Annotated in this window: 35 protein-coding genes and 18 pseudogenes (1 of these 53 running past the window's edge); 35 read left to right on the top strand and 18 right to left on the bottom strand. The window is 68.4% G+C overall.

What is annotated here, in order from left to right:
* The 7 genes from AB0M62_RS27940 to AB0M62_RS27910 form a co-directional block, all read left to right on the top strand.
* A protein-coding gene (locus AB0M62_RS27940) for an NAD(P)-dependent oxidoreductase (protein WP_366077057.1) crosses the window boundary here: on the top strand, positions 1-295 show its 3' portion. 611 nt of this gene lie to the left of the window's left edge; 295 of the gene's 906 nt are visible here — the last part of the coding sequence; its start codon lies off the left edge, out of view; its stop codon occupies positions 293-295.
* Positions 292-1,755, top strand: a complete 1,464-nt coding sequence (locus tag AB0M62_RS27935) for an NAD-dependent succinate-semialdehyde dehydrogenase (protein WP_366077056.1) — start codon at positions 292-294, stop codon at positions 1,753-1,755. Before AB0M62_RS27940 ends, AB0M62_RS27935 begins: the two co-directional genes overlap by 4 nt.
* Before the next feature lie 24 nt (positions 1,756-1,779).
* On the top strand, positions 1,780-2,640 hold the full coding sequence (locus AB0M62_RS27930; RefSeq protein ID WP_366077055.1) for an enoyl-CoA hydratase/isomerase family protein: 861 nt from the start codon (positions 1,780-1,782) through the stop codon (positions 2,638-2,640).
* Positions 2,641-2,906: 266 nt separating this feature from the next.
* Positions 2,907-3,509, top strand: a complete 603-nt coding sequence (gene wrbA, locus AB0M62_RS27925; protein ID WP_366077054.1) for an NAD(P)H:quinone oxidoreductase — start codon at positions 2,907-2,909, stop codon at positions 3,507-3,509.
* Between the two features lie 245 nt (positions 3,510-3,754).
* Positions 3,755-6,586, top strand: a complete 2,832-nt coding sequence (locus AB0M62_RS27920) for an AAA family ATPase (protein ID WP_366077053.1) — start codon at positions 3,755-3,757, stop codon at positions 6,584-6,586.
* 544 nt (positions 6,587-7,130) lie between these two features.
* Positions 7,131-7,364 carry an alpha/beta hydrolase gene (locus tag AB0M62_RS27915; protein ID WP_366077066.1) on the top strand — a complete coding sequence of 78 codons (234 nt, stop codon included), beginning with the start codon at positions 7,131-7,133 and terminating at the stop codon, positions 7,362-7,364.
* A 120-nt stretch (positions 7,365-7,484) separates the two neighbouring features.
* Positions 7,485-8,327, top strand: a complete 843-nt coding sequence (locus AB0M62_RS27910; RefSeq protein WP_366077052.1) for an alpha/beta hydrolase — start codon at positions 7,485-7,487, stop codon at positions 8,325-8,327.
* A gap of 398 nt (positions 8,328-8,725) precedes the next feature.
* Here the strand turns inward: AB0M62_RS27910 and AB0M62_RS27905 are convergent.
* Together AB0M62_RS27905 and AB0M62_RS27900 are read right to left on the bottom strand one after the other, a co-directional pair.
* Positions 8,726-9,081 (bottom strand): annotated as a pseudogene (locus AB0M62_RS27905) (transposase family protein); the annotation flags it as partial.
* Positions 9,082-9,564: 483 nt separating this feature from the next.
* Complete coding sequence (locus AB0M62_RS27900) at positions 9,565-10,470, bottom strand: LysR family transcriptional regulator (RefSeq protein WP_366077051.1); 906 nt, start codon at positions 10,468-10,470, stop codon at positions 9,565-9,567.
* A gap of 157 nt (positions 10,471-10,627) precedes the next feature.
* On the opposite strand from AB0M62_RS27900, the gene AB0M62_RS27895 reads away from it, so the two are divergent.
* From AB0M62_RS27895 to AB0M62_RS27860, 8 genes and pseudogenes are all read left to right on the top strand, one after another.
* Positions 10,628-11,905, top strand: a complete 1,278-nt coding sequence (locus tag AB0M62_RS27895; RefSeq protein WP_366077050.1) for an MFS transporter — start codon at positions 10,628-10,630, stop codon at positions 11,903-11,905.
* Positions 11,906-12,109: 204 nt separating this feature from the next.
* Positions 12,110-13,075 carry a hypothetical protein gene (locus AB0M62_RS27890; RefSeq protein ID WP_366077049.1) on the top strand — a complete coding sequence of 322 codons (966 nt, stop codon included), beginning with the start codon at positions 12,110-12,112 and terminating at the stop codon, positions 13,073-13,075.
* A gap of 377 nt (positions 13,076-13,452) precedes the next feature.
* Positions 13,453-13,665 (top strand): annotated as a pseudogene (locus AB0M62_RS27885) (IS200/IS605 family accessory protein TnpB-related protein); the annotation flags it as partial.
* A gap of 613 nt (positions 13,666-14,278) precedes the next feature.
* On the top strand, positions 14,279-15,361 hold the full coding sequence (locus AB0M62_RS27880; RefSeq protein WP_366077048.1) for an alpha/beta hydrolase: 1,083 nt from the start codon (positions 14,279-14,281) through the stop codon (positions 15,359-15,361).
* Positions 15,362-15,568: 207 nt separating this feature from the next.
* Positions 15,569-15,919 carry a hypothetical protein gene (locus AB0M62_RS27875; RefSeq protein ID WP_366077047.1) on the top strand — a complete coding sequence of 117 codons (351 nt, stop codon included), beginning with the start codon at positions 15,569-15,571 and terminating at the stop codon, positions 15,917-15,919.
* Between the two features lie 2 nt (positions 15,920-15,921).
* A complete protein-coding gene (locus tag AB0M62_RS27870) occupies positions 15,922-17,013 on the top strand; it encodes a zinc-binding dehydrogenase (protein ID WP_366077046.1) in 1,092 nt (363 codons plus the stop codon).
* Between the two features lie 322 nt (positions 17,014-17,335).
* Positions 17,336-17,554 carry a hypothetical protein gene (locus AB0M62_RS27865; RefSeq protein WP_366077045.1) on the top strand — a complete coding sequence of 73 codons (219 nt, stop codon included), beginning with the start codon at positions 17,336-17,338 and terminating at the stop codon, positions 17,552-17,554.
* 51 nt (positions 17,555-17,605) lie between these two features.
* Positions 17,606-19,081: an aldehyde dehydrogenase family protein gene (locus AB0M62_RS27860; protein WP_366077044.1), complete on the top strand. Its 1,476-nt coding sequence runs from the start codon at positions 17,606-17,608 to the stop codon at positions 19,079-19,081.
* Positions 19,082-19,684: 603 nt separating this feature from the next.
* On the opposite strand, the pseudogene AB0M62_RS27855 reads toward AB0M62_RS27860, so the two are convergent.
* Positions 19,685-19,786 (bottom strand): annotated as a pseudogene (locus tag AB0M62_RS27855) (helix-turn-helix domain-containing protein); the annotation flags it as partial.
* 119 nt (positions 19,787-19,905) lie between these two features.
* Between AB0M62_RS27855 and AB0M62_RS27850 the strand changes: the two are divergent.
* The 5 genes and pseudogenes from AB0M62_RS27850 to AB0M62_RS27830 all read left to right on the top strand — a co-directional run.
* Positions 19,906-20,223 (top strand): annotated as a pseudogene (locus tag AB0M62_RS27850) (NADPH:quinone reductase); the annotation flags it as partial.
* A complete protein-coding gene (locus AB0M62_RS27845) occupies positions 20,212-21,180 on the top strand; it encodes a phosphatase PAP2 family protein (RefSeq protein WP_366077065.1) in 969 nt (322 codons plus the stop codon). The pseudogene AB0M62_RS27850 and the gene AB0M62_RS27845, both read left to right, overlap by 12 nt.
* Before the next feature lie 3 nt (positions 21,181-21,183).
* Positions 21,184-21,825 (top strand): DedA family protein, encoded by a 642-nt coding sequence (locus tag AB0M62_RS27840; RefSeq protein ID WP_366077043.1) that lies wholly within the window; start codon positions 21,184-21,186, stop codon positions 21,823-21,825.
* 278 nt (positions 21,826-22,103) lie between these two features.
* Positions 22,104-22,534: pseudogene (locus AB0M62_RS27835) on the top strand (MarR family winged helix-turn-helix transcriptional regulator); the annotation flags it as partial.
* A 271-nt stretch (positions 22,535-22,805) separates the two neighbouring features.
* Positions 22,806-22,982, top strand: a complete 177-nt coding sequence (locus tag AB0M62_RS27830; protein WP_366077042.1) for a hypothetical protein — start codon at positions 22,806-22,808, stop codon at positions 22,980-22,982.
* Positions 22,983-23,166: 184 nt separating this feature from the next.
* Here the strand turns inward: AB0M62_RS27830 and AB0M62_RS27825 are convergent, their stop codons facing one another.
* A complete protein-coding gene (locus AB0M62_RS27825; protein WP_366077041.1) occupies positions 23,167-24,150 on the bottom strand; it encodes an LLM class flavin-dependent oxidoreductase in 984 nt (327 codons plus the stop codon).
* A gap of 28 nt (positions 24,151-24,178) precedes the next feature.
* Positions 24,179-25,084 carry an aldo/keto reductase gene (locus tag AB0M62_RS27820; RefSeq protein WP_366077040.1) on the bottom strand — a complete coding sequence of 302 codons (906 nt, stop codon included), beginning with the start codon at positions 25,082-25,084 and terminating at the stop codon, positions 24,179-24,181.
* Between the two features lie 164 nt (positions 25,085-25,248).
* On the opposite strand from AB0M62_RS27820, the pseudogene AB0M62_RS27815 reads away from it, so the two are divergent.
* Positions 25,249-25,492, top strand: a pseudogene (locus AB0M62_RS27815) (transposase); the annotation flags it as partial.
* Between the two features lie 93 nt (positions 25,493-25,585).
* Here the strand turns inward: AB0M62_RS27815 and AB0M62_RS27810 are convergent.
* The 7 genes and pseudogenes from AB0M62_RS27810 to AB0M62_RS27780 form a co-directional block, all read right to left on the bottom strand.
* Complete coding sequence (locus AB0M62_RS27810; RefSeq protein WP_366077039.1) at positions 25,586-26,626, bottom strand: zinc-dependent alcohol dehydrogenase family protein; 1,041 nt, start codon at positions 26,624-26,626, stop codon at positions 25,586-25,588.
* A gap of 128 nt (positions 26,627-26,754) precedes the next feature.
* Positions 26,755-26,865: pseudogene (locus tag AB0M62_RS27805) on the bottom strand (aldo/keto reductase); the annotation flags it as partial.
* Positions 26,866-27,072: 207 nt separating this feature from the next.
* Positions 27,073-27,954 (bottom strand): helix-turn-helix transcriptional regulator, encoded by an 882-nt coding sequence (locus AB0M62_RS27800; protein ID WP_366077038.1) that lies wholly within the window; start codon positions 27,952-27,954, stop codon positions 27,073-27,075.
* Positions 27,955-28,158: 204 nt separating this feature from the next.
* Positions 28,159-32,001 carry a S8 family serine peptidase gene (locus AB0M62_RS27795; RefSeq protein WP_366077037.1) on the bottom strand — a complete coding sequence of 1,281 codons (3,843 nt, stop codon included), beginning with the start codon at positions 31,999-32,001 and terminating at the stop codon, positions 28,159-28,161.
* Between the two features lie 659 nt (positions 32,002-32,660).
* Positions 32,661-33,116 (bottom strand): annotated as a pseudogene (locus tag AB0M62_RS27790) (3'-5' exonuclease); the annotation flags it as partial.
* 51 nt (positions 33,117-33,167) lie between these two features.
* Positions 33,168-33,613: pseudogene (locus AB0M62_RS27785) on the bottom strand (transposase); the annotation flags it as partial.
* Positions 33,614-33,771: 158 nt separating this feature from the next.
* Entirely contained in the window at positions 33,772-35,601 is a 1,830-nt protein-coding gene (locus AB0M62_RS27780; RefSeq protein ID WP_366077036.1) for a DUF2637 domain-containing protein, read from the bottom strand.
* An 820-nt stretch (positions 35,602-36,421) separates the two neighbouring features.
* Here AB0M62_RS27780 and AB0M62_RS27775 point away from each other — a divergent pair.
* From AB0M62_RS27775 to AB0M62_RS27765, 3 genes are all read left to right on the top strand, one after another.
* Positions 36,422-38,914 carry a type II toxin-antitoxin system prevent-host-death family antitoxin gene (locus AB0M62_RS27775; RefSeq protein ID WP_366077035.1) on the top strand — a complete coding sequence of 831 codons (2,493 nt, stop codon included), beginning with the start codon at positions 36,422-36,424 and terminating at the stop codon, positions 38,912-38,914.
* Positions 38,914-39,489: a hypothetical protein gene (locus tag AB0M62_RS27770; RefSeq protein ID WP_366077034.1), complete on the top strand. Its 576-nt coding sequence runs from the start codon at positions 38,914-38,916 to the stop codon at positions 39,487-39,489. The genes AB0M62_RS27775 and AB0M62_RS27770 overlap by 1 nt, the downstream gene beginning before the upstream one ends.
* 97 nt (positions 39,490-39,586) lie before the next feature.
* Positions 39,587-39,904: a hypothetical protein gene (locus AB0M62_RS27765; protein ID WP_366077033.1), complete on the top strand. Its 318-nt coding sequence runs from the start codon at positions 39,587-39,589 to the stop codon at positions 39,902-39,904.
* Between the two features lie 40 nt (positions 39,905-39,944).
* On the opposite strand, the pseudogene AB0M62_RS27760 reads toward AB0M62_RS27765, so the two are convergent.
* Both AB0M62_RS27760 and AB0M62_RS27755 read right to left on the bottom strand, forming a co-directional pair.
* Positions 39,945-41,094 (bottom strand): annotated as a pseudogene (locus AB0M62_RS27760) (hypothetical protein).
* A gap of 38 nt (positions 41,095-41,132) precedes the next feature.
* Entirely contained in the window at positions 41,133-41,354 is a 222-nt protein-coding gene (locus tag AB0M62_RS27755; protein ID WP_006139020.1) for a hypothetical protein, read from the bottom strand.
* Between the two features lie 195 nt (positions 41,355-41,549).
* Between AB0M62_RS27755 and AB0M62_RS27750 the strand changes: the two genes are divergently transcribed.
* Both AB0M62_RS27750 and AB0M62_RS27745 read left to right on the top strand, forming a co-directional pair.
* Complete coding sequence (locus AB0M62_RS27750) at positions 41,550-42,611, top strand: hypothetical protein (protein WP_366077032.1); 1,062 nt, start codon at positions 41,550-41,552, stop codon at positions 42,609-42,611.
* An 18-nt stretch (positions 42,612-42,629) separates the two neighbouring features.
* Positions 42,630-43,174: pseudogene (locus AB0M62_RS27745) on the top strand (IS200/IS605 family accessory protein TnpB-related protein); the annotation flags it as partial.
* A gap of 140 nt (positions 43,175-43,314) precedes the next feature.
* Here the strand turns inward: AB0M62_RS27745 and AB0M62_RS27740 are convergent.
* Positions 43,315-44,244: a hypothetical protein gene (locus AB0M62_RS27740; protein ID WP_366077031.1), complete on the bottom strand. Its 930-nt coding sequence runs from the start codon at positions 44,242-44,244 to the stop codon at positions 43,315-43,317.
* A 629-nt stretch (positions 44,245-44,873) separates the two neighbouring features.
* On the opposite strand from AB0M62_RS27740, the gene AB0M62_RS27735 reads away from it, so the two are divergent.
* From AB0M62_RS27735 to AB0M62_RS27710, 6 genes and pseudogenes are all read left to right on the top strand, one after another.
* Complete coding sequence (locus AB0M62_RS27735; protein ID WP_366077030.1) at positions 44,874-46,070, top strand: RNA-binding domain-containing protein; 1,197 nt, start codon at positions 44,874-44,876, stop codon at positions 46,068-46,070.
* Positions 46,006-46,698: a hypothetical protein gene (locus AB0M62_RS27730; RefSeq protein ID WP_366077029.1), complete on the top strand. Its 693-nt coding sequence runs from the start codon at positions 46,006-46,008 to the stop codon at positions 46,696-46,698. Before AB0M62_RS27735 ends, AB0M62_RS27730 begins: the two co-directional genes overlap by 65 nt.
* 333 nt (positions 46,699-47,031) lie before the next feature.
* Complete coding sequence (locus tag AB0M62_RS27725) at positions 47,032-51,459, top strand: AAA family ATPase (RefSeq protein ID WP_366077028.1); 4,428 nt, start codon at positions 47,032-47,034, stop codon at positions 51,457-51,459.
* On the top strand, positions 51,456-52,301 hold the full coding sequence (locus tag AB0M62_RS27720) for a serine peptidase (protein ID WP_366077027.1): 846 nt from the start codon (positions 51,456-51,458) through the stop codon (positions 52,299-52,301). The genes AB0M62_RS27725 and AB0M62_RS27720 overlap by 4 nt, the downstream gene beginning before the upstream one ends.
* Before the next feature lie 472 nt (positions 52,302-52,773).
* Positions 52,774-52,959 (top strand): annotated as a pseudogene (locus AB0M62_RS27715) (hypothetical protein); the annotation flags it as partial.
* A gap of 123 nt (positions 52,960-53,082) precedes the next feature.
* Positions 53,083-53,316, top strand: a pseudogene (locus tag AB0M62_RS27710) (transposase); the annotation flags it as partial.
* A 141-nt stretch (positions 53,317-53,457) separates the two neighbouring features.
* On the opposite strand, the pseudogene AB0M62_RS27705 reads toward AB0M62_RS27710, so the two are convergent.
* Positions 53,458-53,802: pseudogene (locus AB0M62_RS27705) on the bottom strand (ISAzo13 family transposase); the annotation flags it as partial.
* 459 nt (positions 53,803-54,261) lie between these two features.
* Here AB0M62_RS27705 and AB0M62_RS27700 point away from each other — a divergent pair.
* Positions 54,262-54,495 (top strand): annotated as a pseudogene (locus AB0M62_RS27700) (transposase); the annotation flags it as partial.
* 3 nt (positions 54,496-54,498) lie between these two features.
* Here the strand turns inward: AB0M62_RS27700 and AB0M62_RS27695 are convergent.
* Positions 54,499-54,699: pseudogene (locus AB0M62_RS27695) on the bottom strand (ISAzo13 family transposase); the annotation flags it as partial.
* A gap of 608 nt (positions 54,700-55,307) precedes the next feature.
* Here AB0M62_RS27695 and AB0M62_RS27690 point away from each other — a divergent pair.
* Complete coding sequence (locus AB0M62_RS27690) at positions 55,308-56,441, top strand: hypothetical protein (RefSeq protein ID WP_366077026.1); 1,134 nt, start codon at positions 55,308-55,310, stop codon at positions 56,439-56,441.
* 91 nt (positions 56,442-56,532) lie between these two features.
* Positions 56,533-56,742, top strand: a pseudogene (locus tag AB0M62_RS27685) (transposase); the annotation flags it as partial.
* A gap of 481 nt (positions 56,743-57,223) precedes the next feature.
* On the opposite strand, the pseudogene AB0M62_RS27680 reads toward AB0M62_RS27685, so the two are convergent.
* Positions 57,224-57,671: pseudogene (locus AB0M62_RS27680) on the bottom strand (transposase); the annotation flags it as partial.

Below are 57,671 nucleotides of genomic sequence, written 5' to 3'. Positions count from 1 at the left end.
GGCGGCGTTCCTGGAATTCCTCAACGGCACAGTCCTCGCCTCGGATTGGGTCCGCAAGCGCACTGACGACCTGATCGAGCGGGACTGGACGCCCACGTTCACCACCGAGCTGCTGCGCAAGGACTTCGACCTCGGTCTGGGAGCGGCGCGCTCGCTGGAGGTGCCGATGCCTGTCGGCGCCGCTGTGTACCAGCTGATCCAGTCCGCCATCGGCACCGGGCTGCGCGACGTGGACTTCCTCGCGCTCTACGAGCAGCAGGCTCGCGGCGCATCGCTCGCCCAGGACGGGTCATGACGGCCACCGCACCCGTGTTCTCCGGGGCACGGCTGCGGACGGATTTGCTGATCGGGGACAGCTGGTCTCCGGCCTCGGACGGATCCCGGTTCGAAGTGACCGACCCGTCGACGGGCAAAGTGATCGCGTCGGTGGCCAGCGCTTCCGTGGATGACGCCAGACGAGCCGTCGAGGTCGCCGATCGGGCTCGCCATGAGTGGTCACGCACCTCCCCGCGGGAGCGCTCGGACGTGTTGCGGGCGGCGTTCGAGCTGGTGATCGGACACGGTGAGGAACTCGCTCGGCTGGTCAGCCTGGAAAACGGCAAGGCGATGGCCGATGCCCGCGCCGAGGTGACTTACGCAGCGGAGTTCTTCCGCTGGTATTCCGAGGAGGCTGTCCGCGTCCTCGGCACCGTGCAGACGGCCCCGGCCGGCACCAACCGGATTCTCGTGCTGCGCGAGCCGATCGGTGTGGCGCTGCTGGTCACGCCGTGGAACTTCCCTGCTGCGATGGCCACCCGCAAGATCGGGCCGGCGCTGGCGGCAGGGTGCAGCGTAGTGCTGAAACCGGCAAGCGAAACTCCGCTGACCGCGCTGGCGATCGGGGCGCTGCTCCAGGAGGCCGGGGTGCCGCACGGCGTGGTCAATGTCCTGCCCTCACGACGGTCCGGTGCGGTGGTATCGGCGATGCTGGACAGCACGCCGGTGCGCAAGCTGTCCTTCACCGGGTCCACTGAGGTCGGGCGGACCCTGTTGCGCGGGGCCGCCGACCGGGTGGTGAGCTGCTCGATGGAACTCGGCGGCAACGCCCCCTTCTTGGTGTTGGCCGACGCCGACCTAGACGCCGCAGTTGCCGGAGCGATGATCGCCAAGATGCGCAACGGTGGAGAGGCCTGCACTGCGGCCAACCGCTTCTACGTCCACGAATCGGTGGCCGACGAGTTCGCCACCCGGCTGGCCGAAGCGATGTCACAGCTGCGGGCCGGCCCGGGGACCGATGAATCGACCCGGCTCGGCCCGCTCATCAACCAGGAGGCCGTCGCCACCGTAGACCGCCTGGTCACCGATGCGGTGGACCGCGGTGCAATCGTTCGTACCGGCGGCCACGCACTGGTTCGTCCCGGCTGGTACTACGCGCCAACTGTGCTCGACGCGGTGCCCGACGGCGCGAGCATCCTCCGCGAGGAGATCTTCGGGCCGGTCGCCCCGATCGTGCGCTTCACCGACCTCGATGCCGCAATACGTGCCGCCAACGACACCGAGTACGGCCTGGTGTCCTACGTGTACACACGCGATCTGGCTGCCGGCATGCGGGTCGCCGAGGATCTGCAGGCCGGCATGATCGGACTCAACCGCGGGGTGGTATCCGACCCGGCCGCGCCCTTCGGCGGGGTCAAACAGAGCGGGCTCGGTCGCGAGGGCGGTCACGAAGGCCTGCTCGAGTACACAGAAGACAAGTACATCGCCACTGCTTGGTAGCACCTCATCACGCCAGGAGTTCTCGTGTCGCTACAAGAGTTCGTTCCCACCCCTCGCTTCGACGAGTACCGCGAGGTCTTCAAGGACTTCTTCACCATGGAGCGCCGTGACGACGGCGTGCTGCTCGTCGAGGCCCACACGAAGGGTGGCCCGATTCAGCTCAGTGTGCAGAACCACCGGGCGCTGGGTCAGATGCTGAAGACGGTCGGTGCCGATCCGGAGAACGAGGTACTCATCCTCACCGGCTCGGGCGATGAGTTCATGATGGGCTCGGATCCCGAGGGCTTTGCTCTGGAAGAAGAGGATCTGCCGTACTGGGCGTACGAGTACGCCTACAAGGACGGCCGGATCAACGTCTCTTCCCTGGTGAACGACTTGGAGATACCGACCATCGGTCTGCTCAACGGCCCGGGGTTCCATTCGGAGATCGTGCTGATGTGTGACATCACGATCGCGGCGGACGATGCGACGATTTTCGATCTGCACTACGACATCGGCTCCGTTCCCGCGGACGGTATCCACTGTGCGTTTCAGGAACTGCTCGGAGTCAAGCGCGCGGCGTACGCGCTGCTCACCGGTGAAGCGATCACCGCGCAGAAGGCGCTCGAGTGGGGGATGGTCAACGAGGTCGTTCCACGTGACCAGTTGGTGAATCGGGCGTACGCGATTGCCGATCACATCATGTCGCAGCCGCGGACCACCCGCAGGCTCACCACGCAGATCGTCCGCCGGCCGTGGAAGCAGCGGATCGTCAACGATCTCGATGGCGGCTTCGGGATTCAGATGTTCGGCCACGTCGCCAAGGAGCATTCGATCCACGGCGAGCAGCACATTCGTTCCACTGTGGACTATGTCCGCGAGGGTCGGAAGAACAACTTCGACTAAAGGTCGTTCTTCTCTGTGAGGTTGGGCCCGGCTGGGATGCCCGGCCGGTCGCAAGAAACTTGCTCGCGTCGTATTCGGGTGGCCGGTCGACGCGGCCGCGGCGGAGCCAACCGCCCCCATCGCTTCGATCCCCCGATGCCTGAGCCGGCGGCTCCTGTCGCGGAGGGAGCTCACATTCGCATCCGAATTACCTGAAAAGGGCGAACCAGCTACCCATTCGGTTCCTCTTTGCTGTCCACGCTTTCTGCTAGGGAAGGGGCCTCACCGTGAGTGCCAAGGTCGCGGTCATCTACTACTCGTCCACCGGGAACGTCCACCAGCTCGCCACGGCGGTCGCCGAGGGCGCGGAGAAGGCCGGCGCCGAGGTCCGGCTGCGCCGGGTGGCCGAGCTGGCCCCGGACGTTGCCATCGACGCCAACCCGGCGTGGCGGCAGCACATCGAGGCCACCAAGGACATCGAGGTCGCCACGCTCGACGATGTGAGTTGGGCCGACGCCTACGCCTTGGGCTCGCCCACCCGCTTCGGCAACATCGCCTCCCAGCTGAAGCAGTTCATCGACACCACCGGCGGCCTGTGGAGCCAGGGCGTCATGGCCAGCAAGCCGGCCACCGGCTTCACCAGTGCCTCCAACCGCCACGGAGGCAACGAGTCGACAACGCTCGCCCTGTACAACACGTTCCACCACTGGGGATCGATCATCGTCCCGCCGGGCTACACCGACCCGGTCGTCCTCCCGGCGGGCGGCAACCCGTACGGCATCGCCCACCATGGCGCCGACAGCCCCACCGAGGAGACCCTCAGGGCCGCCCGTTACCAGGGCGAGCGCCTGGCGACCATCACCGCTCGCCTGCTCGCCGGCACCAAGTGACGCCCTGAGCCTGCCACTTCGGCTGGCTGCAGACCGGCGGTGCCATAAGCGGACCGCGGTTCGGATGGGAGTGGGTCTCCCGCCTGGTGGACACCGCTCCTCGGCTCTCAGGTGGCCTGGGCCGTGCGGGCTGCCGGCCAGGAACGTCCTGGCCGGCAGCCCGCAGACGAATGAAGGACTCAAATGACCCCCCGATACCAGCTGTTGCAGGCTCCGCTCCAATCGATATACCCGGCACCATCCTGATGAACGAGCACGTCATCGCGCAGATCGGGTCTGATGTCGCCACTGGTCGTCTCGTAGGGCGATCGGCGGAGCTGGCGCTGGTCGACGCACTCTTCGCCAAAGCCGCCACGCGGGGGGCCGTGCTGATGCTGACCGGCGAAGCTGGGGTGGGTAAGAGTGCGCTGCTCGCCGCCGCGTCGCGGCGGGCGGTGAAACGCGGTTTCCGTGTTCTGCGCGTTGCCGGATCACAGTTCGACCAGAGTGTCAGTTTTGCGGGGCTGAATCAGATCTTGCAGCCGTTGGCCGGAGAGATAGCCTCCCTACCCAAGCGGCAGGCGCACACGCTTCAGGCAATCCTGGGTCTGTCTGCGGGCGAGCCTGTAGAGCTGTTGGCCGTTGCGAACGCGGTGCAGGGTCTGCTGTCCCGGATCAGTACCAGGAGCAACCCTCTGGCTCTGATTCTTGATGACTACGCGTGGTTGGACCGGCCCAGCGCGGTAGTTCTCGGGACCGTCGCCCGCTACGTCAGTACCATGTCCGTTGCGCTGCTGGCTGCTTCCCGGACTGGGGATGAGTCCTTTCTTCCCAGCACCGGGACAGACATGCATGAGGTTCAGCCCCTCGACGTGAAGTCGGCAATGAAGCTGGTAGCCGAGCGCTTTCCGGCGATGACACCCAGGGTTCGCCGGCGGCTGGTTGCGGAGGCCTGCGGGAACCCCCTGGCACTGCTGGAACTGCCGGTCTCGCTCAACATCGCGCAGCAGACGCAGCGACGGTCACTGCCGGCCGTGCTGCCCCTGACCGAGCGCCTCCGGATGGTCTTCTCCAAGCGCGTCAGCGCCCTGCCCGATGCCACACGCAAACTGCTGCTGCTGGCGGTGCTGGATGGCTCGGGTGAGCTGCACATCCTGCAGCGGGTCGTCGGCAGATCGGGAGCTCTCAGCGAGCTCTCTTGTGCCGAGCGGGTTGGGCTGGTGCACGTCGACGCACAAACGGGCCGCCTGGTCTTCCGGCACCCGCTCACCCGCTCGGCGGTCGTGGAACTGTCGACCGTTGCCGAGCGCCGCTGGGCGCACCAGGCGCTGGCCAGCGAACTCCCGGAGGGATCCGAACGCCGGGCCTGGCACCTGGCCGGCGCAGCCGTGGGGCCCGACGACCAGGTGGCCGAGCTCTTGCACGAGGTTGCCTACACCACTCTGCGCCGCGGCGACGCCGTCGGCGCCATCACCGCCCTGCTGCGTGCCTCGGAGCTCAGCAGTACAGGAGCGGACAGGGGACGGAGACTGGCCGAGGCCGCGTGCCTGGGCGCCAATGTCACAGGCGATCTGCGCAACGTACGCGCTCTTCTCGATGATGCCGTGGCTGCGGACCCGCTGGGCAGTGCATCCCTCGCGGCCGCCGCGGCGGCCGCCAGCCAGCTGCTCAACGGCGAAGGCGACGCGGACACCGCGCACCGGCTCCTGGTCGGAGCGATCGACAACCACGCCCCTCAGCGCCCGGCCGAGGACACCATCCTCGGCGAGGCACTCCATGCCTTGCTCATGGTGTGTTTCTTCAGCGGGCGAACGGAACTGTGGCACTCCTTGGACAGCGCCCTGGCGCGACTCCACTCGCACATCCCCGACCCCTTGCTGCCGGTTCTGCGTGGTACCTTCGGCGACCCGGCCCACGCCGCGCTGCCGGTACTGCCTCGCCTTGATGAGCTGATCGAGGGCCTCCACCGGGAAACCGACCCCAGCCGCATCATCCGCACTGCCGTTTGCGCCGCCTACGTCGATCGTCTGCCGGGCTGCCGCAGCGCCCTGTGGCGTGTCATCGACGACGGCCGTGGTGGCGGAGCCGTCACTTCGGCCATTGAGGGCCTCTTCCTCCTGGCCACCGACGCCTGGGCCACTGGGCAATGGGACCAGATCACCAAACTCAGTGAGGAGGCCCAGGGCTGGTGCGCGACGTACAACTACCGCCTGCGGGCGTGGCAGAGCCGTTCAATTGAAGGCCTGCTCGCCGCCGTCAGAGGTGACGACGAAGCCGCACGGAACACCGCGGACCGCCTCGCCTCGTGGGGCAACCCCCGAGGACTGGGTCTACTGCGCAACTACGCCTCGCACATCAGGGCCTTGTCCGCTCTGGGCCGCACCGACTTCGACAGCGCCTACCGGCATCTGTCATCCATCATCCCGGCAGGCCGACTGGCACCGCACAATCCCCACACCCTGCGGCTCATCTGGGACTTCACTGAAGCTGCGACTCGCACCGGCCACCATGATGAGGCAGCCGCACACCTTGCCGCCGTCCGGGACGCCGGAATCCCTTCCATCTCACCCCGCCTGGCTATGATCACAAAGGCGGCAACGGCCATGGCCAACCCTCGCTTCGTCGATCGCGATCTCTTCGATACGGCTCTCGCCACACCCGACGCGGAACGCTGGCCTTTCGACCTGGCCAGGATCCGCCTGGGATATGGCGAACGACTCCGCAGATCGCAGGCATACGCCGCGGCACGCCCCCACCTCGAGGCCGCACTCGGCACCTTCGAAAGCCTTGGAGCCGCCCCGTGGAGCGCACGCGCAGCCGGCGAGCTGTGCGCAAGCGGCCTGCCCACCGCCCCCGCCACGCCCACTGTGGACCGAAGGGTGCCGCTAACCCCCCAGGAGTGGCGGATTGCCCAGCTTGCCGCGACAGGGCTCACGAACAAACAGATTGCTGCCCAGCTCTTCCTGTCCCCCCGCACCGTGGGCACGCATCTGCGCAACGTCTTCCCCAAGCTGAACATCACCTCCCGCGCCGGACTACGCGACGCGCTCACCAGCCTCGATCTGCCGCCCATCGATGGCCGGCACCGCCGTGACTGACCCCGCAGCGACTGTTCGACCCGATCGAGCACAGACCGGATGCCAGGAGCCGAGTCAGCTCCACTGCCATCAGTGAGCCGGCCGGACGCGCCAGCAGACTGTGTCTGCGCACAACGACTGTGTGCCGGAGCGAACTCCTGCCGAAACGCAGTAGTGCACGACGCACGACTCCCAAAACCCAAAGAAGTTGGCAATCTGCGATCTAATGCGCGGCCAAGCTCGCGCTGGTCGGGCGCGAGCAGCTCGTAGGTACCCCGTGAATCGGACTTGATGTGACAGGTGTTCCTGCGGACCATTTCCTGCGGCGTAGTACGCCACGGTGACGCGACTCATGCCGTGCGGATCGGTAACCGTGCCACGCGCTCACCGAGGAAGTGGGAGCAGCCCTAATTCCGCTGTCCAGCAACGAAGCAGCTGCACGTTCACCGATTCCGGCGACGTCCCGCTGCACGATGCCGACTGCCGAATCTAGGTCATCTGGCCGAAGCCGTACAGCTGACGGATGCATACGGTAGGTACGTCAGAGAATCGCCACCGTGCCTAAATAGCAGACTCGCAGCTCCCCTGGGGTGTCGTAGCCCTCAGCGAACCGGCGTGGCGGACCAAGCACAGTTGGTACCTGGTCGCCGCAGACAACCGGATGATTCCCCGGCGGCTCAGACGCGCCATGGCCGAGTGGGCCAGCGCCACGGTCGTCGAGGTCCCGGGCAGCAACTTCGTCTGCGTCTCGCAGCCCGGCACGGTGGTCGACCTGATCAAACGGGTCACGGCCTGCTGATCCACAATCCCGGCTCGCCCCGTACCCGGCAGCCCGCAATGGTGCAGCGGCACCCCAGCCTCTTCGCAGACTGCGGAAGTGCCTACTGCACGTCATCGATAGTCCAGCATGGAGCAAGTAATGAGTATCACCCGGTACATCCGCCGCAGGAAGTTCGCTGTTGCCGCCGCCGCTGCCGTTGTCGGCGCCGCGATTGTGGCCCCGACCGCCTCGGCCACGATCTCACCCGAGAAGTCGTCCTCCGGGCCCAAGCCGACCGTCGTCCTCGTGCACGGCGCCTGGGCCGACGGATCCGGCTGGAACGCTGTCAGCGAGCGTCTGCAGGACGACGGGTATCCGGTCGTCGCCCCGGCCAACCCGCTGCGCGGCGTGGCCAACGACTCCATCTACATCAACAGCGTCCTGAAGTCGATCAAGGGCCCGATCATCCTGGTCGGACACTCCTACGGCGGCACCGTCATCACCAACGCCGCGGCTGGCAACCCCAACGTCAAGGCGCTCGTCTACATCGCCGCGTTCGTCCCCGACAAGGGAGAGTTCCAGGGCGACCTGCTCAACAAGTTCCCCGGCAGCGAGATCCCGGACGCGATCATCCCGGTGCCGTACTCGACTGCTGACGGAACCACGGGAACCGACCTTTACCTGAAGCCCGACAAGTTCCGCAGCGCGTTCGCCGGCGACCTGCCGCAGTCCACCACCCGCCTGATGCAGGCCGCGCAGCGCCCGTTCACCGCCGCGGGATTCGAGGAGCCGACGACGGCCGCCGCCTGGCACGACATCCCGTCCTTCGGCCTCGTCGCCGCCGCCGACAAGGCTATCCCGCCGGCCCTCCAACGCTTCGAGTACAAGCGGGCCGGTGCCAAGGCCGTGGTGGAGGTCGCCGGCGCCTCCCACGTCGCCTTCATCAGCCACCCGCGCATCACGACCAAGCTCATCGAGCGAGCGGATGCCGCCACCCGCTGACCAGCCCGTGAGCAGCCTGGCCTGACGGGCACAACTGACAGGCCATCCGACCTCCTGGGTGTCAGCTATCCCAGCGTGGGGCCGGAGACCAACCATCTTCGGCCCCACGCATGTCCAGCACCTACCTGGGCAAAGTGCGCTCCGTGGATTGACTCCTCCCCCTCGTAAACGAGGGGGATTCCTAGCTCACGTTGCCTGCGGCCCGGCGAGCGCGCAGGTCTTACACGTTCAGCGCTGTGTGAGACCAGCCCGGACGAGCATCACGCGGGCGGAGTTCTTGTCTCTGGGCGAGACCGCTCCGCACGCGGTGGGAAGAAGTTGCCCTGCCAACCGACGAGTTGGCCGGGAAACTGACCGGTGTCGACAACCGAGACCGTGCTGCACAGTTATCTGGCGCCCACGCTCCTGTCACGTACCGGGATGAGGGTGCCGTCCACGATCCACAGCCGCTCGACGGCGTCGGCCGACGCCCGTACCGGCTCAAGCGCGAGCAGCGGAGCGAGCCGCTGGATCACCCGGCACACGGTGGCCGACGAGACACCGAACAGCGGCGCGCGCTGCCGCATCGTGAGGTTCGTGCGTCGGCCGCCACCAGCAGGACTCGCTCGGCCAGCGGCAACCGCCACGGCCGTCCCCACCCGCATCCCTCACCACCGCGTTCCCGGACCGCCTTCGACAACCGCGCGAACTGATCCGCCCGCAGGCTCGTGAATGTCTCCACGCACACCTGTTCGGCCCTCAACACCCCACCCATGCAAGGGAAATGCCCTGATCCCGGCCTTCTGCAACACGTGTAGGCCGTTCAGCTTGTCTGGGTTTTGGGTCCAGACGAGGATGGTGCTGGGCGGCGAGGGAACGTCGGTGGCGTCCAACCAGGCGCTCTACGCCCCGCCGGCATGCCGGGTGATCACCTCTCTGGGCCCGCTGAACCCGTCCACCAACCGGCGTCCTCCGGTCTGCACACAGCAGGACGCTCCCTGGCCGACGGTTCGCGACGTCGCCCACTCCTACGGTTTCGCGGCCTTCACGCTCGACCCCTGCAGGCGCCCGGGCGACATGACCGAGCTCCACGTCACCTACTGCAACGTGCTCGGACTGCAGGGCGAGCTGTCTGTCTTCGGGTCGTTCACCCTGCAGCGACCTCGGACCGATGCCCCTTTTGGGGTGCTTCCGCGCAGTAGGGCTGCAACAGCGGACGTCTTCCGACGGGTGCCGTCCCGGCCTTGCGCCGGGACGGTCAGGGGATGGGATCCGGAGCGGCGTGGGTGGCCAGGACGAGGTCGATCAACGCCCTGGCGGCGGCGGACGGGCGGCGTTCCGCGGCCGTGACGAGGGAGACCTCGAAGTGGGGCGCGGGCTGCACAGCACGCAGTGCGAGGGCGTGGGCGCGCGAGCCGGAGGTCAACGAGGCGCTCAGAAAGGCGCAGCCAAATCCGGCGCGGACCAGCTCTACGGCCGTGGGGATGTCGGTCACCTCCACGGCGATCTCCCGCCGCAGGCCGGTCTCGGTGAACAGGCGGTCGACACTGGCCCGGGTGCCCCACCCGGCACGGAAGTCCACGAAGCGCTCGCCGTCGAGGTCGGCGAGCGGGATGACCGGCCGCATGGCGAGTGGGTGGCCTTCTGGGCAGGCCAGCAAAAGCGGCTCGGACGCGAGCAGCCGCACCGTCACGCCGGCCGGGTACGGGCCGGGGAGCGCGGTGAAGGCCAGGTCGAGGCTGCCGTCGAGCACCCCGGTTACCAGTTCGGCTGACCCCCCCAGGGCGGTGCTGGGGATGATCTGCACCTGTGGCCGATCCTGGTGGTAGCGGGTGAGGGTGCCAGCCAGATCGATCAGCGCCAGCGACTGCATGAGGCCGATGTGTACGGTGCCACGCACTCCGCCCTGCGCGGCTGCGACAGCGTCCCGGGCCGCGTCCACTGCAGCCAGGGCGGTGCGCGCCTCGGCGAGCAGAGCCCGGCCGGCGTCGGTGAGCTCGACCTGGCGCGTCGTGCGGTCGAACAGCTTCCCGCCGAGTTCGCGCTCCAGGGACCGGATGGAGACCGAGAGCGTCGACTGCACCAGGTGCAGTCTGGCCGCGGCGCGGGTGAAGCTGCCCTCCTCGGCGACGGCCACGAAGTGCTCCAGGTGCCGAAGCTCCACTTCATGCTCCTCCCGCATTCATGCATGACATTAATGATCGCCATGGATTTTCTTCGTTGGACATCATAATCCCGGTCCGGAAGCCTGAAGAGGGGGCTCGGCAGGGCAATGCCGCCGCTGCTGCCTGGAGCAAGCACCTCGAAAAGGAAGCCGTTTAATGTCCGTCATCTCCGCTGGGCAGGTGAAGCCACACGCGCATCGCCACGGACCCACTCGCCGCCATCGACACCACTCGTTCGGCTTCTGGATCACCACGCTCGCTTTTCTGGTGAACATGGGCTTTTCGGCCGTGCCGACCCCGCTGTACGTGCTCTATCAGCGACGCGATCACTTCTCCACGATCATGATCACGGTCGTGTTTGCCGTGTACGCGGTAGGTGTCATCGCCAGCCTGTTCCTCGCCGGCCACGTCTCGGATTGGATCGGCCGCAAGCGGGTGCTCGTGCCCGCGCTGCTGCTCAACATCGTCAGCGCGCTGATCTTCGTGTTCGCGCCGAGCCTGCCCGGACTGCTGGCGGCCCGGATCGTCTCCGGTGTCTCGGTCGGCCTGACCACCGCGACGGCCACCGCCTACCTCAGCGAGCTGCACCTGGGAACCTGGCGCGGCCGGACGGGCTCGCCGCGACGTTCCCAGATCGTCGCCACTGCGGCCAACCTGGGCGGCATCGGATTCGGGCCGCTGGTCGCAGGGCTGCTCGCCCAGTACGCCCCCCAGCCGCTCGTGCTGCCCTACGTGGTGTTCCTCGTCGCGCTGGCCGTGCTGGCAGTCCTCGTCGCCCTTTCGCCCGAGACCGCGGACCTGCCCGATCCGGCGCCGCGGTACCGGCCGCAGCGCATCGCGGTGCCGGGGCACGCGCGCCGGATGTTCTTCGCGGCCGTCACGACGGCCCTCGCCTCGTTCGCCGTCTTCGGAATCTTCACCTCCCTCGTGCCGTCATTCCTGGCCGGGACCCTCCACGAGAGCTCCCATGCGGTGGCCGGTGCCGTCGCGTTCGCCGCGTTCGCCGCGGGCGCCGTCGCCCAGATCGCGCTGAGCCGCGCCGGGCTTGCGTTCACGCTGCGCACGGGCCCGTTCGTACTCGTTCCCGGCCTGGCCCTGCTGGTGGCCGGGATATGGCTGCCCAGCCTGGCGGTGTTCGTCATCGGCGGGGTGCTGACCGGCGCCGGCGCAGGACTGGCCTTCCGCAGCGCACTGATCGCGGCCGGGTCGGCCGCCCCGCCCGAGTCCCGGGCCGAGGTGCTCGCCTTCTTCTTCCTCGGCGCCTACATCGGTCTGTCCGTGCCTGTCGTGGGACTGGGTATCGCGACGCAGTACGTGTCCGCGCGCGTGGTGATGCTCGCCTTCGTGGTGATCGTGGGCGCCGCCGTCGCGCTGGGGACTCGAATGGTGCACGCGTCGTACGTCCGCGACGAACTCGGCGCGAGTCCCCGATGACCGCCGCGCCTCCCCCCTGTTCCCGGGGCTCACCTGGGCGGTCCTCAAAGCTGCCCTCGCGGTCCCCGGGAACATCGCTCTCGCCGGGCCCGACACCGGCCCGCGTGTCCATGGAGGCGTACGCCCCTCGGCGGTCCGGTGTCCTCGCCGCGTTCGGAGGACATCGGCGCACCCTGGCGAACGCGGTTGAGGAGTGACAGCACGGTGCCTGCGAGCGAGGGGTTGTCGGTGGTTGTCGTCGGCGGATCTTTGGTCGGGCTGGCCGCGGCTGTGGCACTGGGCGGGGTGGGCCTGCGGGTCGAGGTTTTCGAACGGTCCGCGGGACTGTTGGAAGAGCACGGCGCCGGACTCGGGGTGGACCTCGAACTGTTGGGCCGGCTGGTCGGCGACAAGGTGGCCGAGCTCCCGACGATCGATTCACCGGGCCGGGCGACGACCAGCTGGCGCGGCCTCTACGAGCTGCTGCGCGAACAGGCCATAGCCACACCGGGGGTGACCTACCACGAGGGCGTCGCTGTACAGGGGATCAGCCCCTCGGCCGACAGTGTGACCGTCGAGACCACCGGAGGGGAGGCCACGGTCGCCGATGTCGTCGTGGGCGCCGACGGGTACCGGTCGCTGATACGGCGGCATGTGGACCCGGTGGCGCCCGAAGCCGAGTTCGCGGGCTATCTCCTGTGGCGTGGCGTACTGGACGAGGAGGAGGTCCGTCGTGATCCCCGCCTCCGCGACCGGGCGATAGCCGTGGCGTTCGTTCCGCGGCCGCGGGTGTCGGCTCAGGGGGGCTGGTACCTGATTACCTATCCGATTCCCAGCGCGTCGGGCGGCACCGGCCCCGGCGAACGCAGGCTGAGCTGGAACTGGTACGCGGAGCGCGACGGGCAGACGCCCTGGTCGCCCGGCTCCCGGCCGCGTACCGTACTGCCCTCGGAGCTCGCGCCGGGCGCGGCCGAGGAAATGCTGAGGGCGTCGCGGGTCTGGTCCTGGCCTTGGCCGGAACTCATGGAAGTGACGGTGCGTCGGGGGACACTGTTCGTGAACGCCATCTACGAGTATCTGCCGCGCCGGGTGGCGTCCGAGCGCGCGGTGATCGTGGGGGACGCCGCACACGTCGTCACACCGATGACGGGGGCGGGGCTGATCAACGGCTCCAGGACGTCCTCGCACTGACCCGCCTGCTGGCAGGCGGCGACTCCCGCACGGTGGTGCCTGAGGCGCTCCGCCGCTACGAGCAGCTCCGCCTCCTGCCGGCACGCGAACTGGCGGCGTACAGCAGGTCCTGGAGCGGGCGGTTCCTGGCCGGGCGCCGGTGACGCGCCCGCCCGGAGGACCCCGGAGGGCCCCGGCCTGGTGACAGCACTCCCGAGGTCATCAGATTCCTCCGTGGATACTCCGCCTTCAGGGCGGAGAGGGGTTGCCCCTGGCGGAGCCGAGGGGAGAAACGGACTCCTGCGGAGCAGGGCAGGGAAAAACGATGCGCCGCCGAGGGGATGGATCGTCGTCGACTGCCAACTGCCTGCAGTGAGCCACGAGTTGGGCGGCTAGCGCTCGTGATCGAGGACCTGACCGTGCGCACCATGGTCAGGAACCGGAAACTCGCCCGCGCCATCTCCGATGCCGCGTGGTCGCAGTTCCGGGACATGCTGGAGTACAAGGCCGCCTGGTACGGGCGGGAAGTGATCGCGGTGGACCGGTGGTTCCCCTCCTCCAAACTGTGCTCCGCCTGCGGCACCCTGCAAGCCGAGATGCCGCTCAGCGTCCACCCCGGTGCCGTACCGGCGCCGACAGCCGGGCGCCGAGCTGGACCAGGCGCTCGCTTCACACCGGCGCCGCCGATAGGCGTGCCAGTGGGCGGCCTGGGCGCCGAGCACGGCGTGGGTGCCGCCGAGGGGGGTGCTGGCAGCATCTCCCTGGTCCGGGGGCCGGCTCGTACCGTGGAAGGCATGGACAACCGCAGCGAGGTACGAGAGTTCCTGGTCTCCCGCCGCGGCAAGTTCACGCCCGATCAGGTCGGCCTTACCGTACACGGTGGCACCCGCCAGGTTCCGGGCCTTCGCCGTAGTGCGGTGGCCCAGTCGCCCTGCGTGAAGCCATGGTGCAGGAGGCGCAGGAGCTCGAGCGCCCCCTCGCAGAGGTGTGGGAGCGCTTACTTACGGAGTTCACCGATTATCTCAGGCCTCGACTTCCCACGGTAATGCCTGCACAGCGCCAAAGGGCTGAGATCGCGGCCGAGTGATCAGACCCGGAAAGGGGCGAGGTGTACCGGCGGCCCACGGGGGCTGCCGAATCTCGAAGACAGTTGCTGTCACCCCTCTCAGCACATCGCGGTGTCATCGACGCACCGAGCCATTCGATTCACCAGGAGAACGTTCCATGTTTTCGATCCCCAAACGCGGCATCAGCCACAAGACCGCCGTTGCCGCCGTTCTTACCCTCGCCCTGGGGGCGTTCGCCGCCACCAGCGCACTGGCCGCTCCCACCCAGTCCGAGCCCACTCCGAAGTGGCCGCTGGTCCTGGAGCACGACGCCAAGGAGTTCGCCGACGCCGCGGCCAAGAGCCCACCCATCTACACCCTGTCCCCCGCCGACGCCCGCAAGGCCCTGGAGACCGCCCAGGCCGGCCCGATCGACAAGCTGCCGGCCGACATCAGCCACCGCACCCTGAAGGTGGGACCCACGGGAACGGTGGACATCCGCATCGTCCGCCCCAAGGGGGACACCGGCAAGCTCCCTGCTGTCGTCTACACCCACGGGGGCGGCTGGGTCCTGGGGGACGAGAACACCCACGACCGGCTGGTGCGCCAGATCGCCGACGGAGCCCACGCCGCGGTGATCTTCGTCAACTACACCCGCTCGCCTGAAGCCCGCTTCCCCATCGCGATAGAGCAGGCCTACGCTGCCACCAAGTGGGTGGCCGAGCACGGCAGTGAGATCAACGTCGACGGCTCCCGGCTCGCCATCGCCGGCGACAGCGTCGGCGGCAACATGGCCGCTGCCGTCACTCTCATGGCCAAGCAGCGGGGCGGCCCGGAGCTTGACGGGCAGGTGCTCATGTACCCCGTCACCAATGCCGACTTCAACACCGACTCGTACCGCACCTTTGCCAACGGTCCCTGGCTCACGCGCAAGGCCATGCAGTGGTTCTGGGACAACTACGCCCCGAACGAGAAGGACCGCAAGAACATCCTCGCATCTCCGCTGCGGGCCGGCCTGAACCAGCTCAAGGGGCTGCCCAAGGCGCTGCTCATCACCGACGAGGGAGACGTGCTGCGCGACGAGGGCGAGGCCTACGCCGCCAAGCTCCGGGCCGCCGGCAACGACATCACCACCGTCCGCTACCAGGGCGCCATCCACGACTTCGCCATGCTCGACGCCGTAGCCGACACCAACGCCGCCAAGGCCGCCGTCAAGCAGGTCAACGAGTTCCTCTACGACGACCTGCACGACCGCCCCTGATCCACCGGGCGGTCTCGGCCCCCGGCCGCAGACCGCGAGAAGACCGGGAACGGCGCCCCCTCGGGGGGCGCCGCCTCCGCTACGGGGGCGCCGACCGGGACACCGCCCCCGCTGGGCGAGCCAGGATGCCGCCTCGGCGGCCGTACCCGCACCGTTCCTCGCGCCGGTCAGCTTCGATTTCGTCGCCCACAGACCGACTATCGCGCGGTGGATCGAGGCAGGTGCTTCGGAAGCGTCTACACCAACGGTCTCGTCGACGGACACAGCCCGGCACTGCGTCAGCTGTTGAGCAGCTACTTCGAGAGCACGCCGGCCGCCGTGCTGGCGTGTCGCCCGGAGAACATCCCTGTCGACCTCCCGCGGGACTGGCTGTCCGTCACTACGTACTCCCGGTTCGTGGGCCAGGGCCTGATCGGTGCCATCGAGGCATGGCTGGAGTTACCGGCCCCGCGCGACCCGCAGCTCTACGTCAGGGCAGTATTCGGCGTCCTGCCGCAGTGGCTGATCAACGCGCCAGGCGTCAAGGAAACCAAGGAAACCAAGGAAAGAAGCGAATAATCATGAAGGCATCCATAGTCGATGGGCTCGGCAGAGGCTTCACTGTCCGCGAGGTCGACATCGCCGCACCGCTGGGGCGCGAAGTCCTGATCGACGTGAAGGCATCCGGACTGTGCCACTCGGACCTCAGTGTCGCGACCTTCGATCTAGGCTTCCAGTTCCCCAGCGTGCTGGGCCACGAACTGGCCGGCGTCGTCAGCGCGGTGGGCCCCGACGTCACCGACATCCACGTCGGTGACCACGTGGTGGGAAGCTGCCTCCAGTTCTGCGGCCAGTGCGACAACTGCCTCTCCGGCAAGACCCATCGCTGCCTCCACCCGGAGACGACACTGCGGGCCGAGGGCGAGGCTCCACGGCTCACCATGGACGGCAAGCCGATCGACCAGATGGCCGGCCTCGGCGGTTTCGCCCAGCAGGCCCTGGTCCACGAGTACCAACTCGCCGTCGTGCCCGACGAGATTCCCTTTGCGCAGGCCGCCCTCCTCGGATGCGGTGTGCTGACCGGCGCGGGCGCCGTGCTGAACACCGCCAACGTACAGACCGGCGAGAGCGTCGTCATCATCGGAGCCGGCGGCGTGGGCATGAACGCCGTGAGCGGCGCGGTGATCGCAGGCGCCGCCACGATCATCGTCATCGACGTGCACGACGCCAAACTGGAGCGTGCCCAGGCGTTCGGCGCCACCCACACCATCAACTCGACCACGACCGACCCGGTGGCCGAAGTCAAGAGGATCACGGGGCATGGCGCCGACTACGTCTTCGACTTCGTCGGCATCCGCCCCGTCACCCGCCAGGCCTTGCAGATGCTGGCCAAGGGCGGAGGCCTGTACCTCATCGGCATAGGCGGCAAGGACGCCGGCCTGGAAATCGACACGTCCACCCTGCTGAACAACCAGAATCGTGTCGAAGGCGTCTTCATGGGCTCCTCGAACCTCAAGCGCGACATCCCGCTCTACGCCTCCCTCTACCTTCAGGGACGCATGAACCTCGACGACCTGGTGTCCAAGGAGATCTCGCTGCACGAGATCAACGAGGGCTACGAAGCACTCAAGGACTCCTCCACAACCCGCGTGGTCATCACCGACCTGTCCTGACCCACACACACCCCCCGGCGCGTCACACCAGACATCCATCAGCGAGACCCGCCCCGTGAACCGCTGCCGATCCGCCACCACGGGCCCATCTGACGGGGTGCGGAACGAGAGCCGGTCTGGGAGCGCCCTGAGCGTGGGTGGGATTTCAGCTACGTCATCACCGTCCTGATCAGCTCAGTGGCCGGCCTGTGGGAATACCCCGGTTCGACCCCCACTCCACGGCCAAGCACGGCGCCACTGGCCTGAGTAAGATCACTCATCATGGCACTTGGCCCCTTGGGCCTACACGCCAACGCCATCGTGCCCTGCGCGGTGGACACAGGTGATCCGCGACCGTGAACTGCACAAGCTCCTCTGCCCCGATCTGCCGGCGCCCACGCTAGAAGACATGCGGCCGGCGGCCGGCCGGCTCCAATTGCGCGGCGTCCCCTGGGCTCGGCCCAGCGACATCGCCGAGGCCGTGGCCTGGCTCGCCTCGCGCAAGGCCCGTTACGTCACCGGCGTCGAGTTCCGTGCGGACGCGGGCAACCTCACCAAGTAGCTCACCACAACGCAACGCTACGCGACGCAACAATTTCCGGAGACCCTGATCATGAAGACCCCAAGCGCCCGCACCCAGGCGTTCCTCCAAGGCACGAAGCAGCTACTCATCGGTGGCGAATGGGGCGACGCCGCCGACCGCACGACACGCGACTCCATCAATCCGGCCGATGAGCAGGTCCTGGCCACCTTCGCGGCGGGCGGAGTCGTGGACGTGGACCGCGCGGTCGCGGCGGCTCGGCGGGCGTTCGACGGCGAATGGGGGGCGACCACCCCCGCCGATCGCGGCAAGTTGCTGTGGCGCGTCGGTGACCTCATCCTTGAGCACGCCGACGAAATCGCCGAGTTGGAAGCGCTCGATACGGGGAAACCGCTGTCGCTCGCCCGGCTGGAGGTGGCCAGTGCCGCTGGACACTGGCACTACTACGCCGGCTGGGCCGACAAGATCGAGGGAACGACCGGGGAGATCTCCGCAGCCATCCCAGGGGCTCGGTTCCAGCGGTACTCGTTGCGCAAGCCCTTGGGTGTCGTCGGACTCATCGTTCCCTGGAACTTCCCGCTCAACGAGGCGTCCTACAAAATGGCCCCGGCACTGGCGGCCGGCAACTCCATCATCCTCAAGCCCGCCGAGCTGACCTCGCTCAGCGCCCTGCGGCTGGGGGAGCTCATCGCCGAGGCGGGCCTGCCCGGCGGCGCGGTCAACATCGTCACGGGCCCAGGCCGTGTGGCGGGCTCGGCCCTCGCCGCGCATCCGAATGTAGACAAGATCTCCTTCACCGGCTCGACCGAGGTGGGCCGCCACGTACTGGCTGCCGCGGGCGGCAACATGAAGAAGGTGACCCTGGAACTCGGCGGCAAGAACCCGGGCATCATCTTCGCCGACGCTGACCTGGACACAGCCATTCCCTCGGCGGCCAGGGCCGCCTTCGCCAACTCCGGGCAGGTCTGCACGGCTGCGTCGCGGCTGTACGTGCAGCGGCCCGTCTTCGACCAGGTCGTTGAGGGCATGGCTCACGCCGCGAAGTCTTTCAAGCTCGGAAACGGCTTCGACCCGGACGCCGAGCTTGGCCCGCTTGTCTCCGAACGCCAGCTCCAGCACGTCAGCAGCTACGTCGAGATCGGCCGCAAAGAGGGCGCTACGTTGATCACCGGAGGTGAGGTGACCCGGCCCGGGTACTTCATCACTCCTGCAGTCTTCACCGCTGACGACCCCAGCCTTCGCATCGTACGGGAAGAGATCTTCGGCCCCATTGTGGTGATCCTGCCCTTCGATACGACAGAAGAAGTCATCGCGGCAGCCAACGACAGCGAGTACGGCCTGTCCGCCGGGGTCTGGACGTCGAACAGCAGCACGGCCGCCCGGATGGCCGAAGATCTCGACGCCGGCGTCGTCTGGATCAACACCTTCATGGTCGTCGACTCGTCCGTGAGCGTGGGCGGGACCAAGCAGTCAGGTGTGGGATACGACATGGGGCCTGAGGCCATCTACGGCTTCACGCACCTCAAGGCAGTCGTCAACGCCATATAAGACAGTCGACCGGCTTCGTCGGCCAAGGGACGGACACGTCCCCCAGCCGACGAAGCCGATCCCAGAGGACTGTCCGCGTGACAACGCCGAGTTCCCGAGCGGCAGGCGCGGCCAAGGTCATGGTGGTCACGAACGAGCACCCGGCCAGAACCGCCGTCCGGCCTCATCTGTGCCCGGCGGCCACGTCGCAGGGCGGCCCATCGGCTACATGACCCACTGTGTCTCCGAACATCCAGGCACGCATGCCGGACGAGGACGACACGATCCACCGGAGGATTGCGGATGAGTACCACCATGCGCGCCGTCCAGCTCGACCGTGCCGGCCCCCCTGCGTCGCTGCACCTGCACCTGCACCTGCACCTGCACCTGCACGAGTTGCCCATGCCTGAGCCTGACGACGGGTGGGTCCGGGTCCGGGGCGAGGCGTTCGGCCTCAACCGCTCCGAGCTGTATCTGCGCCTCGGGCTGTCCGAAGGCGTCACCCTCCCCCGCGTCCCCGGTATCGAGGCCCTCGGCGTTGTTGACTCCGCACCCGCACGCTTCCGGCCCGGTCAACAGGTCGTCGCATTGACATCCTCCGCGCACGCCGCCTTACGGACGTCCGAGCGCATCGTTGTAGACCACCCGGGCGCAGCCGAACGTACGGGCCAGCGCAGCACGCTGACCCGGCGTCGGCTCGATCCGGAACGAGTACCGCAGATGCATTACATCAACCTACCGGCCGCCACCAACAACGCAGCGAGCTCCGCCGCGTCGCTGCTCCGGGCCAAGGATGCGCTTCCTCCCCGGCCTGAAGGCCGTGGTTTTCACGCAAGGAGTTTCCGATGATGGGAGGAACGAGGCATGTGTTCGACGGCTACGCCGAGTACACCGTGGTCCCCGTACAGCAGCTGATTCCCATCTCCACAGATCTGCCCTGGGAATCGTTGGGAGCTCTCCCCGAGATGCTCCAGACCGCTTACGGCTCACTTACGGTCGGCCTCGCCCTCCAACCGGGACAGACACTGCTCATCATCGGCGGCACCTCATCCGTGGGCCTGGCGGCCGCTGCCGTTGCCAAGGAGATGGGGGCAACCGTCCTGGCCACGACCCGCCGGACCGATCAGCTCGACGCTCTGGCGTCCCACGGCGTGGATCATCCATCGCAGCCGCCCGCCACGCGCAGCACGCTCCGGCACTGCTCGTGCCCTGCACCCTCGCCCCGGGCACGTCAGCACGACAACTGGTCCTGCAGACGGCCGTCGTCGCAGCCGCGTTCACCTGCTTCGGCATACGAAGACTCACCAAAGGCGCCCCGAACGTCGCGTTGCGAATTGCGGGACCCGCCATCGGCCGGACGGTCGCATCTCGACTGGGAGGGCACCTTGCACAATCCACTCACCGACAAGCACGCCATCGCACAGGTGCTCAACTGGATCTACGTCTTCGGCCACTGGCCGGTCATCGCCCTGACCATGTTGTGGCTACTTTCCCACCACCAGGTCTACATACAGATCGCCGCGGCGATGCTGCTGTCCAGCGCGATCGGCTTGGTCCTCTTTGCAGCCTTCCCGGTCCCTCCACTCCGGCTGGCCGGACTCGGTGTGACCGACACGACCCTGCGTTCTGACACCTACCACGTCCTGCAGCCCACCGCTTTCGTCCATCAGTACACTGCGACGCCGGGCTTCCGCGTGGCTTGGAGCCTGTTGAGCATGCTCGCGCTGCTCGCAGCCGCGCGCAAAGTCTGGGCCCGTGTCACGGTGGTGACCCTCACGCTGTCCATGAACGCTGCGGTCGTGTTGACCGTCGACCACTACATGCTCAACGTGATCGAGGGTGCGGTCCTCGCAACCGTGAGCTGGCATGCCGCCGGGCGCCTGCCGACCAGGAAGACGAGCCCGGCATCCCCCAATACAACTGCGGCTCGGACCCGGCACCTGTGGCCCGTCACGTCCGCGAGCGCCGCCGCTTCCGCAGCCTGCCGGTGCGCAAGCCGACTTCCCCGCCCAGACAACGACCAGAGCTCGCCGGCTGGGCCAGCCACCGTTCATCGGTTGCGGCCCGAGTCGTCGCCACCCCCCGAATCTCAGCCGGCGCCGCTGCGACCGGCGGGCTGACCCGTGATCTCCGCCGACCTCGTCGAGGCTGCCGGCTTGTGGACGTATGTCCTGGTGTTCATCATCACCGCCGTTGAGACCAGCGCCTTCATCGGCCTGCTCCTTCCCGCCGAAACCCTCATCCTGCTCGCCGCGGCCCTGGCAGGCCGCGGCGACCTCGACCCGGCCCTGCTCACCGCCGCCGTAGTCGGCGGCGGCATCACCGGTGACAGCCTCGGCTACGCCATCGGCCACTGGTACGAGCATCGGCCCAGTGCCCAGCGGCTGCGCCGCCGGATCCGGCCTGGAGGCCGTATCGACCACGCCCGCGACTTCCTGCTGCGTCGTGGCGGCCCCGCCGTCTTCACTGGCCGATTCATCAGCTTCGTACGGTCCTTCCTGCCATTCGCCGCTGGAGCCGTAGGCATGCCCTTCCGCCGGTTCTTCCTCTACAGCTCCACGGCCTCGGTCATCTGGGGAACAGGGATCGTGCTCGCCGGATACTTCCTCGGTGCCTCCGCCGAACGACTGCTTCGCTCGGCCGGGATCACCGGGGCGCTCGCCGCCACCGCCGCCACCGCCGCCCTGGCTTTGATCCTCGTCTGTCGGATGCGACATCGCCGAGCCCAGTCCCCAGTGGGACACCAACGTCGAGGCCGACACTGACGCCTCACCCGGCGTACGGTGCGTTCCCGGTACGGATCATGTGGCTGAGCAGGGGCTACAGAGCCAGACCACCATGTCCTAGCTAGCGGAGTTCAAGCAGTGGCACGAGCTCTCCGCGTCCACCGATTACCCCGACGGGACGCCCATCACCTGAACAGGCTATCGCCGACGCGCGTTGAAGAGGGCAATGCGGCCTCACTCAACTCCGGCTCTCGAGTGGGGGAGTTCGGCGCGGGCCCGTTCAACACGGGGACGAAGAACGAGCCCGCAGGTGAGGACCAACGGCGGCCCGCGGCGGTCCGATCAGCTACGCCGTGTCACGGGTGGCCAGGCTCCACCGCATCGCCGCGGGCAGGCTCCCCAAGCAGTCGGGGCTCTACCCAGGCCAGGACATGGTGATGCGCTTCATGGAGGCCGGTCCCATACGGCAGTCCGAGCTCATCAAGGCGTGCGCGCTCGACGGGTCGACGGTCACCAAGTTGCTGCAGCGCCTCGGACAGTCCGGGCACGTCCGGCGCTGCTCCCCGACCCGGCGGACCGGCGAGCTGTCCTCGTCGAGGCGACGAACGGCAGCTGCGCGATGCTCACACAGGTGAGCCGCGCCTGGAGCGCGCTGGAGGGGCACACGCTCGCCGGTCTCGACCCAGCCGAGTGCGCCGAGCCGGCCCGGCTCCTGACCAAAGTCGAGGAAATCCTCTACTCGCAGACTCCGGACTGGGAACTCTCTTACGGATCATCGGATGGCTGGCTTTGTTCCGGACGGGCTGTGGGAGATCGCGAGGCCGGCCTGCTCGAGGAGATCCGCGACCTCGGATACACGGGCAGCCTCAACCTGCTCTACAAGTACATCAATCAGGGCCGCCTGGAAGGCGACCGGATCACGCCCTCGCCGCGCCGCCTCCTGGATCACTACCCGCCCCGAAAACCTGCCCGACAAGGCCCGTATCCATCTCGGTGAACTCCTCACCGCCTGCCCCGAGATGGCCACACTGGCCCAGCTCGTGCGCGACTTCGCCCGTCTTATGGCCGAGCGCCGCGGCTCGGACCTCGACTCCTGGATCAAGCAGGTACGCGAGGCCGGTCTGCCCGAGCTGGACGCCTTCCTCAACGGCCTCGACCAGGACCATGACGCCGCTGCCGCCCCTCAGCCCGCCTGAAACAAGATCACCGGACTCTGCGCGGCGCGGGGCAGCCCAACGCCGGCCGCCCCACACGAATGAGGACCTCGCCGGGCCCGGGGACCGGGCCTTTCGACGTCGGGGACGCGGATGACTTCCGGGCCGCCGAAGCCCAGAACGGCCGTCATTCGTGGGGGCGTTGGGCTCACGTTCCCTGGTGGCGTCAGGGGGACGGGAGCCGAACCGGGGCGGGGACCAGCTCGACGCTGCGGATGCGGTCCCTGCGGTCGACGGCGGCGGGAGCGAGCATCAGCTCGTCGGCTTCCGCCCGCTCGGCCAGCTCGGCGAGCTGTGCCTGGACCTGTACCGGGGTGCCGACCGCGGTGTGCGCGTGCATGGCCTTGATCTGCTGGCCCATCGGCGAGTCCAGTGCGCTGTCGATGTCGGCGTCGGTGAGCTGCGGACCCCGGGGCAGCAGCATCCGCGCCCGATAGCGCACGGACACCTGGTGCTGCTCGGCGGCCTCCTCTTCCGTCTCGGCCGCGACGACGTTCGCCGAGACGATCAGATACGGCCCGGGGTGCTCCGGGGAGGGCTGATACGTCGAACGGTAGGTCCGGGCCGCCGCGTCCAGTGCTGCCGGTGCGAAATGCGACGCGAAGGCGTACGGCAGTCCCAGCGCCGCGGCGAGCTGCGCGCCGAAGAGCGAGGAGCCCAGGATGTACAGGGGTACGTTCGAGCCGTGGCCCGGGACGGCGCGTACGCCGGCCAGGGCCGGCTCGCCGGTGAGGAAACCCCGCAGTTCGAGGACATCCTGGGGGAAGGCGGCGGCGGAGGCCGATGTCACGCGCAGGGCGCGGGCGGTGTTCTGGTCCGAACCGGCGGCCCGGCCCAGGCCGAGGTCGATGCGGCCAGGATGGAGAGCGGCCAGGGTGCCGTAGTGCTCGGCGATCACCAGTGGGGTGTGGTTGGGCAGCATCACACCGCCGGCGCCGACCCTGATCCGTTCGGTGTGGGCGGCAACATGGGCGATCAGGACGCTGGTGGCCGCCGAGGCGATCTGCGGCATGTTGTGGTGTTCGGCATACCAGACCCGCTCATAGCCGGAGCGCTCCGCGGCCTGCGCAAGGGGAACGGCACCGCGCAGCGCGTCGGCGGGAGTCTCCCCCGGGCCCACCCATGCGACGTCGAGAAGTGAGTAACGCATCGAATCCTTCGTTTCGTGGAACAGGGGGTCAGGCCAGAGCCTTGAGCTCGTCCTCGCCGAGGATGAGTGTGAAGGACTCAACGAGTGAGGCGAGTTGCTCGGGCGTGCGCGCGCTGGCGATCGGCGCCGCCACCGTGGGCTGCTGGCGCAACCAGGCGAGCGCGACGGCGGCGACGCTTACGCCCCGGTCGGCTGCGATGCTGTCCAGTGCTTCGAGCAGGTCGCGGTTGCGTGGGTTCTGGAGGTAGGAGGCGGCCGTTTCGACACGGGGCGAGGTCTCTTGCGCGCCGTCGCGGTACTTGCCGGTCAGGAAGCCGCTGGCCAGGGCGAAGTAGGGCAGCTCGACCATGCCCAGCTCACTGAGGACCGGCGCGAGCGTGGTCTCGAAATCGCGCTCGACGAGGTTGTAGTGATCCTGGCTGATCTGGAAGGGGGCGTGGCCCGCGGCGCGGGCCGCCTCGACCACGGCGCGCAGGCGGGGGGCCGAGAAGTTCGACAGTCCGAGTGCGCGGACCTTTCCTTCGCGCACCAGCGTGTCGAAGGCCGCCGAGATCTCGTCCGGTGTGCGCGAGGGGTCGTCGGCATGTGCGTAGAGCACGTCGATGTGGTCGCTCTGCAACCGCCGCAGCGATTCCTCGACCGCCTCGCGCACGGTGGCAGCGGACAGCCCGGGGTGCTCCTGCCACATGCCGACCTTCGTGGCGACCTGCACCCGGTCGCGCAGACCGCGCGAGGCCGTCCACTCGCCGATGATGGTCTCGGATTCGCCGCCGAGGTTGCCCGGGATGTACGCGGAGTAGATGTCGGCGGTGTCGATCAGCGTGCCGCCCGCTTCGACGAACGCGTCGAGCACGGCGAAGCTCTGTTCGCGATCCGTTGTCCATCCGAAGGTGTTGGTGCCCAGGACGAGAGGGCCGAAGTCGTGTGTGGTCATCTTCTCTCCAATGGGGTGGCGGCGGACCCTGGACGCGGGCGGGAGGGTCCGTGTGGTTCAGCGGTGGTTCAGTGGTGTGCGGCCCGCACGCATCGTCAGCCGCCGAAGCGGGTGGTCAGGGGTATGAGACGTGGAGGACCGTACGGCTCGAAAGCGCAAGCACGGACGCTGACGCGCTGCTCAGCTCCCCCGGCCTCGGCGTCCGGCTCGGCGCCCGGGTGCTCGCCGAGATTCAGAGACGACCGCGACCGCTTCACCGACGTCCGCGCTCTGAAGGCATACGCCGGTTCGGCCCCCATCACCCGCGCCTCGGGCGGGTGGAAGTTCGTCGGGCGGCGCTTCATCAGCAACGACCGGCTGATCGTGGCCGGTCTGCCGTGGGCGGCACGGACCTCCTCGCCCGGAGCCGTCGGCGCCTTCAACGGCGACGGCCGGGCCGACCCTGGCCGTGGGCACGGCCGGCTCGCAGGGGCGGTGCTCATGGCTTGTCCACGGAGGGGGTCAGGGGCGGATGAGGACCTTCAGGGCCTCGCGGTCGTTCATCGCCCGGTAGCCCTTGGGCACCTCGTCGAGGCCGACGGTGCGGTCGAAGACCTTGCCGGGCTCGATGGCGCCGGAGAGTACGTCGGGCAGCAGCTCGGGGATGTACGCCCGGGCGGGCGCGACGCCGCCGGTGAGGTGGATGTTCTTCGTGAACAGCCCGAAGTCCATGGTGACCTCCTCGTACTGGGGAGCCCCGACACACGAGACGGTGCCGCCGGGGCGGGCGATCGAGAAAGAGGTCTGCAGGGAGTCGCGGGTTCCCACGCACTCCAGCACCGCGTGCGTCCCGTCGCCGCCGGTGAGTTCCAGCACCGCGGCGATGCCCTCCTCGCCACGGGCGGCGACGACGTCGGTGGCTCCGAACTCGCGGCCCAGGTCGGTGCGGTCGGTGTGCCGGCCCATGAGGATGATCCGCTCGGCGCCCAGGCGCTTGGCGGAGATGACGGCGGACAGGCCGACCGCGCCGTCGCCGATGACGGTGACAGTGCTGCCCTGTCGCACGCCGCCGGTGACGGCGCTGTGGTGCCCGGTGCACAGCACGTCCGACAGCGTCAGCAGCGACGGGATGAGAGCGGAGTCCTCCTCCACGGGCAGCGGCACGAGCGTGCCGTCGGCCAGCGGCACCCGCACGGCCTCGCCCTGCCCGCCGTCGAGGTCATGTCCCCAGGTGCCCCAGGTGCCGCCGTGGCGGCAGGAGGACTGCAGCCCTTCGCGGCAGAAGTCGCAGGTGTTGTCGGACCACACGAACGGGGCGACGACGAACTGGCCGCGCCGCAGCCCGCTCACCTGGGAGCCGGTCTCCTCGATCACGCCGAGGAACTCGTGCCCCATCCTCCGGCCGCTGCCGGAGGCGGGCAGGGTCTGGTAGGGCCACAGGTCGCTGCCGCACACGCAGCCCGCGACGACGCGCACGATCGCGTCCGTGGGCTGCTGGATCGTCGGGTCGGGAACCTCCTCGACGCGGACGTCGCCGGCGCCGTACAGGACAATGGCCTTCATCGATGTTGCTCCTTGGTACTGGTGGTTCTGTATCGGGATCGGCTGTTGGTCGCCGGGTCGTTGCGCTGCCGCTGGGCCGACCGGCGGGTAGGGGGTCAGCGGTTGATCCACCGCTGCATGTGCGCGGTGGCCAGGGCGTCGCCGACGACCTGCTCGGGAGGGGTCTGGAAGGCGCCGAACCCGAGGATCGGCATCTGCACGCCGTTGTGCAACGTGACCTGAGGGATCTCGATGGACATGGTGAAGCCTTTCTGATGGCACGTGCCCGCGTGCACGTGTCCGTTGGTGCCTGCCGTCCGCAGGTGGCGACCGGGTGCCCGGGATTTCCGGTCCGTGCGCCACCGTGCGTGCGCATGCTGAACGGCCCAGGCGAGGACCGCTGCCCCCGGCAGACGTAGGGGCGTCCGGCGGCCCGGCCGGCCTACGCGGAGCGTGGAGCCCGACCGCTAGGACTGGCGCTGCTCCTGCTCGCCCTGTTCCTGCCGGGCAAGAGTCGCGGCCCAGCTGGCCAGCAGGTCGAGCGCCTGCTGAGAGCTGGAGGCCGGCTCGGCGGTGTACACGAACAGCACCAGTCCCGGATCGGACGGCAGCTCCAGCCCTTCGTAGGACAGGTCCAGATCACCAACCACCGGATGGTGCAGCCGCTTGATCCCGCTGCGGTGATGACGCACGTCATGCGCGGCCCACAGCCTGCCGAACTCCTCACTGCGCGTGCACAGCTCCCCGATCAGGCCGGTCAGCTCCTGGTCGTAGGGGTTCTTGCCGGCCTCGGCACGCAGCACCGCCACGATGTCGCGGGCCGCGAGATCCCAGTCGCGGTAGAAATCGCCAGCCCGCGGGTTCAGAAAGCGAAACCGCGCGTGGTTGACCGGCCGGACGGGATCGTCGAACAGGGGCGAGTACAGCGCCCGCGCCAGACGGTTGACCGCCACGATGTCGCTGCGACCGTTACCCACCCAGGCGGGTGACAGCTGGCCGTCGAGGATCTGCTGAATGGCCGGGCGCACCCGCCGCGCCGCGGGGCGACGCCGCACTGCTGCGCCCGCATTGGCCGCCCGCGCCAAATCGAACAAGTGTGCTCGCTCGTCCTCGTTCAGCCGCAGCGCACGGGCGACAGCGTCCAGCACGCTCTCAGAAGCACCGCGCAAGCTGCCGCGTTCCAGCTGGGTGTAGTACTCGACCGAGACTCCCGCCAGCTCGGCCACCTCGCTACGGCGAAGGCCCGGAACCCGGCGGGTGCCACCGTGTGCGGCAAGGCCGACCTGATCGGGCGTGACCTTGCCGCGGCGGGAGACCAGGAACTCTCGTACCTCGCTGCGGTTGTCCATGCCTTCCACGGTACGAGCCGGCCCCCGGACCAGGGAGATGCTGCCAGCACCCCCCTCGGCGGCACCCACGCCGTGCCAGTGCGAGCCCATCAGACGCGCTCTGGAACCGCACCCGAAAATGGTGCGGCGGGTGCCAGGGTTCGCACTCCCTGGCACCCGCCGTGGTTCAACGGGCTTGGCCCGTTTCTACCGGTTTCCGGCGGCTCATGCGGTACCGCGGTGGAGGTAGGCGCGGTTCACGGTCTGCCGGACGGTGTTGCCGGCGTCGTCCGTGGCGGTGACCCGCAGCGTCACGTACGCGTCGCCGTGCAGGCGGGACGGCCGCTCGACGGTGGCGGTGAACCGCCCGCTGTCCTTCCCGTCCGTGCGGGCCGTGGTCCAGGTCTTGCCGTCGTCGTAGGACGTCTCGACCTTCAGTGTCACCCCGCGCGGTGCGGCCATGCCGTCCTGCATGCGGACGCTCAGGCCGAGGTTGTGCCTGCGCGCAGAGCCGACCGCGTTCTGCGCGTCGACCGGTACGGCGTAGTCGACCTGGAGCAGCGGCAGCGCCTCGGGGCGGGCGGTGGTGTCCGAGCGGAACGTCCACGAGGTGCTGGTGTCGGTGCCGAAGTGCCAGTCGTCCGAGACGCGGGCGGTCGTCAGGTCCAGCCGGTAGCCGGCGTTGCCCGCGGGCACCTCGAACGGGCCCCACGCGCCCTGGTCGGACACTGCGACGCGTTCCCCGTTCCGGTACAGCACCGCCAGGGCGGTGTCGTCTACAGGTTCTGTTCGGGCGCCGGGGCCGATGACGGAGACGTAGGTCTCCGCGAAGGACCAGTGGCCGGTGGCGGAGTCAGTGAACTCGGGAACGTAGATGGACAGGGTGTTGCCGTTGCGTGCGGACGACGGCCACGCCGTACCGTGCGGAATGGACGGGCGCACCACAGCTCCGAACCACCGCTCGGTGGCGTGCTGGCCGGGCCGGTAGGTGTGGGAGGCGTCCTGCATGCCTGCCTGCAACGGGCGGTCGGGGTTGTCGACGACATTGTGATGCACCCTGTGGTACCAGAGCGTGTCGCCGCCGGTGACATACTCGATGCGCTCCTGACCCACCGGCACGTAGCGGGCGTTCTGGTTTACCGCGGTGACCTGGTACGGCCGCCACCCGAAGCGCTGCTCACTCGCCCAGGAGGACGCGCCGGTACGGGTGTAGGTGGCGCGCACCACGGCGCTGTTCCGCTCCGAGACGGTGTGGACGATCTGCTGGGGAATGGACCCCGTCGAAATCTGCATCACGTCGTACAGATACGGGCTGCGCACCGTCCCGGAGAACTCCACCGACGTGGTGCCCTTCGTGACGCGCCCAAGGAGGGCCGACCCGATCTTCCAGGAGGTCCGCATGGTGGGCAGGGCCATCCGGTCACCGTTCGGCTGCCATCGGGCCCACTCGGTCACTCCCTCGGGCCATACCAGCAACAGGGCCTTGACCCCCGCGGACTTCGCAACCTCAGCCAGGGTCCTGGAATTGTCGGCGGGTTCGTACCGCAGGACGGCCAGCTTGCCGCGCGCACCGCGGAAGTCGGGCCTCGCCGAGGTGCCGGCGTCCACGGCGGTCAGCCGTGCCCCGTGATCCCCGAAGGGAGGGGAGAACGGCTCGTAGAACGGCTTGAAGGGACCCGAGGTGCCGGAGACCTCCGCCCGCAGTTGCGGAGCCGTCATCTGCCACCGCGAGGTGAATTCGAACTCGCCCTCCGTGACCGGAGCGCTGGGGCTGACATAGAGCCGCTTGACCTCGTCGAAGTACAAGGAGGTCATGGTCAGACCCTCACCATCGATGATTCGGCGGAACATCACGCTCAGCGTGCCTTGCTGCAACTCGGCGGGGCGGGGCGTGCGGATCTTCACCTCGGTGACCTTCGAGGCGTCCAGCGTCACCGTCGTGTCCTTGGTGACCTTCACCTCGGGAACGAAGATCTCCCTGCGCTCGATGCCGTCATCAGTTTGCTCTTGGTAACCGGAGTTGAAGTAGTAGGTGCCCTCCTCCACGACGGCGGTCGCCGTGTCCCTGTCCGTGTATTCCACCAGCCCGTCCGGACCCCAGATGTTCGGCAGCGCCTCTGGGATGACCCGGCCGTCGCGGTCGCGGGAGACCACGGTCACGCGGTGCTTGGGGCCGTGCACGACGAGGGAGACGGTGGTGTGGGCGACCACCACGCCGTCGGCGGACTTCGCGGTGAGGTATCCGTAGTACTTGCCGCCGACGGCGCGCGTCGCGTCGGTGTGCAGCGGGACCTCGGCCGTGGCACCGGGGGCCACCTGCACGGTGCCGGAGCCGACGCCGACCAACCCGTCCGGGATCGCGCGCCCGGAGGTGGTGGCCAGGCTGAGTGCCAGGGAGAGCGTCACCGGCTTGTCGCCGGTGTTGGTGTAGCGGACGGTGGCCGCCTGCTGTTGCCCCCCGGTGTCGCCGATGTGGAGCGGGGCGAGGGTGACGGAGCCGGTGGCGGTGACCGGGCCCATGGCGGTGGCCAGGTCGATGCGGCCGCCGCCCTGCTCGGTCACCTTGGTGCCGGAAACCGTGCGGGAGGTGCTGATCAGGGCGTCCTTGAGCTGCTGCGCGCTCCAGGCCGGGTGCTGCTGGGCCAGCAGTGCCGCGGCGCCGGCGACGTGCGGGGTGGCCATGGAGGTCCCGGACAGTGCAATGTAGTTGGCGTCGACCGGATCGCCCAGGGTGGTGCCGGCTGCGCGGGCGGCGGCGATGCCGACGCCGGGTGCGGTCACGTCGGGCTTGACCGCCAGGTCGCCGAAGCGCGGGCCGCGGCTGGAGAAGTCGGCGAGGGTGTCGTCGCGGTCGACGGCCCCGACGGTCAGCGCGGCGTCGGCCGCAGCCGGCGAACCGACCGTGGACGGGCCAGGGCCGGCGTTGCCCGCCGCCACGACGAAGAGCGTGCCGGTGGACTCGGTCAGGGCGTTGACGGCCTGGCTCATCGAGTCCGTGCCGTCGGTCTGGATGTCCGCGCCGAGGCTCATGTTGACGACCTTGGCGTGCTCGCCGGCCGCCCACTCCATGCCGTCGATGATGCCCGACTCCGAACCGTAGCCGTTGTCGTCCAGCACCTTGCCGATCAGCAGGTCGGCCTTGGGCGCAACACCGCGCCGGGTGCCCGACGACGCCGCGCCGGTGCCGGCGACGATCGAGGCGACGTGCGTACCGTGACCGAGGTGGTCACCGGTGTTCGCGCTGCCGGAGAAGTCCTTTGCCTCGGCGATGCGGCCGGCCAGGTCGGGGTGGTTCGCGTCGACACCGGTGTCCAGCACGGCCACCTTCACACCCTGGCCCTCGTAGCCGGCCTTCCAGGCGCTCGGCGCGTTGATCTGCGCGGTGCTGCGGTCCAGCACCGCCTTGACCTTGCCGTCCAGCGAGACCCGCGGGGTGACGGCGGCACGGGCGGCGTCCGACTTCCCGCCGGGGTTCAGCGTCTTCCAGAACGTGCCGAGGTCGTCGTCCGCGACGCGCAGCGACCGCGCGCCGATGCTCGTGAGCGAACGAGTCGGCGCAGAGGAGTAGTTGAGCGCCAGCAGCTTGCCGGCCGTGGCCTCGGCGGCCTTCGCCGCCTGCGCGGTGACTCTGGCCCCGGCCCGTGACGGCTTCGGCTGTGAGTAGACGATCAGTGGCAACGCGGAGGAGTGGTCTTCGTCATATCCCTGTGCTATCAGGGCTGTTACGTCGAACAGGCGGCGGTCCAGGGTGCCGGCCGTCACCAGCGCCTCGGCGTCGGCGGGCATCGCGATCAGCGATTTGTCGTCGTCTTCCAGTGTCCGGAAGGGGACGTGCTCGCGCCCGGGCCCCGGCTGGACCGACGCGGTGCGCCGTCCTCCCGGAAGCGTCGTCACGGTCACTCGGTCACCGGTCACCAAGCGCACGGTCGCGGAAGAGGCCTTCGCTTCGGTGCCGGGGTGAGCAACAGCCCCGGTGGCTGCGGTAGGCGACGCGGAGACGGTCTGCACGCCTCCGGCGGCCAGCATCAGCCCTGTCGATATCGCCGCCGTCAGGCGGGTCCAGGTCATCAAGGAAATACCTTTCATCCAAGGAGCAGTGCGGGAGTGCAAATAATCGGGCGATGAAGCCGCACGTAGCGCTGGCGGTTCACAACTGCGACACGACCCAACAGCGGGTTCGCTCGTCATGGCTTGTCGTCATGCGGCAGCACTGAGCGCACGCCCCGTCACGGGTATCGCGATGGGGCGAGGCATCGTGCGCGCTCGGGTGGTCCCTCAGCGGCGTAGGCTCGTTGCGAGGGCCGGTCGGCAGTGGCACCTTCAACAAGCGTCCGGCCGCATTTCAGGCCTCACGCTGGCGCCGACGAGATGATCGGGGAATCCCTGTCAGCCGAAGCCGTCCACCGATCCGTCGTATAGGCGAGCCTCGTTGCGCACCGCGAACCCTTCTGTGATGGCCATGTCGCCCTCCAAATAAGGGGTTCGACATCTCCCGGCCGCGCTCACCATATGGTTACTCCGTGTGTACGACTTCGGTCAGATGGCGTAGATTCACCGCCGGGTCACGTCCGCCGGAGTGGTGTACCGATGGCCACCGGGTGATCGAGTCTCGAACTCCTCGCCATGCCCACCGCCATCGGCGCCATCAGGGCGATCGGACTGCCGCCCGGGGCATCCCGGCCACGCGTGTCGACAGGCTTTCCCCCCGGCGCGATGCTCGTCGAGAGCTACCTCGCCGATGCAGCACTCCTATGAGGTGCCAGCGCGGGCGTGGCATGGCCTGCGCCGCTGGGATGGTGGTCGATCCATGACAGGCCGCCGCGGTCGAGCTGCTGCCGTGCGCGGGTGACGGCGACGTAGGCAAGGCGGGCTTCGGAGTCGTCGATGGGTCCTGGCACGGGCTGGCCGGTGTCGTCTGTCTCGTCAGTCTCCTTGGGTGGAGTGAAGTCGTCGGCGATCTTCACCGTGGGCCATTCACGACCTTTGGCTTTGTGAGCGGTCGAGACGATCACGTCGGCATGCTGCTCGTCGTCGAGTTGGTCGACGGCCGTGAGGATCTTGTTGGTGCCGTGTTTGTCAATGAGGTCGACGAAGGGCTGCAGGTCTCCTCCGGCTGGGTCGTGCTCTGCGTAGTCCTGGAGGTCGCCCCAGGTGGCGAAGAGGACGAGTTCGGGATGGTAACTATCACTGTCGGTGATCGCGGACATCGTGGTCTTGGAGACCTCCGCGCCCTAGACCTCCGCGAGGTGGGCGGAGATCTCTCCGTGGGTCAGGCCGCGGGCGGACAGCGAGAGCACCATCTCATCGACGCCGGTCAGCCGGCGCTGCCGCTTCTTGACGACTGCGGCTCGAAGGAGCCTGCACGGTCCCGGGGAACCTCGAGTACAACCGGTCCGACCTCGGTCACCATGGTCTTGGACCGGGTGCCGTTGCGGGTGTTGCCGTCGGCTGCCTTCTCGTGCTTCTCGTGACCGAGGTGGTCGGTGATCTCGCCTTCCAGGGCGGACTCGAGGATCCTCTTCGTCAGCTGCTGCAGCAGCCCGCCCTGGCCTGTGAGCCTGATCCCGTCGGCCTTCGCCCGGTCGACCAACTGACCGATCAACTGGTCGTCCAGAACGTCCGGCACCCCGGCGGGCTTCACTTCCTCGACGGCCTCAGCCGAGACGATCACGTCTGTCATCAGGTGTGACTTCCTGTTCGAAAATCCACCGTTGACGGTACAGACCCGCGCAGGGCGGCGCAGTGATTGCTTTGGCAGCGCATGGAGGTGCTGATCAGGGGGTTACTGATTGCGCAGACTGAAGTGGGCTGCTGATGCGCACGGTGCGCGGGGGCGGTCTATGGCTGCGTGCCGGTGTGACGGCGCAGTGCCTGCCAGCGCCGCTCGAAGTCCTCGGACCCTTCGGCGATATAGGCGGGGGTGATGGGCCTGTTGTACTGGGCGGTGATTCCCCGGTCCGCGCAGGCTTGCGCAACGTCCGACGTCTCAGGAGCGTCGGTGCGCACCCGCTGCTCGGCCCAGACGTTGTAGACGCGCCAGCGCACGAAGTGCCGACGCAAGTTGGCCGGGCTGATGGGCTTGCCGCCGCGGCCGAGCAGTCCCTTCCCTGCACAGTAGGCCGACAGCTGCTCGTCGCTGGGCTCGCGCCCCTCCTGGTCCTGGTCCTGGTACTCCATCCACGCGAGGTAGTACCGGTCAGGAGCGGTGAGGTCGCCTCCCCCGGCCAAGGGCTGCGGCGGCTCGTCGATGGGAGCATCCACCCGGGGGCCACGCATCTCCTTCGCCGCCTGCGCGGGAGCGCCGGCGGTCGCCGACAGCGGGTCTGCCCTCTGCGGGAGCGGCTCGTCGGCTTCCTGCTCGACCGGATCGGCGGCGTCCTCGGCCGGGGGTTCGGTCGTGCCGAACTCGCGCTCCTTAAAGCTCACTACGAAGCCCGTCAGGTCCTCGCCCGTGATGGGCCGGCCGCCGTCGCCCGTGATCGTGTCCCGCTCGTCCACGTACGCCGCAAGGGCGGCAGCGTCGGGGAAGGCGCCGCGCTCCTGCTCGTAGCTGCGCCAGGCGCTGTAGAAGTAGTCGTACCAGGACTGGCCGGCCGGCCGTGGTTCCTCGACGGCGGCGGTCTCCACACCAGGAAGCGCATAGCGTTTCTTCAGGACCTGGAGCAGGGGTTGCAGCTGCTCTTCAAAGAGTGGTTCGCCGGCGCCGGTGGAGATGCCGTACTGGTCACGGAGCCATAACGCCCACTGCGCGGTGGTCGGTTCGGCTGGGAACTGCGCGATGAACTCCTGGTAGGCCCCCGCGAACCGCTCGGCGGCATCCTCAGTGGAATCCTGTAGACCAGGCGGCCGCTCGGGCGCTGCGGCCGGGGCCTGCACCGCTCCCGGCTCTACTTCGTCCGCTTCCGCTACCTCGTGCGCACGGTCTGCCGCCGCTTCGAGCGCAGGACCTTCCGGCCGGTCCGGGACGCGTTCGAGGGTGAACAGGATCGGCGCCTCGATGCCGGCGGCGGCGAGACCGGCGGGCGCTGTCTCGGCCAGCGGGACGCCGAACCTGGCCAGCCGGAGCGGCATCAACGCCTGGGCGGGAGCCTTGCGGCGCCAGGCGCGGCCGAAGCGCGAGCGGAGGCTGGCCTGGTAGACCAGGCGCTCCCGTTCGAGCGTGATGACCTCCTCGTAGGAACGCAGCTCCCACAGCTTCATCCGGCGCCACAGGAGAAAGGTGGGGACCGGCGAGAGGATCCAGCGTGTGAGGCGTACGCCCTCCATGTGCTTGTCGGCGGTGATGTCGGCGATGCGGCCGATCGCGTGCCTGGCCGCCTCCACAGCGACGATGAATAGGATCGGGATCACCGCATGCATGCCGACGCCGAGCAGGTCTGGCCAGGCCGCGGCGCCGTTGAACGCGACCGTCGCGGCCGTCAGCAGCCACGCCGTCTGTCGCAGCAGGGGGAAAGGGATGCGGATCCAGGTGAGCAGCAGGTCCAGGGCGAGCAGCACGCAGATGCCGGCGTCGATGCCGATCGGGAAGACGGAGGCAAAGCTCCCGAAACCCTTCTCGGCAGCCAGGTCACGGACAGCGGAGTAGGAGCCCGCGAAGCCGATGCTAGCGATGATGACGGCGCCGGTAACGACTACGCCGATGAGGATCCGGTGAGCCCGAGTCAGCACGATCCGGCCGCTCCCGCCCGGTCGGGGTATCTCCCCGCTCCCCGCCCTCACGTCCCACTCCCCTGCCTACGCCTGACCACTGAGCTGCTTTTCACCCTCCCACGAAGCGCCGTGGAATGCGGGCCGTCCGTCGGCCCTGGGGCAGACTGCCTGCGAAAAGTGAAGTGATCATTGAGGACCATCTGCGGCGGTGTGCAGTACGCGTCCGTGCTGCCTCGCCTGCTGGAAAATAGTGCGACGCCCGTCCCCGGCTGATGGGTCAGGCGCGCGTGCCGGTATTGCGTCGGAACAACCTCACCGCTTCCGCGTGGCGTTGAGGCGTTGAATGCCGAGGGCGTCGGCAACCGCAGCGATGTCCTTCAAGGGCTTCGCTTGCGGGGATCAAAAAAGCGCAGCGGGCGCTGGGTGACGATGGTGTCCTTCAAGCGCTGCTTGCGTCGAACGAAGGGCAGCAGCTTGGGGTGCCAGTCCGGGTTGCTGCGGAGGGGTTTGATGGCGTCGCAGGCGGCAGCATCCGATGACCTCCGGGAGCAGGAGCAGGAGCAGGAGCCGGTGGCGCACAGCTGTGCTCGCGTTCGGCGGGGTGTGATCGTCTGCGGGTGAAGTGAGTTGTCGTGTCGGGGCCGGTGTTGGAGGTCCCGGCCTTCGGTCTGTACCCAGCTGCTCGCTGGTTACCGGGGAAAAGTCGAGCCAGAGCCGTCAACCCACACCGAAAACCCCCATAAATGAGTGAGGTTCACATAAAACATTGTGACTCTAAAATAGAATTGAGTGGAGCGCTGCTACCATAGTGGGCGGATTTATAGGTTTGGGAGGGTGAGTGAGTCAGCCGCACGAAGAGGCCGCGATGAACGCGACCGAGGCACGAAACGCCCTCTATGCCCTGGTGAAGCGCGCCGAGGAGGAAGGGCACCCCACGCTGATCCACAAGCGGCAGGATCGCGCTGTGCTGGCGCCGCTCGACCGGCTGCCGGCGGCCCGGACGACCGAGGTGCTGACGTCCCACGCGCTGAGCGCGGCACAGGCGAAGTTCGGTGAACTCATCACGCGGGCGGCCAAGGGCCAGCCGCAGGTGCTCCTGCGGAACACCACGCCGGTCGCGGTGCTGCTGCCCGTCGACGCCGCCTGCGGTGTTCCCTCATCGGATACGGACGCACACACCGGCGCGGCGCCCGCAGGCGGTGCGGTGACCAGCCCACGCAATCCGGTCCGCGACATCACACCGCGCAGGCTCGCCACGCTGGGCGACGCCATCGGCGCCGTGCTCACCTCCGGCCCGGCCGGCGGCCCCACGTTCGGGCTGCCCGGGCTGGACGCTGCGACAGGCGGCCTGCAGCCAGGCCGGCTGACGCTCGTGGCGGCCGCCCCGAACGTCGGCGGAAGCCTGCTGGGACTGGCTGCCGCACGGCAGACCGCGCTCGTCGACAACCGCCGCGTCCTGTACGCGGCGTCGGGACCCAACCGGGCCGACGTCACCCGCCGGATCATCGCCGCGGAGACCGGCGGCGACTACCCGCGCCTGAGGCAGGGCCGCCTCACTGCGCACGAGCAGCAGGTCGCCCACCAACTGGTCCAGGCACCGCTGCTCATCGACGACGGCAGCGACCTGACCGCCGAGGCCATCGCAGAAACCGCCCCGCACGTCAAGGACCTGGCCCTCGTGGTCGTGGACCGGCTCCAGAGCGCCCACAACCCCCGCCTCCCCCTGTCCGGCAACCGCCTGCCGGACGCCTCCCACATTTTGGCCGCCCTCGCCCGCACGCTCCACGTCCCGGTCCTGGCCATCGTGGACAGCGACGACCCCGCACTCCTGAGCCTCCTGGACCCCGACGTCCTGCTGACCCTCACCCCGACCACAAACCCCTCCAAAGTCCAGGTGAGAGTCGCGGAGCGGGACTTCGGCACCATCAGCTCGGCCTATCTGCAGCCCGACCTGATCCACGCCCGTTTCACCGACGCACCCAAAAGCCGTGCGGCGGAACTAGCAAAGGCGGCGCTCCCCTACACCTCCGGAGCCCAGCAAGGACTCCCCGCCTTGGCCACTCACGCCTTGGCCGCACTGCGCACCGCGGTGGGCAACGGCGACGACGTATCCGTGGAGAACCTCGGGGCCTCTTTGGTCTCCGCCTTTGCCTCGGTGACGCAGCTGCCGGACACCGCCGAGGGCCGCCGTCTGGCCCACGCACTGCGCTCCTACGACCCCGCGCTGCGCGCCAACTGCCCTGCGCTGCACGCCGACAACACCGAGGCCGCGGCCGCCGGCACCACCGAGCAGCAGGCACCCTCCGGGCCCCCGGCCACGGCCCCTGCCCAGCCGACCGAGGACACCGAGCAGACCCCGCACGACGCCGGCGAGGACGAGGCGTGGGTGCAGCCGGGCGATGAGGACGAACCGGCGGGCACGGTCTTCCCCGCCCTCAACATCCTCAAAGACTGCATGGGACGCTCGACGTACCACCCCATCCCGGTGATCCGGCAGGAAGACCGCAAAAGCGGACCGTGGACGATCTTCCGTGAAGTCATGGACGGCGAACCGCGCTGGGTCCACCCCGACATCACGACCGAGAAGACCAAGGCCGGCAAACGCGACCGGCTCATCGTGCCCGAGCAGTTCGGCACCGGCCGGCTATGCACCATCGACCGCAACGGCTCCTACCCCTCGGCCTGTTCCGCCGTACCGCTCGCACCGAACAAGCTCCAGCACACCGGACCCCTTCAGGAGATCGGAAAAGACCGCGCCGGGGCGTTCCTGATCACCGTCCCCGCCTGGAACCACCCCAACATGCCGCACCCGCTGGGCCGCCTCGCCGAGCGGACCGACGAACAAGGCCGCACCTGGGTGACCACTCCCCACATCCGCCAGCTGCAAAAGCTCATCACAAACGGATTCATCACCGAGCCGCTCACCGTCCACGACTCCTGGACCGGCAAGGCCAACGAGTCCCTCTTCAAGCCCTTCTACGAAAAGGCCCGCGCTGCCCGCGCCGAACTCCTCCAGGCCGGCGGCGACCCCTACACCGAGTACAAGCGCCGCCTGTCCATCGCCCTGCGCCTGCTGTGGCCCAAGGGAGAAAAAGTCAACTCGCCATTCTGGCGCCCCGACTGGCGCATGGCCATCGTCGCCGAGGCCTCCGTACGACACTGGAGCGTCGCCCACCGAGCCGTCGAAGCCGGACACACCCTCGTCGCCCTGCGCAACGTCGACGAGGCCGTGTTCTACACCCCCGACGGCAACGCCCCCGACACCTACAAGGTCGGCACCGGATTCGGCGAAGTCAAGGTCAAGACCGCCTCCCCCGACAGTGAGCACTGATGGCCACGGGAGCATCCCTCGGCGCAGCCCTCAATGAGCTGCTCCGCGAACACAACGTCCAGCCCCTGCGACGCCTGTCCACCTACCACGCCAAGCACTGGCACGCCCAGCTCAGCCAGCTCACCCACACCCAGCGAGGCTACGAGGCCCTCGAACACGCCGGGCTGACCGTCCGGCCCGAAACCCTGATCAAATGGCTGTCCGATCCGGAATACAACGTCCGGCGCAGCTACCGTCAAATCATCCACGCCGCCTACGAAAACGCGGCCGTCATTCCCGCCGACCCCATTCCGGAGTCCCTCAAGAACGGCCAGTTCGAGATCACCGGACTGGTCAAGACGGGCGACGACCAGCGTTTCCGCGGCGGCCTCAACAACACCGGCAGAATCACCGCGCCACTGCGGATCGACGGCCGAAGCGGCAACTGGGCGGCAATCGAGCACAAATGGGCCCAGGGCGAACTCGACGACCAGTCCTTCGAAGACGACTTCATCGAGTACGTCATCATCGAAGACATCGGTGAAGGCACCGACGGCTGGGACTTCCCCGGCACCTCCTACACCGTCACGATCTGACCTCGAAGCCCTATCGTTGCAGGTCAGGAGCACTCCTCGTGTTTGTGATCAAGCCTCGGACAGGACGCCAGGCGGGGACACGGCGCGGATGCAGCGCATGAACGAACTGGTGCGCAACCACACCAAGGCCGAACTGCTGCGCATGGCCTACGCGGGCGGCCTCGTGCCGTACCACAACCCCGCGAAGTGGCGCAAGGACGAAATCGCCTCCACCGTGGTAGACACCGAGTTCCGCACCGCCGACCAGCCCGCCCCGGCCCCGCCCGCCGCAGTCACCACACGTCCCATCCCGGCGAAGCCGCTGCCGCAGCAGGACCACCATGACGAGTGCGACAAGTCGGTGTACGACGGTGGCACCTGCACCTGCGACCTCATCGAGCAGTACGGACCGCCCTCCGAACAGGGCGACTACTGAGACAGTCACCCGATCGGGGAGGCACGTTCGGCGCCACGGCTCAGGCGAGGCTCCGCGACGCGATCAGCCGGTTGGTCAGCTCTACCGTGGCGAGGTACCACCAGAAGATCCTGTCGAGGAATGCTTCGTCGTACTCGCCGCGCTGGTCGGCCCGGCGGTGGCGCAGGTCGAAGCGGTTGGCGATCTCGAACAGCGCGCCTTCGTCCTTCCCGAGGTGCTGCTTGATCAGGGCACGGCGTTCCTCAAGGATGCGGGCGAGGTTGAAGATGGCCGATCGCTTGCTCTCGGCTGACGTGTCACGCCCTCGGAAGAGGGCGATGGCGTGGCGGACACCGGCGGTGGTGTCGGGTGGGCTGTCGTTGAGGGCGGGCGCGGTGCACCAGCTGGCTTCGGGCGTCGTCGGTGACGGCGACCAGGCGCCCGAGGTCCTCACCCTCGGCGGCCAGTTCGTAATCGATGCCGGCCTCGCGCAGCAGCTGGTTGACTTTCCACCGGTACAGGACGCGTGCCGGGCCGTTGTGAAACTCCGAGTGGTGCCATCCGCAGCCGCTGTAGGAGTGGAAGCGCCGCGTACGGGGGCGGCTCACCAGGTCGTGGAACACCTCGATCAGCCCGTAGAAGGTGTCTTCGCCCCACGCCTCCGGCGCCAGCGGCCACAGATCAGGGATGCCAAGTCGCCTGTCGATCACGTCGGAGGGGTCAGGCAGCTCGCTGTGATCGTCGATGCATTCCTCGCCGAAGACTTCGACCAGGTAGCCGTTGTCGGCGAACTCGCCGATGAGCCGCGCGAAGTCCCGTCGGGTGTCCCGCGCGGTACTGCCATCGTGAGCGAGTCCATTGCCGCGGCGCTGCGGCCAGTACGGCCGGGGCGCGGCCGCATGCCTGAGCTCGGGCGCCCGGCGGACGAGTTCGGTGAACCAGTCGTGCTGGTCCATCACGGCCCGTTTGGTGCCCCAGCCGGTGGCGGTGGTCGCCCAGGGATCGGATGTCGGCGCGGTGTGGTTGGGCAGATCCTCGAAGTCGGCGACTGCGGTTGTGCCGGCCACGGCCTCCGTCATGAGCCAAATAGCCCGGTCCTGCCAGGAGCCTGTGGACCGGAGCACGCGCTCGCCCTCGGATATGAACAGCGATGCGGGCCAGAGGAGTTCGTAATTGCTCAGGTCCAGACTCACCACAACATCATCACCCATAGAAGATGTGTCCCGACCCTGGGCGATGAATTCCCGTCTCAGTCCCGGATGAGCTCCTGGAACTGCGGACATCCCACCGCATGCCACTCCCTGACGAGGACTTCCCCGGCAACGACCACGACCTCCGCGTACCACGGCAGACAGTCGTGGCACGCACGGATCTCGTACGAGTTGCCGTCTTCGTCGAACGCCTTGAGATCGACGGAGCCGACCGGCGCCCGGTAGGTGACGTCCTGCTGCGGATCGGAGCCTTCTGCCATGGCGGCCAGTATCTACCAGCGCTCAGATGGCCTTCGGGGCAAGGAACGTGACCCGTCCGCCACGATCGTCAGCGGACCCGCACAGGACTGCCCGTCTTGCCGCCACACCTGCAGGAACGCTGTGGGAAGCGGCGAGGGGCGTTGTCAGTGGGTGGCCATAGCCTGGCGAGACGGGAACCGCAGAGAGGCACGCCCATGAACGCCAGTTTCTACCGGAGCCAGCTGGACAGAAAGAACAAGGCTCGCGCTGACGCGGAGAAGAAGGTCGGCGAGTTCCGCAAGAAGGAAGCCGACAAGCGCGCGAAGGCCACGAAGGAGAAAGCCGCAGCCGCCAAGGCGAGCAGCCAGGGCACCGTCAACAGCAAGCAGCGTGCTGCCCAGCGGTACGAGAACGAGGCCAACAAAGCTGGCCAGGACGCCAGCACGTGGAGCGCCAAGGTCGGCAAGCTCTCCAAGGAGGCAGCTGACCTGTCGGCCAAGCTGGCGAAGGCGGAACAGGTTGAGCGGGCCGCCGCAGAGAAGGCTCGCCAGCGTGAACAGCAGAAGACGGAGCGTCATGCCGCAGCTGAGCAGCAGAAGATCAAGAGCCGTCTGTCGGCGACGGAGGGCGAGGTGCGCACGGTGCTGAAAGAACTGCGGGCCCCGAAGCCGGAGAAACTGCGAGTGCTGCTACTGGCAGCCGCCTCCGCCGGTGACCTGCGAGTCGGCCAGGAACAACAGAGGATTCGTGCGGCCGTGCAGAGCGCCACCCATCGCAACCTTGTCGAACTGGATGTCCACCCTGCTGCGACGGCGGACGTCTTCCTGGACGCGCTGACCCGGTTCCGTCCCCACGTCGTGCACTTCTCCGGCCACAGCACACAGGACCTGATCGCTTTCGAGAAGGGCGAGGACGGCTTCCACGAAGGTGCCATCGTCAGCGCCAGCGCCTTCGCCCGGGCCATCGCCGTCGTGGACGACAAGCCGCTGCTGGTCCTGCTGAACTCCTGCCACTCCGCAGCCCAGACCGGGAAGCTGGTCGGCACCGTGCCGTTCGCCATCGGAATGTCCGACACTATCGGCGATGTCGACGCCATCACCTATGCCGCCCGGTTCTACGCCGCCGTCGCCGACGGCCAGTCCGTCCAAGCCGCCCACCTGCTCAGCCGTGTGGCCATCGAAATGAACGGCCTGCTCGACCGCGACCTGCCGACCCTGGCCTGTGCAGCGGACGTCGACCCGAGCGCTACAAAGCTGGTGACGCCGCCTCCGGAGTAGGACGTGGGCATCTCGTGCATGAGCATCCGATCCCCTGCCGTGGATACGCCTGCGAGCCCGGACCGATCGGTCCGGGCTCGCAGGCTGTTCGGGCGCGGTTGCTACAGGTCGAACTCGAGGTGCTCGATGTCCATGAAGCGGACCTCCTCCAGCTGGCCGGCGCGGCGGCGGTGGGCGGGCAGTATCACCAAGGCCACGCATGACCAGTGGGCTCTCGCCCGGCGCGGTCAGGCGGCCGAGATGGGATGGCTGCGCGGGCAGATCGCGCGGATCGAGGCCCGGCTTGCCCGGCCGCTGGGTGCCAAGGCGGACAAGCGGTCCGGGCTGGTGCGCGGGTACGGATCGCGGGCGGAGTGGCATGCCAAGTCCCGCCGCCTGCACGGGCTGAAGGACCGGCTGGCGGGGCTGGAGGAGGACTGGGCGGCGGGCCGGGTGCACGTGGTGCGCGGCGGCAAACGCCTGGCCCGCCTGCGCCACCATCTGGACGAGGCCCAGCTCACCGAGCAGGCCTGGCGGAGCGGTGGCGGGCGACGCGGATGTTCCTGGCCGCCGACGGGGAGTCGGCAAACGCTACGGCAACGAGACCGACGAGGGTGTTTACTCGAGTGTGTAGTAGTTGATCTTGCTGGGTGTTGGTCGGGCCCCCGGTTCGACGAAAGGCATCACGCACTGTGAGTACGGACAGCATTGAGCAGACGGCTGGTCAGGAACCCCTGGCGGAGGGCCGGGAGGCTGCTGCGCGGCGGCTGGCGGGGGTCTTGTCGCCGCAGGCGATCGACTCCCTGATCGCGGACGCGGCGCGTTGCAGCGGCCACAGGGCCGGCCGGTTGTTGTAGGGGAAGACCAGCACGCGGTCCTGGGCCGCCCACGCGGCGTACGGCTGCGGCAGCGGTCCGGCGCTCGTGAGGGTGGGCCGTACAGCGTTCCACCCGAAGGGGCGGACCAGCATCCAACCGGCGGCTGCATCATGTACTGGGCCGTGTCTTGCCCGGTCCGGCCGACCAGCCAGTCCTCGAAGTGCTGCAGGGCAACCTGGCGTTCGGCCCGCCACACCGCGGTCCCCCCCGGTCCAGTCGTAGCTGGTCGTCCCGTGCAGGAGGCGTGCGCGGTGCTCCTCGTCGGCGTGGAGGGTGTCCTGGTACAGGTCGTGCCATGCCTCCCCCTCCTCGTGGAGCAACTGTTCGTTGTCCTTGGCCTGTGGGCCGGTCAGCAGGTCGCGGGCGATGTTGGCCGCGGCCGTGAACCGGGCCGGGGAGTGCCAGGCCACGTCCTCCTCCAGGGCCGTCACGACATCCAGCAGATGCTGGTCCTTCTCTCGCGAGGGTGTTCCGGACGTCCATGCCATCTGTGAGCGCACTCTCTCGGCAGCGTCCATGAGCAGAATCTCCGGGCGGGTGCAGAGCGTGGCGGCCGCCAGCTTCCACAGGTTGCGGGCGGCCCGTTGCCGCAGAAGGGGAAGCAGACCGTCGAGGAACGCGTCGGTGACCGGCTCGGCCACCGCGATCGCGGTCATCACCGCGTCGGTCAGCATCCGGCCCTGGTAGTCGCGGTACGCGCGCTGGTACTGCCCCCGAAGCCGCAGCGAGACCGTGCGGGCCCGCTCCGCCAGCCCGGTGGGCAGACGTAGCCGCAAGGGCAGGTCCGTCCGCGGATCGCCGCGCCGCGCGGCGGCGGGTAGCGCAGAACGGTGGAGATGTGCGTCAGCCGATCCTCGGGATCCTCCGGCTCCTGCCGCCCGATATGCTCCGCCAGCAGCCGGCGGATCGTCGCATCCCGTGAAGTGCCTTCCCTCGCCATGATGGTGGCCAGCGCCTCGAACGCACACGACGGGAGCCGGACGTTGGTCTCCGTGATCTCCATACGGCCAGACACACCGCCATTATCAAGACTGCCTCGGCCCCGGCACCCACGTCCGGCCCTTCGCAGGACCGGAAGATCCCACTTCGTGGCCTTCCCGAGGGTCTGTACTGCCGTCTCCCGAGCGTAGACCGGCCGGGAAACCTCCCCGGCCACGGCGGCCCGGCGCTCGGTCGTCGGTCTCTGCACACCGCAGGCGCGGCAACGGGAAACCCTCGGGGCACCACGCCACCGCGGCCAGGCTCACCCGAGTCCGAGCGGCGCGCGTGCGTGGCCGGCCCTCAGTTGCCGAGGACACACCTCCCTGCCCATCCGGGTCTGCGCCGCACACGGCCTTCAGCGTTCCCGGTGGACGCCTCGTAGAAAGGCGGGCACCGATGCCCACGGGCCCGGGATACTTCGGGGATGCCGAAGATGGATCTCGAAGCCGTACGGACGGCGCTGCGTTCCCACGACCCCACGGCGCTGCTGGAGTTGCCCGAGGGACAGTGGCTGGACGCCAAGAAGGCTTCGTACGAGATGCGTGATCCGCACGCGGTCGAGGAACTCGCCAAGGATGTCGCGGCGTTCGCCAACGGGGGCGGCGGCATCATCGTCGTGGGGATCACCACGCGTCTGGAGCACGGGCGGGAGATTCTCGACAAGGCGGTCCCGGTCGAGCGGTCGTCCGTCGATCTCGACCAGTGGCGCAAGCTGATCCGTCAGCACATCACCCCGGCCCCGCGCCGGGTGAGCGTGGAGTGGTCCGATGACGGGCAGGGCGCCTGCGTGGTCTACATCGACGTCCCCGCCCAGGATCCTGGGTGCCTGTTCGTGGTGGCGGCACCCACCGGCAAGAACGGCGCGCCCCGGACGGATACCATCGCGGTGCCCGTCCGTGAGGCGGACGGCACGCACTGGCTGCCGCGCACCGAACTCCAGCGGCTGCTCTCCCGCGGCGTTGCTGCTTCGGGGATGCCGACAGCCCAGGCACTCGCCGAGCTCCTGCGCGAGACCGTGACCCGGGCGCAGCCGGAGCCCGCCCCGGCCGGGCCACAGATCGGGCAGGGTCTGCCCAGCCGCCGGCAGGAGATCCGCGAAGCCTACGAGCAGTTGCGCACCGCCGGGCTGGGCCGTCCGGTCGGCGAGGCGTACACCCGCGGTCCCGCCGCCCTACAGGAGTTCGAGGGCGGGGAAGGGCAGCCCGGATGGGTGCTGTGCGTGGTGGGCGGCCGAGCGCCGGTCGCGGTGGCCCAGCCCGTGTGGCAGGCCATCAGGGCCGCCGGCCGGGACGGTGCGGGCGGCCATCCACTCGCTGTGGTCGGCTATCCCGTCCCAGGCGCTGACCGGGCCGACCGCCGCAGCCCGTGGGCGGTGCCGCCGGACGCCCAGAATGTCGATCTCGACGGCGGCAGCTGGGGAGCGGGCCAACTCGTACGGTCGGGGCGGGGTGTGTGGCGGTGGGAGCCGGCCGAGCGGCTCGGCTTCATCGTGTCTCGGTACTCCCCGGAACTGGACGGCGCAGCAGCCCGCCCCGCAGCTGCGTCTGCGGGCGCTGGTGACCTGGCCATGGACGGACACGGCCGGCCTGCAGATCACCCCGGGCAAACGTCAGGACCTTGAACGGGCTCTGCCCTACAACGCGCTGGCCGGTGCGGTGACCATTCTGTCCCAGCGCCGAGGCGCCGAACTCCCCGCCGCCCACTGGGACAGAGGACCCGGGCGCAATTCCCCCACAGCCCTGAGCTATACCAGCACCATCACGGCGGAGGGCGGCCGCCGAGCCGTCTCGGCAGCGGTCATGATGTCGGTGGGGGAGACGGTGGTGACCTGCGCCGACGTCCTCATCGAGGACGCCTCCGCCTGGGCCGCCATGCTCCCGGGCGACACGGGAACGCAGTTGGGCCTCGCCGACGTACAGGCCCTGCTACTCGCTGCGTGGGAGAGCGCCGCAGAAACGCTGCCCGAGGCCGTCGTGGACCCGGCCCGGATGCAGTGGTCCGCGCCACCCATCACGGAACTGCGTCTGAGTGCCGAAAGCCCCCACGACCAGCCCTCCCCCGGCCTCGGGACGCTGATCGACCTGGAGGCACTGGGCCCCGGGGAGGACGGTGGCCGGCCGGAGATGGCCATCACGATCACCAAATCGCCCACCATGCACCGGCAGGAGCGCCAGGCCGTTCTACGCCGGGCACTGGTGCACATGGCACGGCACTTCGGTCACGTATGGGCCGAGGAAGAACTGCTGTAAGACGGTGGCGTACCCGCCAAGCAACAACTGCGAGGCAGGCAGGGAGTCCGGCCCTTCAGTGTGGCCCGCACCGCGAGCACATCGCCCACCCAGTGATCGCTTGCGAGCCCCGGCACGGCGCGCAGGAGATCAATCAGACGGCGCTGACCGCGAGCACCGCCGTCTGTTGCCCATCGTCACCCGCCACGCATGTCGCCACCCGGTCACGCTCTGGGCGTCGTGTCTGACGAGTCGCGCGGGTGGCCGCCCTCAAGTACCCAGTGAGGCGGGCGCCGTCGGGCGTGGTGGGTCCTAGGATGGACGGCAGGGCAACGGTGGGGGCGGGGGTGGCCTGTGGCGCAGGTGCTCGTTGTCGGTATCGGCGACTTCGACAACGTGGAGGGCCACGGGGACGAGGACTTGCTGGATCCGCGTGCACTGGAGCAACTGCCGTCCGTGGCACCGGCCGTGGACGGTTTAGCCGCCCAGATGGCGAAGGTTCCGGGCTTGACCGTGCTCGGTGGCGGTGCCGTGCACGACCTGGAGGCCCGGGAGCTCATCCAGGTATGGCGGAACGCGCGGCGGACGGCGCGGGAACGCGGCGACGGCGAGACCCTCATCATGCACTTTGCCGGACACGGCGTTGCCGGCAGCGGAGACCACACACTGTTCCTGGCCACGCGGGACAGCGACCGCTTGAACATGGCGTGGACGGCACCGCAGGTTGGCGGGTGGCTGGCGGAGGTGGAATCCGATCTAGGCGGGGCGCCGCTGTTGCTACTGCTGGATGTGTGCGGTTCCGGCCGCACGGTGATGCAGCAGATCTTGGAGGGCATCCGAGCACAGGAGCGCCGAGCCTGGGTCATCGCCGCGTGTGCGCCCGACGAGAAGACCTATCAGGCGCGTTTCACCACGGCGGCAGGCACGGTGGTGGAGCGGCTGCGGGAAGGGCGACTGGATCTGTCTCCGGCGCTGCGGCATGTGCCGGTGGAGACGTTGGCGCGGGAGATCGACCGTGAGCTGGCGAGGTCAGCGGTGGCCGACGATCGTCCGGCGCAGAGTGTGCTGCGTACGGTACATCCCGAAGCGCACGTGGAGGTGCCGCCGTTCCTGCCCAATCCGTCCTACCGCGAAACACCGGGCGGCCAGTTCCGGCAGGCGGTGGAGACAGGGCTGTGGCAATTCGCCGCTGCGGTCGACCCGGCTCTTGATCCGCTGCACTTCATTTCCCGCGCGTCCGGGACACCGCAGCAGCAAGACATCGCCCAGGGGTGTTTCTTCACGGGGCGAGAGGAACAACTGAGCCGGATCAAAACGTGGCTTGAGGGAGACGGTCAGCCGTCGCTGATGGTGGTAACGGGCAGTCCGGGGTCGGGAAAGTCAGCGCTGCTGGGGGTGGTGGCGTGTCTGGCTCATCCGCAGCTACGTGAGGTGACGCGTCAGATCGCCACGGCAATCCCCCGCCACGTCCGGCCGGAGCTCAACCCGGATGTGGCGGCGGTGCATGCTCGTCAACGGGGTCCCAGCGAGGTGCTTTCGTCCGTGGCGTCGCAGCTGGGGCTGGGTGAGGAGCCCAGCAGGGGCTGGACGGCCCGGTCGGTGCTGGAGCGGATCGCTGTGCAGCGGGATACGCCAGTCACGGTCATTGTGGATGCCCTCGATGAGGCGTCGTCGGACATGGCACTCGTCTCCGAGGTCCTGCTGCCGCTGGCCCGTACTCGGCGCCGCTCGGACGACTTCGGCGCGTCCGGCAAGGATCCTGTGCTGTGCCGGGTGCTGATCGGTATGCGGCCGTGGTGGGACCGGTATGCCGCTCTGCTGGACGAGCTGGAGGGCAATGCTCAGCTGCTCGATCTTGACGACATCCCCCTCGCCCAGCGGACGGCCGAGCTGACCGGCTACCTGTGCGATGTTCTGGAGACCTCGCCCGTCTACAGCGGCCCCGGCACAGGGGCATTGCGGGCGATGACGGCCGAGACGGTCGCCATGCGGCTTGGCGAGCAACACAAGCGTGGTGCGTTCCTGCTGGCCTCGCTGTTCGCCCACTACCTCGTCCATCAGGATGTGGCGCCGCCGGTGGAGGAGGTCACCCAGCGGATTCCCGCCGACCTGCCGGCCATGCTGGATCTGCATCTGGACGTGCTGGAGCGTCAGCATCCTTGCACCTCGGCGGTCCTCGCAGCGGTGGCGCACGGCTACGGCCAGGGCATGCCGCTCGAGGTCGTCCATCACGTCGCCAAAGCGTTTGTCGGGCCCGGCGTTGCCGAGCCCGACCTCGTCGACACCCGCAACGCGCTGCGCGCGGCCGCGTTCTACCTGCGGTTCAGCACCGACAGCGACGGCCGTCACCTGTACCGCTTCTACCACCAAAGCCTGGTGGATCATCTCCAGCGGAGGCATGCGGGGGTGAGCCGCTATGAGATCTTCGTGCGGGTGCTGGACACCGTGCCGGGGCCTGATGATTTCTCTGCACGCAGCTTCGGCCTAGCGCTGCCGTATGTGCTGCGACATGCCGCGCAGTACGCCCGGGAAGCCGGAGCCCTGGATGCGCTGCTGCTGTCGGCGTCTTTCCTGATCAACTGTGATCCCCAACTGCTGTTGGGACACATGGATCCAGGCAGTGTGCGGGCCCAGTTCTCGGCTCTGATGGCCTATTCCGCGCTGTCGCCGCTGCATGAACCGTGGCAGCGACGTGAATGGCTGCGCCACACCGCGATCGTGTGGGGCGAGGCATGGCTGGTTGAGGCCCTGGACAACCTCGAGGAGCAGTCCGCCCAGCCGTTGCAGCCGCGGATCCTCAACTTCCGCTGGGGCACAGCCGAGCGGCAGTCCTCCCAGCCGGACGTCGTCAGCCACGCCGCTCTCGTGCACTGCTCCGGCCGCTGGCTGGCGGTCCTGGTCGACGAGGAGGGCGTGGAGTTGTGGGATGCCCGCGTGGGCGTCTTTCTGCGCCTGTTCTCTGAAATCCCGGCCGACTGCCTGCTGACCGCACTGTGCAGCGGCGACGGCCCCGACGGCCCGCTGATTGCCGCCGGCACCTCCGACGGTCAGGTGTTCGTGTGGGATCTCAACACTCAGGTCCTGTATACCCGTATTCGCACCGACGGCCACGCCATCGCAGCCCTGTCCATCGGCCATCTGCGTGAGGCACCCGCGGTGATGGCCTGCGGTGGAGGAGAAGTCACGCTCTACGACCTGTCCGGCCGCCGGATGGCATCGATGGATGTGCTCGCCAGCTGGCTGTGCGGCATGGAGGCAGACGAGAGTGTGGAGGACCTGTGGGAGCCGGACCTCGACATTACGGGATACGACTGCACGGCAGTGGCGGCCTGCGATCTTGACGCCTCACCCGTCGTCATAGCGGGCGCGGTCGACGGTGCACTCCATGTGTGGAACGTGGACGGCAGTCGGCACCGCACCTTCCCGGGCGGGTCGCAGCCAGTGACTTTGCTGCGAGTCCTGGACGGGCCGGGAGGGCCCTTCGTGGTCGCGGGTGCAGCGGACGGGGCACGTGCTTGGGATATCGGGACCGGTTCTCACCAGCTTCTGCCCGGGGCCGGAGCTTCTCCGACGGGGACCGTGCTGTTCGACCGTGCCGGGCGGCCCTGCTTCGTGTCCGCCGGCACCGGTTCCGCGGTCGAGGCGCACCGCCTTGACGACCCGCAGCCCACCAGCAGTCGCCTGCTGCAGATCCGGGTGAAAGCGCGCATCCTGGCGCTGGCGACGGATAGCCATCAGGTCGCTGCTGTGGGTATGGCACCGTCCGGGACGATATTCCTCTCGCACACCCAGGACAGCCCGGCGCCAGTCCTGGCTCCTTGGGCGGGCCACGACAGAGAGGTCGTGACCGTCGCGGTCGGTGCCGCCGATCCTCACGGCCGCGTCCCCGCCGTCAGCGTAGATCTCTCTGGCCATTTCCAGATCTGGGATGCCGCTACCGGCACGGCCGTGCTGTCCGGGGCCCTGCCCGGCATCACGGCTGCGGCCGCAGGCACGCTCGACGGTACGGGTGCTGTTGCCCTGGCGTGCACAGCCCGCGGGCAGAGATGCCTCGAAATCATCAATCTCACCGAGAACAGACGCCGCATCGAGTTGAGGGATTCGGTGGACGCCATGTCCATCGATGACACCGGCATCACCCCCGGCATCACGCTGCAGACCGCAGTCGGCATGTTTGTGCTCCACCCAGACGCTGAGCCCCCCACCTACACCTCTCTGCCCACCCTCGATGAGATGGACCCGCTGCCGGTGGCCTGCTACGCCCTTGCCCGCTGCAGTGGGCAGGACATCACCGTTGTCGCATACGGCAGCGACTCCCTGGCCAGGCACTGGGGACGCCTGACCGTGCATACACCGCCGGAGGGAACACGGGTCCTGGCAACGCTCGACGAGACCATCACGTGCGTGGCAGCCGGTCCGTGGGATGGCCGGGACGCTGTGGCCGTGGGAACCGAGAGCGGCGAGGTCATCATCCTTCTCCTGGCCACAGGCGAGGAATTGTGCCGCTTCCTGGCACACGACATCACTACCGCCACCGTCGATTTCGTGCACACCCAGGGCTCGGATCTGCTGGTGACGTCCGGCGAGGACGACTGCATCCGGGTGTGGGACCCCCAGCCCGCCGGCGGCCTGCTGTCGGAGACCAGTTTCCCCGACTCGCTGGCCCGCATCAGTGTCTGCGGCGACGGGGTCCTTGCCGGATTCGGCGAGCGCGTCGCCTTTTTCAGCTGGGCCGATCTGGCCCAACAGGCAAACACAGAAGACGAGATGGAAAACCGATGAGCAGGATCGTGGTCGTGCACGGAGTACGCAACTACCAGCGCGGCCTGAGCCCGCACGCAGCCCAAGACGCCCTCGCGGCGGCGTGGGAACACAAGCTGGCCGTCGGATACAAGGACGCACGCCTGGAGCACCTCGCCCCGCCCCAGATCAGCGCCGCGTACTACGCCCACCACCTCAACGACGCCGAGGCACAAGGCGCCGGCGATGATCTGGACCGACTGACCTTCGAAGAACAGCAATCAGTGCTGGCCTGGCTGCATGCTGTCGGCCTGCCGTCGGAGCCTGCGGAAGGCCAGTCCTGGGGCGGTCTGCCCCTGCGGCAGACCCTCGACCTCGTGGCCCGCAGACGCGGCATCGCCGCGCAGACCCTCGCACGCATCGCCGTGGCGCTGCTGCCCGAGGTATACCGCTACCTGTCCTCGCCGGCCCGCCGAGCCGCCGCCCGCCGGGAGGTAATCCAGGCAGTAGAGGCCTCCGGCGCCGACGTCGTCGTAGCGCATTCACTCGGATCCGTGGTCGCCTACGAGGCCCTGCACGACCATCCAGAGCTGGGTGTGAGCACCTTCATCACCCTGGGCTCACCCCTCGGGCTGCCCGGCGCCGTCTTCGATGCGCTCGATCCCGCGCCCGGAAAAGGCCGCGGGCAGTGCCCGCCGGGTGTTACACACTGGACCAACATCGCCGACGCCGGCGATCTGGTCGCCCTCCCCCGGCGCTTGGGTGACCGCTTCCCCGTCACCACCCACCAGGAACTGCACATGGCCATCGCCGACTTCCATACCCTCGGCATGTATCTGGCATCCGGTCTCACGGCCGCCGCGATCGCTCCACACTGCAGTTGACGCAGAGGTGCCTGATCAAGTCGGGCTCGCTCGCTTGCCCCTGTTGACGGATTCATGTGCTGCGTCGGGCGCGGCCCTCGGAGCCAGCGTTGTAGGTGCGGACACGCCCGCGGGTGCGGAGGGCGTCGCGCTGCGCACCTGATCCTTCCTGTCACGCAGGGTGACTCTGGTCGCTGAACCACGCGATCGTCGCACCGAGCGGGACTCTGGAGATCTCGAGCGCAATTCCTGCCAGCATCCCTGACCAGCGCAAACCAGTCCACCGAACTACGCAGCGATAAAAGAATCCCGTACCGATCACTACATTCCGAGACGATCACTGAACTCGCACCTCAGAGGCCCTACGGCTTCCGAAGTTCCTGAGGAAACCGCAGCTTAGAGCTCTTCCAGGCCATGGCAAGAAATCCTGAGATGATCACTAGATCCCCAGGTCAGCACGTCTTTCGCCTAGTGATCACTAACGGATTTGTCACTCGCCGTCGACAAAGGCGGCCTGCTCGCCGCTACCGCCCTGCTGCTCCAGTGGTCCCGCGGCTGGGTCGAACCCGTCGTACCGCCGCCCGAACCACGCCACATCGTCGCCCAGCAGATCCTCGCCCTGTGCCTGCAAGAACACCGCATCGGTGACAAGCTCTGGCAGGAATGGTGGGGCGGCCTAGCCTCCGGCTTTCATGAAGCGCGGTGTCCGGCAGGTGGTCGAGAAAGCAGAAAGCGCCCCTGACCTGCGACGATAGGACTTGCTGAGGGTCCTGTACGTGGCAGTGAAAGAGGCACTTCCCAGGTGAAGAAGAGTAGCGGGACATATCCGCGTGTCCGCGTCGGGGGCGGTGGCCGCGGGGCGGTCTCGCAGGCCGGGGCGGTGCTGCTGGTCGAGACAGTCCGCAAGGTGGGCCTGGACACCGCGATATCGGCGGCGCTGGCGCCGTGGCACAAGCCGCGGGCGGTGCATGACCCCGGCAAGGTCCTGCTGGATGTCGCGCTCGCGACGGCGCTGGGCGGGGACTGCCTGGCCGATGCCGAGAAGTACCCCAACGCTCAGCCACGAAGTGGCCCGGGCCCAGCATCCTGGTCGTACTCACACCGGCCACGGAAACCACACCCGAGGAAAGGCGCGTGGACTCAGGGCTCAAACTGGACGGCACGGCTGCCTACGCCGCAGTCCGGTCTCGGCTGCGAACCGGGCGAGTTCGGTCTTCCAAGTGCGGGTGCGATAGCCGTTGGAGCCGCCCGCATCGGCGGTGATCAGCAGTCTGCCGGCCGTTGGATAGGCGGCTTGCCCGACTCCGTTCCACCAGCGGCGGATCGACTCGACAGCGAACGCGGCGGTGTCGTGGTCGGTGCCCACGTTGACCCAGCCGGTGTTCGCGGCGACGTCGTAGATGCCGTAGGGCACCACCCTGCCCAGCTCGCGGTCGGGGAAGTCGTGGGTGTCGACCCGCACCGGCTCGCCTCTGGGCTCCCATTCACGGCCGTTGTTCTTGAAGGGGCCGACCAGTTCCTTCTAATGCAGTGCGTACGTGCTTCCGCACCCACTTGTTGAGGCGGGTCTGGAACGCGTGGAGCGGATGCCTCAGTTCCTTCTGACCTGTGAGGTCTCAAAGAAGACAGGCACCGTTCTCCACGGTGAGTTTCGTGGTGGTCTGGTGGGCGTCGGGATGACTCCGAACCCTCTTCGGCACGGCGATGCCTATTGAAAGACTGGCAGCGCCCGGCGTCCTCCGGCCGCCATGAAATGGCAGGCCCCCATCGGACGTTGATGCTCGTGGTGCGAGCCCGCCGCATGGTGACCTCCCGTTCGTCTCCGCGAGCCCGTGAGCTCTGGGCGAGACCGAGGCCCGTGCGGTGCGCTGGTGCCGCGAACGGCTTGTGAGATGGCGGACCGGTGAGTCCTGGCATTAGAGCGTCGCGTGGCCCGCATGCGCTCGTCACCAGCGCAGACAACCGAACGAAGGAGACGCATATGAGCGTGTTCTGCGGTATCGACTGGGCGGAACAACATCACGATGTCGCCCTGGTCGACGCGACTGGGCAGCTGATCGCCAAGGCCCGAATCCCGGACGATGCGGCCGGATACCGCCAGCTGCTGGACCTGCTCGCCGAGCACGGTGACACCGAGGCCGAGCCGATGCCAGTGGCCATCGAGACTTCCCGCGGCCTGCTCGTCGCGGTCCTGCGCACCGGCGCACGGCAGGTCTCCTCCGGAGTCGAGTTCCCGCATTCCTGCAGACACTGTGGCCTCACGGACACCGGCGGCACGGGCGACCGCTCTGATCCCGCCGTGGCCGAGGGACTGGGCTTCCGCCCTTATCAACAGGCGACGCTGCCGCTCGTCGAGGTGCGGCAGAATCGCCCCGAACTTGGCTGCCAGCACGGCCCGTTGCCCTTCCAACCCGCTCATGCCAGACCAACGAACCACCGAGCGGAAAGCCACGAGTTAAAGATCTGCACGCCCTAACAACGGCTAACACAATGGGGTGGATTGGCCCTGAAGGCCGTGCCTGGACGGCTTGCGCGACAGCTGCGAAAGCCACGGCGCCTGGCGGCCGCGTCATCGAGTAGCGCTGTAGCTCGTGGGATCTCCGATAGGGCCGACTGGCGTATGTCGACATGCCTCCACCGATGAACGCTGCAAATCTGTACCCAACAGTCACGAGGGGTGGGCTAGGGAGCGGTAGAGATGGCGCGCGCTGTGTGGTCCGGCTCCCTGACCTTTAGTTGGGTCACTTTGCCCATCGGGCTCGCGCCGGCGACAGACTCGCACGCGATCCATTTGCACCAGATCGAGCGTGGGCCCTCGGACCGTGTTCGGAATGCTTTCACGAGGGCCGACCTTGGCGTGCAGACGAAGTCCGAGCCGTATCAGCGGGCCGCCGACGCGAACGTCCCCGGACGCTCCAGCATGAACCTCGACGAGCTGCAGCGCGCCTGGCCCGTCACACCCGTACCCCCTGCCCCGGGGAGCAGTGTCGATGCGGCTCTGCGCCGTTCAGAGGTCGGGTGGTGCCCGTGACCGCCCCGGACCCGGGATCGGCGACCAGGACTGTGCGGCTTGTCCTGGTCGCCGATCCCGGGCTGGCCGCGGAGATCGCCCGGGAGCTGGCTTCCGATCTTCCCGACCGGCTCAGACGGCAGCTCGGTTCGCAGACCGAGTGGCAGGTGCGCACGGTCACCGCTCCGTTGGTCGCGGACGAACAGGTCGAAGTGTCCGACATGGCGGAAGTCGTCAGCACGCTGCTGCCAGACGACGACTGGGACCTCGCCGTCTGCCTCACCGATCTCCCTCGCCGCGCCCACCTGTCTCCGGTCAGTGTCGAGGTCAGCCCCGACCGCCGTGTCGCCCTGGTCTCGCTGCCCGCCCTCGGAGCGCTGGGTCTTCACCGGCGGGTGGCCCGGGCCGTGGTCGGCGTCGTCGGCCGGCTCGCCCCGGATATCGAGGGCCCGGCTCTGCCCGCTGTGCTCGGCCGCCGTGCCACCGGCGCCGAGAGAGCAGCAGAGGACTCCGGGCCCTGCCGGGGGGATCCGAACCGCTACGTCGTGCCCGGTCTGCGCGGCCACCTCCGCTTGGTGTCGGGCATGGTGCGGGCCAACCGCCCCTGGCGGCTGTTCACCACCCTCTCCAAGTCCCTGGCCGGGGTGTTCGCGACCGCCGCCTTCGGCATGATCAACACCAGCACGTGGCTGATCGCCGTCGGCCTCAGTTCTTGGCGCCAGGTGTTGATCGCGGTCCTGTCGGTAGGCGCTCTGACCGCGTGGATCATCATCGATCACGAACTCTGGGAGCGCGCCGGCGGGGATCTGCCCAGCGCTCGTGCCCGGCTCTACCTCTACAACCTCGTCACGGCCGTCTGCATCTCCCTGGGCGTGCTGTTCCTGTACGCGGTGCTCTTCGTCGCGCTGACCGCGGTCGCCGCCCTGCTGCTGGTCCCTTCCGTCTTCGGCCAGATTCTGCAGCAGCCCGCTCAGGCACACGACTATGTGGCACTGAGCTGGTTCATCACGTCCATTGCCATGGTCGGCGGCGCCTTCGGCTCCGGTCTCGAGGAAGATGAGGCAGTGCGCAATGCCGCCTACGGTCAACGCCACCGCGACCGTTGGAAAAGGCTGAGGGAACAAGGCGTCGCGCAACGGCTAACACAATGAGGTGGATTGGCCCTGGTCGCCGTGCCTGGACGGCGGGTTGAGCGTTGTGCGGGCCGTGGGGAGTGGATCGTGTCGGGTCCTGTGGGGGCGGATCGAGTCGCTGCTGCCGAGGAAGGAGCAGCGGTTCCGGTATCCGGGCTGCAAGCCGGTCCCGGACCGGCAGGTGCAGCGCGGGATCTTGTTCGTCCTCCATACGGGCATCCAGTGGGAACATCTGCCGCAGGATCTCGGCTTCGGCTCCGGCATGACCTGCTGGAGACGGCTACGGGACTGGAACGAGGCCGGAGTCTGGCAGCAACTCTGGCCCCTGCTCAAGGGAGCCGGATGTACAGGCAGCCACGAGGTATCGCCAGCCCGGGTGACGGGCTCGCTCACCCATTCAGGTGATGGGTATTCATTTAGCATCGACCTGAGATTCACCACCGGACCTGGTGGCGGTCAGCGGAACGGGTTCTCCGTCCCGCGGTCCGCCTCACTGGCAGCGTTGAGGAGCGCGGCACTGGCGAGGGCGTGGTATCGGCGACGCGTCCGGCGAGCGCGGTGCCGGCGGCCTGGCCGGCACCGATTGAGAGGATCAGCCACGCGTACGCCTCGCTGGTGCGGCCTGCGGGGGTGAGGGCATCGGTGGTCACATAGGCGCAGGCGACGACCACGGTGAGGAACGCGCCGGGCAGGCCGACCGCGGCGGTGGCCGCGTGCGGGCCGGGAAGGGCAGCGGCAGCCACCCGGCCAGGAAGGCGGCTGTACTGGCCAGGAGTTGGCGCGTGGTGGAGCCGGGCCAGCTCGCCGATGCCCCATTGCCCTGCGGCGATGAGCCGCTCGATCACGCCGCGGAGCCGGGCGGCGGTGACCGCGGTCGCATCGTCTGCCGGCCCGAGCCGGACAGCGTCCAGGAAGTCCGGCCCGGCTCCAGGACCGCGACGAAAGAGTAAGGCCAGCCCGGAATGAACTGCGAGGCCGTCTTCGCGCGGCCGTAGACGTGGCAGAACAACCGCTCCGCCGAGCACGGCGCGTTCGATCGCAGCCACAGTGACACATCGACGGCCAGCACGAGCCTGCCGTCGGGAAACCGCGGCAGCGGCATGTCTGCCAGCACCGTCCGCAGCCGTCGACGTCGATGCGGCCGTGGTTGAGCCCGCCGTACATTGCTCCGTGCCCACGACTATGCTCGGGCAGCAGCGTCAGATCCACCGGAGATTTCACCGCACCGTCCGCACACAACACCGCGTC

It is taken from the genome of Streptomyces sp. NPDC051219 (assembly GCF_040682335.1).
Taxonomy (GTDB): Bacteria; Actinomycetota; Actinomycetes; order Streptomycetales; family Streptomycetaceae; genus Streptomyces.
This window is presented reverse-complemented; position numbering and strand designations above follow the sequence as displayed.

Excerpts from the sequence above, each read along its gene's own strand:
- AB0M62_RS27750 (WP_366077032.1), top strand. The coding sequence starts at position 41,550 with ATGAACGCCAGTTTCTACCGGAGCCAGCTGGACAGAAAGAACAAGGCT.
- AB0M62_RS27830 (WP_366077042.1), top strand. The coding sequence starts at position 22,806 with ATGGCCACACTGGCCCAGCTCGTGCGCGACTTCGCCCGTCTTATGGCC.
- AB0M62_RS27895 (WP_366077050.1), top strand. The coding sequence starts at position 10,628 with ATGTCCGTCATCTCCGCTGGGCAGGTGAAGCCACACGCGCATCGCCAC.
- AB0M62_RS27800 (WP_366077038.1), bottom strand. The coding sequence starts at position 27,954 with ATGGACAACCGCAGCGAGGTACGAGAGTTCCTGGTCTCCCGCCGCGGC.
- AB0M62_RS27910 (WP_366077052.1), top strand. The coding sequence starts at position 7,485 with ATGAGTATCACCCGGTACATCCGCCGCAGGAAGTTCGCTGTTGCCGCC.
- AB0M62_RS27870 (WP_366077046.1), top strand. The coding sequence starts at position 15,922 with ATGAAGGCATCCATAGTCGATGGGCTCGGCAGAGGCTTCACTGTCCGC.
- AB0M62_RS27880 (WP_366077048.1), top strand. The coding sequence starts at position 14,279 with ATGTTTTCGATCCCCAAACGCGGCATCAGCCACAAGACCGCCGTTGCC.
- AB0M62_RS27810 (WP_366077039.1), bottom strand. The coding sequence starts at position 26,626 with ATGAAGGCCATTGTCCTGTACGGCGCCGGCGACGTCCGCGTCGAGGAG.
- AB0M62_RS27720 (WP_366077027.1), top strand. The coding sequence starts at position 51,456 with ATGAGCAGGATCGTGGTCGTGCACGGAGTACGCAACTACCAGCGCGGC.
- AB0M62_RS27765 (WP_366077033.1), top strand. The coding sequence starts at position 39,587 with ATGAACGAACTGGTGCGCAACCACACCAAGGCCGAACTGCTGCGCATG.
- AB0M62_RS27795 (WP_366077037.1), bottom strand. The coding sequence starts at position 32,001 with ATGACCTGGACCCGCCTGACGGCGGCGATATCGACAGGGCTGATGCTG.
- AB0M62_RS27770 (WP_366077034.1), top strand. The coding sequence starts at position 38,914 with ATGGCCACGGGAGCATCCCTCGGCGCAGCCCTCAATGAGCTGCTCCGC.
- AB0M62_RS27755 (WP_006139020.1), bottom strand. The coding sequence starts at position 41,354 with ATGGCAGAAGGCTCCGATCCGCAGCAGGACGTCACCTACCGGGCGCCG.
- AB0M62_RS27860 (WP_366077044.1), top strand. The coding sequence starts at position 17,606 with ATGAAGACCCCAAGCGCCCGCACCCAGGCGTTCCTCCAAGGCACGAAG.
- AB0M62_RS27920 (WP_366077053.1), top strand. The coding sequence starts at position 3,755 with ATGAACGAGCACGTCATCGCGCAGATCGGGTCTGATGTCGCCACTGGT.
- AB0M62_RS27735 (WP_366077030.1), top strand. The coding sequence starts at position 44,874 with ATGCCGAAGATGGATCTCGAAGCCGTACGGACGGCGCTGCGTTCCCAC.
- AB0M62_RS27825 (WP_366077041.1), bottom strand. The coding sequence starts at position 24,150 with ATGCGTTACTCACTTCTCGACGTCGCATGGGTGGGCCCGGGGGAGACT.
- AB0M62_RS27935 (WP_366077056.1), top strand. The coding sequence starts at position 292 with ATGACGGCCACCGCACCCGTGTTCTCCGGGGCACGGCTGCGGACGGAT.
- AB0M62_RS27820 (WP_366077040.1), bottom strand. The coding sequence starts at position 25,084 with ATGACCACACACGACTTCGGCCCTCTCGTCCTGGGCACCAACACCTTC.